The organism is Burkholderia sp. RF4-BP95, assembly GCF_001521985.1.
Taxonomy (GTDB): Bacteria; Pseudomonadota; Gammaproteobacteria; order Burkholderiales; family Burkholderiaceae; genus Burkholderia; species Burkholderia diffusa.
This window is the reverse complement of sequence record NZ_LOSX01000008.1, coordinates 171,782-227,746: the sequence shown is the minus strand read 5'-3', so window position 1 is coordinate 227,746 and position 55,965 is coordinate 171,782. Positions and strand designations below refer to the sequence as shown.

The window sequence follows — 55,965 nt, the reverse complement described above, 5'->3', positions numbered from 1 at the left end:
CCCAACCTTCGTGTTCGCGCCAGACCGAGATGTCGACGTAGCGCGCATAGACGGCCGCGACATCGTCCGCCTGGCGCGCGAGCACGCCCGACAGCGCGATGCGCCCGCCCGGTTTCACCTTCGATGCGAGCATCGACGCCATCAGTTTCAGCGGGTTCGACAGGATGTTGGCGACGACGATGTCGAATTCACCGGCCGGGCATGCGTCGGGCAGCCCGTACGTGACTTCCGCGTGGTTGCGTTCGCTGTTCTGCCGCGCCGATTCGACCGCTTGCGGATCGATGTCGATGCCGACCACGGGGTTCGCCCCGCATTTCTTCGCGAGGATCGCGAGAATGCCCGAGCCGCAACCGTAGTCGAGCACGGACTGGCCGGGCTTCACCGACTGTTCGAGCCACTCCATGCACAGGCGCGTGGTCGGGTGGCTGCCCGTGCCGAACGCGAGGCCGGGGTCGAGTTCGAGGATCAGCGCGTCGGGGTCGGGTGCGTCGTGCCACGACGGCACGACCCAGATCCGCTCGCCGATCGGAATCGGCTCGAATTGCGACTGCGTGAGCCGTACCCAGTCCTGTTCCTCGACTTCGCGTACGTCGAACTTCGGCGTCTCGGCGACGCCGATCTCGTTCGCGGCCGCCGCGAGCAGCACGGCCGGATCGTGATCGGGCGACAGCAGCGCGATCACGCGCGAGTGCTGCCATGCGGTGCGTTCCGGAACGAGGCCCGGCTCGCCGAAGAGCGGCTGTTCGTCGGGCGTGTCGGCGTCGGCGTCCTCGACGGACACCGACAGCGCGCCCAGGTCGAGCAGCGCGTCGGACAGCGCCTCCGCATGCTCACGGGCCAGTTCGACGACGAGTTCGCGATAGCTCATGCTTACGCTTCTTCCGGTGCGACCTGCTGCTTCTGGGCGAGCCGGTGTTCGAGATAGTGGATGCTGGTGCCGCCTTCGACGAACTTCGAGTCGATCATCAGCTCGCGGTGCAGCGGGATGTTGGTCTGGATGCCTTCGACGACCATCTCCGACAGCGCGATGCGCATCCGGCGGATCGCCTGGTCGCGCGTCGCGCCGTAGGTGATCAGCTTGCCGATCATCGAATCATAGTTCGGCGGCACGAAATAGCCATTGTAGGCGTGCGAGTCGACGCGCACGCCGGGGCCGCCCGGCGTATGCCACGACGTGATCCGACCCGGCGACGGCGTGAACTTGAACGGATCTTCCGCGTTGATCCGGCATTCGATCGCATGTCCGCGAAACTGGATGTCGCGCTGGCGCAGCGCGATCTTCTCGCCGGCCGCGATGCGGATCTGCTCCTGGACGATGTCGACGCCCGTGATCATCTCCGACACCGGGTGCTCGACCTGCACGCGCGTGTTCATCTCGATGAAGTAGAACTCGTTGTTCTCGTACAGGAATTCGAACGTGCCCGCGCCGAGATAGCCCATCTTCTTGCATGCGTCCGCGCAGCGGTCGCCGATGCGCTCGATCAGGCGGCGCGGAATGCCGGGCGCCGGCGCTTCCTCGATCACCTTCTGGTGACGGCGCTGCATCGAGCAGTCGCGCTCGCCGAGCCAGATCGCATTCTTGTGCGCGTCCGACAGCACCTGGATTTCGATGTGGCGCGGGTTCTCGAGGAACTTCTCCATGTACACCTGCGGGTTGCCGAACGCACGGCCGGCTTCCTCGCGCGTCATGTTGACCGCATTGACCAGCGCGGCCTCGGTGTGCACGACGCGCATCCCGCGCCCGCCGCCGCCGCCCGCTGCCTTGATGATGACCGGATAGCCGATCGCGCGGGCAATCTTCACGATCTCCTTCGGATCGTCCGGCAACGCGCCTTCCGAACCCGGCACGCACGGCACGCCCGTCTTGATCATGGTCTGCTTCGCGGTGACCTTGTCGCCCATCAGGCGGATCGTTTCCGGACGCGGGCCGATGAACGTGAAGCCCGACTGCTCGACGCGTTCCGCGAAGTCGGCGTTCTCCGACAGGAAGCCGTAGCCGGGGTGGATCGCCTCGGCATCGGTGACTTCCGCGGCGCTGATCAGCGCCGGCATGTTCAGGTAGCTCAGGTTCGACGGGGCCGGGCCGATACAGACGGCTTCGTCCGCGAGGCGGACGTACTTGGCTTCCTTGTCGGCTTCCGAGTAGACGACCACCGTCTTGACGCCGAGCTCGCGGCACGCGCGCTGGATGCGCAGCGCGATTTCACCGCGGTTGGCAATGAGGATTTTTTCAAACATAGCGAGTATTCGTCTCTTCGAGGGGCGCGCGAACGGCGCCTGGCGAGCATCGGCGGTGCGCGGCCGGACAGGCCGCGCGGCGGGCTTAGCCGATCACGAAAAGCGGCTGGCCGTATTCGACGGCCTGGCCGTTCTCGACGAGGATTTCCTTGATCACGCCGGCCTTGTCCGACTCGATCTCGTTGAGCAGCTTCATCGCTTCGATGATGCAGATGGTCTGGCCTTCCTTGACCGTGTCGCCGACCTGGGTGAACGGGTCCGCGCCCGGCGACGGTGCGCGATAGAACGTGCCGACCATCGGCGACGTCACGACGTGGCCTTGCGGCACGGCGGGCGCGGCAGCGGCGCCTGCGGCCGGCGCGGCAGCCGCGCCTTCGGTCGGCAGCGCGACCGCCGGGGCCGGTGCGCTGACCTGCGGGGCAAATCCGCCCGTCGGCTGGACATAGACCGGCGGCGCGTTCTTGACGATACGCACCTTGCCTTCGCCTTCCGTCACTTCCAGCTCGGAGATGCCGGATTCGGAGACGAGGTCGATCAGAGTTTTCAGCTTACGAAGATCCATCGGGAATTCCCCTTTCAATACGTGAAAGCGCCGGTGGGACCGGCGCTGAATCTAGATCGCGAAATCAGCCGCGCGACGTGCCTTGCAGCTTGTCGAGCGCGTACTCGAGCGCGTACAGATAACCTTTCCAGCCGAGCCCGCAGATCACGCCTTCGGCCTGGTCGGAAAAGTAGGAGTGGTGCCTGAACGCTTCGCGGCGGTGCACGTTCGACAGATGAACCTCGACGAACGGGATGCCAACACCGGCGATCGCGTCCCGGATCGCGACGCTCGTATGCGTATACGCGGCGGGATTGATCAGGATGAAATCGGTCTGTTCCTCCCGCGCGGCCTGGATGCGGTCGACGAGCGCGCCTTCATGGTTGCTCTGGAACGACGACAGTTCGGCGCCGGCTTCCTGCGCCCGCGCGGCAAGCGCCTGATCGATCTGCGCGAGCGTGACGCGGCCGTACACCTCCGGTTCCCGGGTGCCGAGAAGGTTCAGGTTGGGGCCGTGCAGCACCAGCAATCGTGTCATGGTCGCTTCTATTTCTGCGGAATTGCGCGAACTTTAGCGCTATTTAGAGAAATTTGTCTAGTTTTGCCGAACGGCCGCGCGCGCCGGACCTGCAAGAATTACCGGTGCGGCCGCAAAGTATCGGCGAATTCCCGTGAAATTGCGCCGATCGACGCACAAATCGCCGCCAACGCGCAGGCAGCCGTTCAGGGCGATCACAACGCGTCGAGGGTCTTTTTCAGCTCGGCCGGTTGGATTTGTCCCAATTTTGTCTCGCGAATCTTGCCGGTTTCGTCGATGACGACCGTAAACGGCAGCGCGCCGGCGGTATTTCCAAAATTGCGGGCCAGATCCGCACCCGCATAACCGCTGACGAAAACCGGATAGTCGACCTTCACCTTCTGCAGAAAGTTCTTCACGTTCTGGTCGGAATCGACGCCGATCCCGATGAAACGGATCCCCTTCTGCTTGTATTGGTGCGACAGCGCGACGAGCTCCGGCATCTCTTCGACGCACGGGCCGCACCACGACGCCCAGAAATTGACCACGACCTTCTGGCCCTTGAAGGAAGCGAGCGACGCTGGCTTGCCGTCAACGCCGGTCAGCGACGCGGCCCACAGCTGGTCGACCGGGCTGCCTTTCGCTGTGGAGGCGGCGACGGCGACGCCGTCATCGGCGCTGCCGCCGCGGAACCAATGGCCGGCGGCGAGCCCGCCGGCGACGGCGGCGGCCGCGACCACCGCGAGCGCCAACATGCGTTTCATCATCATCGTTGAATCATTCCGGTTCGGAAGGGGCGTTGCTGGCCTCGAGCAGCGCGCGCAACACGGTGGCGTCGGCGCGGGCGACCCGGCCGCGGGCGTCGGCCTTGACCGCGCCGCGCAGGTCGTCGCTCGCGTAGAGCGCGACGTGAATGCCGATCGCGTCCACGTCGCGCCGCGGGCGCCACAGGAAGCTGAGCGTCTCGACGTCGGCGCGACCGGCGAAATGCCGCGTTTCGGACACGTCGTACTGAACGTTCTGGTTCAGCAGGTAGATCGCGACGTCCTTCGGGTTGTCGGTGAATATCTGCAAATGGATGTCCGAATGCGCGTTCGCGGTGCCGTTCAGCACCGCGCCCGTCACGTACGGATTGAACTCGACGAGCCGGCGCATCCAGTCGAGCGCGATCTCGCGCAGGCGGCGCAGTTCGTCCGGCTGCGTGTCGCTCTGGAACAGGGCGAGGTACTCGCGCAGTTCTTCCTCGATCAGGTCGTTATCCGGCAGCCATTCGCCGGCAACGCGCGTATCGCCGAACAGCTGGCGCGCGGCCTTGCGTTTCGCGCCGGCGTAATCGAGGCCGTCTTCCGCGATCAGGCGGGCGGCGGACTGGGCAATTTCCTCGCGGGCGCGCCGCGGGTCGACAAGAGGTTTGCGAGACATGATCCGGCAATCATACTCGATCGCCGCCACGGCCGAACGCGGTGCGGCCGGGTGCCGCCCGCCGCGCCGCGCGGCGTTCGGATCCATCGTTCGGGCCGCCGGGCAGGGCGGGCCGTCAGTTACAATGACGGTCTTTGTGTCGCGGCGAAAGTCGTTGGCCGGGCGGCCTGTCCGGCGTGCCGCGGACCTTCCTTTCCGAATCGACGGCGCCCGGCGGCGCGAAAGCATTCATCTATGCACATCCACATTCTTGGCATCTGCGGCACCTTCATGGGCGGTCTCGCCGTGCTCGCGCGCGAGGCGGGCCACACGGTGACGGGTTGCGACGCGGGCGTCTATCCGCCGATGAGCACGCAGCTCGAGGCGCAGGGCATCACGCTGATCGAGGGCTACGGCGCCGAGCAGATCGACCTGAAGCCCGACCTGTTCGTGATCGGCAACGTCGTCACGCGCGGCAACCCGCTGATGGAGGCGATCCTCGATCGCGGCCTGCCGTATGTATCGGGCCCGCAATGGCTCGGCGAGCACGTGCTGGCCGGCAAATGGGTGCTGGCGGTCGCGGGCACGCACGGCAAGACGACCACGTCGTCGATGCTCGCGTGGCTGCTGGAAGATGCCGGCCTGAACCCGGGCTTCCTGATCGGCGGCGTGCCGCTGAACTTCGGCGTGTCGGCGCGGCTGACCGATTCGAGTTTCTTCGTGATCGAGGCCGACGAATACGACACGGCGTTCTTCGACAAGCGCTCGAAGTTCGTCCACTACCGGCCGCGCACCGCGGTGCTCAACAATCTCGAATTCGATCACGCCGACATCTTCCCGGATCTCGCCGCGATCGAAACGCAATTCCATCACCTCGTGCGCACCGTGCCGGGCGTCGGCCGGATCGTGACCAACGGCCGCTCGGACGCGCTGGAGCGCGTGCTCGCGCGCGGCTGCTGGAGCGAGGTCGAGCGCTTCGGCGTCGACGGCGGCTGGCAGGCGCTGCCTGCCGAGGACGGCGTGCCGGTCGACGAGCGTTTCGCGGTGTATTCGCAGGCCGAGCGCGTCGGTGAAGTCGCGTGGCAGGTACAGGGCGACCACAACCGGATGAACGCGCTCGCGGCGATCGCCGCCGCGCGCCACGTCGGCGTACCGCCCGCGCAGGCCGCCGAATCCCTCGCATCGTTCCGCAACGTGAAGCGGCGCATGGAAGTGCGCGGCAGCGTGGACGGCGTGACCGTCTACGACGACTTCGCGCACCATCCGACCGCGATCGAAACGACGATCGCCGGTCTTCGTGCGCGCATCGGCCGTCAAAATTCCCGCATTCTCGCCGTGCTCGAGCCGCGTTCGAACACGATGAAGCTCGGCGTGATGAAGGCGCAACTGCCGGCAAGCCTCGCCGACGCCGACCTGGTGTTCGGCTACGGCGCCCCGACCGGGCGCGACGCGCTCGGCTGGAACCTCGGCGACGCGCTCGCGCCGCTCGGCGACAAGGCCCGCGCATTTGACGATCTTCACCTGCTGGTGAAGTCGGTCGTCGAGGCCGCGCGCCCGGGCGACCACGTGCTCGTAATGAGCAATGGCGGCTTCGGCGGCGTGCACCAGAAGCTGCTCGACGCGCTCGGGAGCCGCGCGTGATCCTGTACCTGCACGGATTCCGGTCGTCGCCGGAGTCGCAGAAGTCGCGGCTCCTCGCCGCGCGCATGGCCGAACTCGGCCGCACGCACGAATGGCGCTGCCCGTCGCTGTCGGTGTCGCCGCTCGAGGCGATCGCCGTCGCGGAAGCCGAGGTGGCCGGTACGCGCGACGTGACGGTGATCGGCAGCTCGCTCGGCGGCTACTACGCAACCTGGCTCGCCGAAAAGCACGGCTGGAAGGCGGTGGTGCTGAATCCGGCGATCGTGCCGCAGCGCGATCTCGAGCAGTATCTGGGCGAGCAGCCGCTGTGGCACGGCGGCGGGTCGATCGTCGTCGAACGCCATCACCTGCACGAGCTCGATGCGCTGCGCGTGCCGGCGATTTCGCGGCCCGAACGCTACTATCTGTTCGCGGCGACGGGCGACGAAGTGCTGGACTATCGCGAGATGCTCGCCCATTACCCGGGCGCGAAAACGCGCGTGATCGAAGGCAGCGATCATGGAATCAGCGAATTTGCCGACTATGTCGACGACGTTCTCGCCTTTTGCGACGAAAGAACGTCATGAACCCGGCGTCATGCCGATCGAATTCCCATCATCATGCGGCGCCGCCGATGCGGCGCCCGGCAGTCTGAACGAGAGTACTGAGTGAACGTTTTCTTCGAGGAATCGGGCAGTTTCAAGGCGGGCAGCGTGCTGTCGCGCCAGGGCGACGCATTTCAGGTCGAGTTGCCCGGCGGGCGGCGTGCGAACGTCCGTGCAAAGGACGTGCTGATCGAATTCGAGAAGCCGGCCGCGAGCGAGCTGATGCAAGAAGCCGATACGGCCGCGCAACAGATCGACCTGGACTTCCTGTGGGAATGCGCGCCGGCCGAGGAATTCGCATATACGGCGCTCGCCTCGGAATATTTCGGCGCGACCTACGGCCCGGTCGAGCGCGCGGCGCTGGTGCTGCGGCTGCACGGCTCGCCCGTCTACTTCCGACGCAAGGGGCGCGGCCAGTATCAGCGCGCGCCGGAAGAGCAGCTCAAGATGGCGCTCGCGTCGCTCGAGCGCAAGCGCCAGCAGGCGCTCGTCCAGGCGCAGTATGAAGAGGAACTGAAGGCCGGCAAGCTGCCGGAGGCATTCGCGGGCAAGGTGCTCGGGCTGCTGACGCGGCCGGACAAGAACGCGATCGAATACAAGGCGATGGAAGCGGCCGCCGGGGCGCGCGGCGTGTCGCCGGCGCGGCTGATGCTCGACTGCGGCGGCATCGCGTCGCCGCGCGCGCTGCACGAGGCGCGCTTCCTCGCGGAATTCTTCCCGCACGGCACGGGCTTTCCCGCCGTCACGGTCGGCCCGCTGCCGGACGACCTGCCGCGCGCGGACGTCGAGGCGTTCTCGATCGACGACATCACGACGACCGAAATCGACGACGCGTTCTCGGTCGAACACCTGTCCGACGGTCGCGTGCGGATTGGCGTGCACATCGCGGCGCCGGCGCTCGGCATCGTCCGCGGCGACGCGGTCGACGCGATCGCGCGCGCGCGCCTGTCGACCGTCTACATGCCGGGCGACAAGATCACGATGCTGCCGGACGACGTCGTCGACGTGTTCACGCTGAAGGAAGGCGATTACCGCCCGGCGCTGTCGCTGTACATCATCGTCAACCGCGAGACGCAGGAGATCGTCGCGAACGAGACGCGTGCCGAACTCGTGTTCGTGAAGAACAACCTGCGCCACAACACGCTCGACGAGCTCGTCAACGAAGAGACGCTCGCGGCCGGCACCGGCGACTACCCGCACAAGGACGACATCGCCGTGCTGTGGCCGCTCGCGCAGGCGCTGTTCGAGAAGCGCCAGGTCGCGCGCGCGGGCTACGGCCTGAAGCGCGAAGTGCAGCGCAACACCGACTACAACTTCTACGTCGAAGGCGAGCACGTGACGATCACGCCGCGTCGCCGCGGGTCGCCGCTCGACCTGATCGTGTCGGAGCTCGCGATCCTCGCGAACTCGACGTGGGGCGCGTTCCTGCACGATCACACGGTGCCCGGCATCTATCGCTCGCAGCGCGGTTTCGGCGCGCCGGGCCCGAAGCGCACGCGGATGCAGACGACGGCCGCGCCGCACGAAGGCCTCGGCGTCGCGCAGTACGCGTGGAGCACGTCGCCGCTGCGCCGCTACGTCGACCTCGTGAACCAGTGGCAACTGCTCGCGTGCGTGCAGCACGGCGTCACCGCGAAGCTCGCCGCGCCGTTCAAGCCGAAGGACGCCGACCTGTACGCGGTCGTGCAGGGCTTCGACGACACCTATACCGCCTACGCCGACTACCAGCGCCGGATGGAGTACTTCTGGTGCCTGCGCTGGCTCGCGCAGGAGCAGAAGAAGCAGGTCGTCGCGAGCGTCGTGAAGGGCGACCTGGTGCGCCTCGAGGAAATTCCGCTGCTGCTGCACGTGCCGGGGCTCGGCGTGCATGCGCGCGGCACGCGCGTGCTGCTCGACGTGATGTCGCTCGACGAGCTGACGATCGAGGCGTCGGTGCGGCTGCTGAACGTGCTCGACGCGCCGACCGTGACGAGCGGCGACGCGGCCGACGACGAAGACGAGACCGAAGGCGGCGACGACACGCTGGTCGATGCGGAAGACGCGTCGGCGGAAGCCGAGGCCGAGGCACTGGCCGAAGCGGACGGCGCGGCGGTCGAAGGCGGCGAGGCCGCGAGCGGCAACGGCCAGGAAAGCGAAGAGAGCGAAGAGGGACGCGCATCATGAACGCAGCCGCGTCGACGAGCGGCGCCGACCGCTACGTGGTGTTCGGCAATCCGGTGGCGCACAGCAAGTCGCCGTTCATCCACGCGCAGTTCGCCGCGCAGACGGGCGAGGCGATCGTCTACGAGCACCGGCTCGCGCCGCTCGACGGTTTCGAGGCCGCCGTGCGCGCATTCATCGCCGAAGGCGGGCGCGGCGCGAACGTGACGGTGCCGTTCAAGCTCGACGCGCACGCGCTCGCCGATACGCTGTCGCCGCGCGCGGCCGCGGCGGGCGCGGTCAACACGCTGCGCATCGAAGCCGACGGCCGCATCTACGGCGACAACACGGACGGCGTCGGCCTCGTGCGCGACATCGAATCGAATCTCGGCGTGTCGCTCGCGGGCGCGCGCATCCTGCTGCTCGGCGCGGGCGGCGCGGCGCGTGGCGTCGTGTTGCCGATGCTCGAGCGCGCGCCGCTGTCGATCACGATCGTGAACCGCACCGCGAGCAAGGCCGAGGCGCTCGTCGGTCAGTTCACGCAGGCCGCGCACGATGCGGGCTGCGTGCTGTCGGGCGGCGGCCCGGACACCGTGCGTGCGGAACCGTACGACGTGATCGTCAACGCGACGGCCGGCAGCCTCGACGCGGCGCTGCCGGAGTGCGACGCGGCCGCGTTCGGCGCGGGCACGCTCGCGTACGACATGATGTACGGCGCGCAGCCGACCGTGTTCATGCAGCATGCGGCGTCGCTCGGCGCACGCACGGCCGACGGGCTCGGGATGCTGGTCGAGCAGGCGGCCGAATCGTTCTTCATCTGGCGCGGCGTGCGGCCGGACGGCGCACCGGTGCTGGCCGCGCTGCGCCAGGCGCTCGCGGCGGCCTGACCGGAGCGCGGCAGGTGGTGGCGGTAAGCGGTACGCAGCGCACGCGGACGATCAGCCCGACCCGCTGGATCGTCTATGCGGGTTCGGTGTTCGCGGGCGCGTGGCTCGCGACGCAGCTGTTCTATCTCGTGCAGATCGCGCTGTGGTCGTTCATCAATCCGGGTTCCACCGCGTTCATGCGGACCGACGCGTGGTGGCTGTCGCGCGACAATCCGCCCGCGCGGATCCAGCACCAGTGGGTGCCGTACGACCAGATCTCGCGCAACCTGAAGCGCGCGCTGATCGCGTCGGAGGATTCGACCTTCGCGACCAACAACGGCTACGACGTCGACGCGATCCTGCAGGCGTGGGAGAAGAACAAGGCGCGCGGCCGGATCGTCGCGGGCGGTTCGACGATCACGCAGCAACTCGCGCGCAATCTGTTCCTGTCGCGCGAGAAGAGCTACATCCGCAAGGGGCAGGAGCTGATCATCACGTGGATGCTCGAGACGGTGCTCGACAAGGAGCGAATCTTCGAGATCTACCTGAATTCCGTCGAATGGGGCCGCGGCGTGTACGGTGCCGAGGCCGCCGCCCGCTATTACTACAGGATTCCCGCGAGCCGGCTCGGCGCGTGGCAGTCGGCGCGCCTCGCGGTAATGCTGCCGAAGCCGCGCTGGTTCGACGCGCACCGCGGCTCGGCGTACCAGGCGCAGCGCGCGGCCGTGATCGCCCGCCGGATGGGCGCGGCCGAACTTCCGCAATCGCAGTGAGCGGCGCGCCCGCGCCGTCACATTGTCCGTTCCGTCGCCGGCGCGCCATTGGTGCGCTGCAGCGCATTCATGTCGCCCGCATTTCGGGACATATCCATTAGACGAATTCGTCTATTTCGCTTTACTGAGCAATGCCCGCCCGCGCTGGATTTTGTTTGCCGATATGGCACGAAATCCGCGCGGTTTTAGTGTTTCCGGGTAAACGCGAAAGCAGTTGAAAGGCTGCCGAAAAACAATGGTTCGGCAATCGAAGCATTCCTGAAAGGTGTGCACCGCACCGCGCGTCGCTCGAATATTTCCAAATTTTTCAAAGCCGACCCGCTCACGTATATTGGCCAGCGCCTCGGCTTATCGGCCGCAATCGAGGCGGGGGGCGGCTTACCCGGCTGCTCGACACAAAAAACATTCGAGAGAAGGAAAGCAACGATGCCAGCGAGCAAAGCGAAGCTGTTGTTGGGAGTCGTGTTCTCTTCGCTGATTCTGACGGCCTGCAACGACGACGTGTCGTCGTCCTCCGCAGCAGGTACCGACAATTCAGCCGATCCCGCCGCTCAGGTGGACAAGCCGTACAACGATCCCAACAGTTATTCGTCGAGCGCGACCGCGTCGCTCGACGCGTCCGCCGCGGTCGAAAAGGCCGCCGTTACCCATCATCAGATCACGCTGAACGGCAAGACGATTCGCTACACGGCCACCGCCGGCCACCTCGTCGCGCGCAATCCGCAGACGGGCGCGCCCGAAGCATCGTTCTTCTACGTCGCGTACACCGCCGACAACCAGCCCGCGGCGAAACGGCCCGTCACGTTCCTGTACAACGGCGGCCCCGGCTCCGCATCGGTGTGGCTCCATCTCGGCTCGTTCGGTCCGAAGCGGATCCAGACCGGCGACCCGAACGCGAACGCGTCGACGTTCCCGTTCGTCGACAACGCGGAAAGCCTGCTCGATACGACCGACCTCGTGTTCGTCGATGCGATCGGCACCGGCTTCTCGGAGGCGATCGCGCCGAACACGAACCAGACGTTCTGGGGCGTCGACCAGGACGGCGGCGCGTTCCGCGACTTCGTGACGCGCTACATCGCCGTGAACCAGCGCGACACTTCGCCGAAATACCTGTTCGGCGAGTCGTACGGCACGCCGCGCACCGACGTGCTCGCGAACCTGCTCGAGACGGCCGGCGTGAAGCTCGACGGCATCGTGCTGCAGTCGTCGATCCTGAACTACAACGCGAACTGCGACATGGCGAGCGACTATGTCGGCAACTCGAACAACGGGGCGAGCCCCGTGAGTTGCGCGGGCTTCGTGCCGTCCTACGGCACCGTCGGCGCGTACTACCAGCTCGACAACCCGAACCCGTCGAGCCTGCCGCAATATGCGGACCAGATGCGCCAGCTGACGGCCGGCAGTTACGTGCCCGCCGTGAACGCGTATCTCGCGAGCCACACGCCGCCCCCGCCGACGCTCGTCACGACGATGGTGAATTCGACCGGCGTGAAGCAGTCGCTGTGGAACGCGGACTTCAACGTCGTCCCGACCTTCTTCGACAACAGCTTCCAGGTGTCGCTGATCCCGGGCACGCTGATCGGCCGCTACGACGCGCGCGTGAACGTGCCGTCGTCGAGCCCGCTCGCGGCGGACGGCGACCCGTCGAGCACGTTCATCACGAAGCCGTTCACCGACACGATCCGCAGCTACCTGCCGAACGTGCTGAAGTACAGCGCGCAGTCGGCGTATTCGCTCAGCAGCAATGCGATCCAGACCTGGGACTGGACGCACGACGGCCTCGCGATGCCCGACACGATTCCCGATCTCGCGGCTGCGCTGACGCTGAATCCGTCGCTGAAGGTGCTGTCGCTGAACGGGTATCACGACATCGCGACGCCGTTCTACCAGACCGAGCTCGACCTCGCGCGGCTCGGCGCGCAACCGAACCTGACGATCAAGGACTATCAGGGTGGACACATGGTCTATCTCGACGATACGTCGCGTCCGCAGGAGAAAGCCGACCTCGTGACTTTCTACAACGTGGCCGCGCACTGATGCGATGTGCGGGCCTGGCGACGCGCGCCCGTGGCGGCGCCGTTCGCCGGCCGTCGACGACCTCATTCCAGACTGGAGCCTGACATGAAGAAACGTTTCATCGTCGTTGCCGCCGCGCTCGCGTGCGCCGGCGTTGCAGCATCCGCATCGGTGTCCGCGTTCGCGCAGGCGAGCGACGCCGCCACCCCGGCGCGCGCGCGCCAGGCGCAGCTCGGCGATCCGTACGTGCCGCCGGCCGCGCGCAAGCCGACCGCCGGCACGCAGACGACGGGCGCCGCGCTGCACGCGCAGGTGGTGCGCAAGCTCGCGCGGCAGTTCGGCGCGGCCGATACGCAGAACACCGGCTCGATCACCGAAGCGCAGGCGCGCGCGGCCGGCCTCGGCTATGTCGCGAATCACTTCCGGCAGATCGACGCGAGCGGTAGCGGTCGCGTGTCGTTCTCCGACGTGCAGCGCTACATGCAGGCGCGCAGCACGAACCAGCAGTAAGCGCGGCGCGCGTGACCAACACGGGGGCGGAACCCGCGACGTGTCGGGTTCCGCCCCCGTGCGCATGGCGCGGCCGTTTCGCGACGGCCGCCGCAGCACTTTGCCGGTTTTTCTCATTATATGGACAACGCATTCAAATATTGGAGGCGAATGCGTGCGCTCCTACAATCCGAAGCACATCGACAGCTTCGGACCCACGCATCGCGCGGCGCCCGACGCACACGGAGACACATTCCATGAAGTTCGCCGGGCGCTTTCCTCGGTGCATCGACCGCCGCGTTGCCGCGACGCCCGACCTCGTTCCGGCGTCGCGACAGCGGCTTCACCGATTCCGCTGAAGAAGCACGTTCCATGACCAAGATGCCCGATTCCCTTGCTCTCGACGCCCGGCGCGCGACGCCGGACGATGCGCCGCTCACCGACACCATCGGCGCGACCAGCACGCCGCTCGACCTCGCCGCGCAGCAGGCCGGCACGCAGACGCTGTTGCGCGGTCTCGCGATCCTCGAAGCGATCGCGAACGGCGCGCGCGACATGCGTGCGATCGGCGCCGCGCTCGGCACGACGCGCAGCACGACGCACCGTCTCGTCAGCAGCCTCGTGCAGGCGCGCTACCTGCGCCAGGTGCAGGGCGGCTACCTGCTCGGCCCGAAGCTGATCGAGCTCGGCACGATCGCGCTCGAGCAGATGCCGCTCACGGCGGTCGCGCGGCCGCACCTCGAGGCACTCGCCGAAGCGACGCTCGACACGATCCACCTCGGCGTGCGCGACGGCGACGACGTGCTGTACATCGACAAGATCCCCGGCACGCGCGGCCTCGAGATGCGCTCGCGTGTCGGCCACCGGATGCCGCTCGCGTCGACCGGTATCGGCAAGGCGATGATGCTCGACCTCGATCCGGACCTGTGGCGCTCGTTGTTCGAAGCCGCGCGGCGCGCGCTGGCCGGCGTCAACTTCAAGCCGGACAACCGGCCCGAGACGAGCGCGTTCCTGCAGCGCATGGCGCATTACGCGGCCGGCGGCTACACGTTCGACCTCGAGGAAAACGAGGCGTCGATCCGCTGCGTGGCCGCGCCGATCCGTGACGCGTCGGGCGCGATCGTCGCGGCCGTATCGGTCGCGAGCACGATTCCGTACATGCCGCACGACCGGATGGACGAACTGATTCCGCTCGTGCAGCGCGAAGCGCGAGCCATTTCCGCGGAACTGGGCTGGAGCCCGCCGCAGGGTACCCGCAGGATCAAACGATGACCAATTCGACCCGGACCGCTCCGGACGCCTCCTGCGCCGCACCGTCGCTGATCGCGCTCGACTGGGGCACGACGTCGCTGCGCGCGTATCTGTTCGACGCGCACGGGGCGCTGCTCGACACGCGCAGCCGTGCCGCGGGCGTGATGCACGTGCCGGCCGGCGGCGCGCGTGCGTTCGACGTCGTGTTCGAGGAAGCCTGCGGCGACTGGCTCGACCGCGCGCCGGGCGTGCCGGTGCTGGCAGCGGGGATGGTCGGCAGCGCGCAGGGCTGGCGCGAGGCGCCGTACGTCCAGGTGCCGGCCGGCGCCGACGCGCTCGTCGCGGGGCTCGTCACGGTGACGACGTCGCGCGGCACGACGGTGTCGATCGTGCCGGGCGTGATCGCGACGGGCGACTTGCCCGACGTGATGCGCGGCGAAGAAACGCAGATATTCGGCGCACTCGCGAACGATCCCATGCTTGATGCAGATCGTTCAGGCGTACTGATCGGCTTGCCGGGCACGCATGCGAAATGGGCATGGGTGAAGGACGGGCTCATCGAGCGCTTCCAGACCTTCATGACCGGCGAGTTGTTCGCGGCGCTGCGCGATCACACGATCCTCGGCCGCACGATGCGCGCGAGCGAATCGCCCGACCGCGCAGCATTCGCGCGCGGTGTCGCGGTGGCCCGCGGCGCGCAGCGCGCGGGGCTGCTCGCGACGATCTTCAGCACGCGCACGCTCGGCCTGACCGACCGGCTCGCGCCCGATGCGCAGGGCGATTACCTGTCCGGCCTGCTGATCGGCCATGAGCTGAACGCGCTCGACGCGATGCTCGCGGAACGCGGCGTCGCGCTCGCGAACCAGCCGCTGCTGCTGATCGGCGACGACGGATTGTGCGCGCGCTACGTCGACGCGTTGAGCGTGTTCGGCTGCACGCACGCGCGTGTCGTCGCGCAGGCGACGGAGCGCGGCTTGTGGTGGATCGCGTCGCGCGCCGGGCTCGTGCGCGCGGACGGCGAGCCCGTCTGCGCCGACCAGTGAACCGATTGAAGAGGAACTGTCGATGTCGTCCGACCTTACGTTGCCCGCACCGTACACGCCGCACGCCGCGCTGATGCGCGCGTTCGACGCGTGTCCGCTGATCGCGATCATGCGCGGCATCACACCCGCCGAAGCGGCCGACCACGGCCTTGCGCTGCACGAAGCGGGCTTCCGGATCGTCGAGGTGCCGCTCAACTCGCCGGATCCGTTCGGCAGCATCGCCGCGCTGCGCCGCGCGCTGCCCGACGACATGATCGTCGGCGCCGGCACCGTGCTGCGCGCCGAGCATGTCGACCGCGTGCAGGACGCGGGCGGCACGCTGATCGTGATGCCGCACAGCGACGCGGCCGTGATCCGCCGTGCACGCGAGCGCGGGCTCGCGAGCGCACCGGGCGTCGCGACGCCGACCGAGGCGTTCGCCGCGCTCGCGAACGGCGCCGACGTGCTGAAGATGTTCCCGGCCGAGCAGCTCGGCGTGGCCGTCGTGAAGGCATGGCGCGCGGTGATCGACCGCGCGGTGCCGCTGATTCCGGTCGGCGGAATTTCCCCGGACAACATGCAGCCGTTCCTCGCGGCCGGCGCCGACGGCTTCGGGCTCGGGTCGGCGCTGTACCGGCCCGGCCAGTCGGCGAACGAGACCGCGGCGAACGCGCGCGCGTTCCAGGCCGGCCTGCGCGCGGCGCGCGGCGGAGCCGCATGATGGGACGTCTCGCGGGCAAGGTCGCGATGGTGACGGGCGCGGGCCGCGGAATCGGCGCCGCGATCGCGCGGGCGTTCGCGCGCGAGGGCGCGGCCGTCGCGCTCGTCGACCTCGACTTCCCGCAAGCGCAGCGCACGGCCGCGGCGATCGCCGACGACATCGACGGCGCGCGCGTGCTGCCGCTGCATGCGGACGTCACGCGGCAGGATTCGGTGCGCGACGCGCTCGCGCAGACCGAGGCCGCATTCGGCCCGCTCGACGTGCTGGTGAACAACGCCGGCATCAACGTATTCGCCGATCCGCTGACGATGACGGACGAAGACTGGCGCCGCTGCTTCGCGGTCGACCTCGACGGCGTGTGGCACGGCTGCCGCGCGGCGCTGCCGGGGATGGTCGAACGCGGTCGCGGCAGCATCGTGAACATCGCGTCGACGCATGCGTTCCGGATCATCCCGGGCTGCTTTCCGTACCCGGTCGCGAAGCACGGCGTGCTGGGCCTCACGCGTGCGCTGGGCATCGAATACGCGGCGCGCAACGTGCGCGTGAACGCGATCGCGCCCGGCTACATCGAGACGCAGCTCACGCGCGACTGGTGGGACGCGCAGGCCGACCCGGCCGCGGCGCGCGCCGAGACGCTCGCGCTGCAGCCGATGAAGCGGATCGGCAAGCCGGAGGAAGTCGCGATGACGGCCGTGTTCCTCGCGTCCGACGAGGCGCCGTTCATCAATGCCGCGTGCATCACCGTCGACGGCGGGCGCGCGGCGCTGTACCACGACTGACGCAACGATTCGACAGACCGCACGTGCGACGGCCGCGCGCACGCTGCGTCGAAACCAACAAGCGGCTGCATTCCGTTCGATGAAGACAAGGAGACACTGGAGATGAAACGCAGAACCTTCGTAACGCTGGCCGCCGCGGCGGCAGTGGTGATCGGCAGCCCGGTCGCGCATGCGGCCGACCCGGTCAAGATCGGCTTCCTAGTGAAGCAGCCGGAAGAGCCGTGGTTCCAGGACGAGTGGAAGTTCGCCGAGATCGCGGCGAAGAACAAGGGCTTCACGCTCGTGAAGATCGGCGCGCCGTCGGGCGAGAAGGTGATGAGCGCGATCGACAACCTGTCCGCGCAGAAGGCGCAGGGCTTCATCATCTGCACGCCCGACGTGAAGCTCGGGCCGGGCATCGTCGCGAAGGCGAAGTCGCACAACCTGAAGATGATGACGGTCGACGACCGCCTCGTCGACGGCGCGGGCAAGCCGATCGATGCGGTGCCGCACATGGGGATCTCCGCGTACAACATCGGCAAGCAGGTCGGCGACGGCATCGCGGCCGAGATCAAGAAGCGCGGCTGGGACATGAAGGACGTCGGCGCGATCGACATCACCTACGAGCAGCTGCCGACCGCGCACGACCGCACGAGCGGCGCGACCGACGCGCTGGTGGCGGCCGGCTTCCCGAAGGCGAACGTGATCGCGGCGCCGCAGGCGAAGACCGACACCGAGAACGCGTTCAACGCGGCGAACATCGCGCTCACCAAGAACCCGCAGTTCAAGCACTGGGTCGCGTACGGCCTGAACGACGAGGCCGTGCTCGGCGCGGTGCGCGCGGCGGAAGGACGCGGCTTCAAGGCGGACAACATGATCGGCATCGGTATCGGCGGTTCCGATTCGGCGCTCAACGAGTTCAAGAAGCCGCAGCCGACGGGCTTCTACGGCACCGTGATCATCAGCCCGAAGCGCCACGGCGAGGAAACCTCGGACCTGATGTACGCGTGGATCACGCAGGGCAAGGCACCGCCGGCGCTGACGCTGACGACGGGCATGCTCGCGACGCGCGACAACGTGTCGAAGGTGCGCGAGGAGATGGGGCTCGCATCGAAGTAAGCGGCCCGCCGGCTGCCGCGGCGATGCGGCGGCCGGCGATCGATGGAACTGGAAGCAGGGAGACGACGTGTCAGCGGCACTGCGTTTTGACAATATCGGCAAGGTATTTCCCGGCGTGCGCGCACTCGACGGCATCTCGTTCGACGTGCACGCGGGCGAGGTGCATGGCCTGATGGGCGAGAACGGCGCGGGCAAGTCGACGCTGCTGAAGATTCTCGGCGGCGAATACCAGCCCGATGCGGGCAGCGTGCTGGTCGACGGCCAGCCCGTGCATTTTTCGAGTGCGGCCGCGTCGATCGCGGCCGGCATTGCGGTGATTCACCAGGAGTTGCAGTACGTGCCCGACCTGACGGTCGCGGAGAACCTGCTGCTCGGCCGCCTGCCGAATGCGCTCGGCTGGGTGAGGAAGGGCGAGGCGAAGCGCCATGTGCGCGAGCGGCTTGCCGCGATGGGCGTCGATCTCGATCCCGACGCGAAACTCGGGCGGCTGTCGATCGCGCAGCGGCAGATGGTCGAGATCTGCAAGGCGCTGATGCGCAACGCGCGCGTGATCGCGCTCGACGAACCGACGAGCTCGCTGTCGCATCGCGAGACCGAGGTGCTGTTCAAGCTCGTCGACGACCTGCGCGCGCAGGGCCGCGCGCTGATCTACATCTCGCACCGGATGGACGAGATCTACCGGCTGTGCGATGCGTGCACGATCTTTCGCGACGGGCGCAAGATCGCGTCGCACGAATCGCTCGCCGACGTGCCGCGCGAGCGGCTGGTCGCCGAGATGGTCGGGCGCGAGATCGCGGACATTTATCACTACGCGCCGCGTGCGCTCGGCGACGTGCGGTTTTCGGCCGAAGGCGTCGACGGCCCCGCGTTGCGCGAACCCGCGAGCTTCTCGGTGCGCGCGGGCGAGATCGTCGGCTTCTTCGGGCTGGTCGGCGCGGGGCGCAGCGAACTGATGCGGCTCGTGTACGGCGCGGACCGCCGGCGCGCGGGCGCGCTGACGCTCGACGGCAAGCGCATCGACGTGAAGCGCACCGGCGACGCGATCCGTCACGGCATCGTGCTGTGCCCGGAAGACCGCAAGGAGGAAGGGATCATCGCGATGGCGTCGGTCGCGGAGAACATCAACATCAGCTGCCGCCGCCATTCGCTGCGCGCGGGCCTGTTCATCGACCGCAAGACCGAAAGCGAAACGGCCGACCGCTTCATCCAACGGCTGAAGATCAAGACGCCGAACCGGCGGCAGAAGATCCGCTTCCTGTCCGGCGGCAACCAGCAGAAGGCGATCCTGTCGCGCTGGCTCGCGGAGCCCGACCTCAAGGTCGTGATCCTCGACGAGCCGACGCGCGGCATCGACGTCGGCGCGAAGCACGAGATCTACGATGTGATCTACCGGCTCGCGGAGCGCGGCTGCGCGATCGTGATGGTGTCGTCGGAACTGCCGGAAGTGCTCGGCGTGTCCGACCGCATCGTCGTGATGCGTGAAGGCCGCATCGCGGGCGAGCTGCCGCGCGAGCAGGCGAACGAGCATGCGGTGCTGAGCCTCGCGCTGCCGCAGACGAGCGTCGTCGAGGCGGCTGACGCAGCGTGAGGTCGCCACGGGCGGCGCACGACATTCGAATCGATCAAGCGCGGCGCGGGCCGCGCGATGCAGGAGCAGGAGACACAACGATGCAAGTCAGGGAAAACCTCGCCAGCGCAGCCGTGAAGCCGTCGGCCGACGCGCTGGTCCCCCAGCAGAGCGACCGCCAGAAGTGGTGGCAGCACCTCACCGAATACAGCCTGATCGCGATCTTCGCGGTGATGTTCGTGACGATGTCGCTGACGGTCGATCACTTCTTCTCGATCGACAACATGCTCGGCCTCGCGCTGTCGATCTCGCAGATCGGGATGGTCGCGTGCACGATGATGTTCTGTCTGGCCTCGCGCGACTTCGACCTGTCGATCGGCTCGACCGTCGCGTTCTCGGGCGTGCTGTGCGCGATGGTGCTGAATGCGACCGACAACACGTTCGTCGCGATCGTCGCGGCGGTCGCGGCCGGGGCGGCGATCGGCTTCGTGAACGGCGCGGTGATCGCGTACCTGCGCATCAACGCGCTGATCACGACGCTCGCGACGATGGAAATCGTGCGCGGGCTCGGCTTCATCGTGTCGAAGGGGCAGGCGGTCGGCGTGTCGTCGGATACGTTCATCGCGCTCGGCGGGCTGTCGCTCTTCGGCGTCTCGCTGCCGATCTGGGTCACGCTCATGTGCTTCATCGTGTTCGGCGTGTTGCTGAACCAGACCGTGTACGGCCGCAACACGCTCGCGATCGGCGGCAATCCCGAGGCGTCGCGCCTCGCGGGGATCAACGTCGAACGCACGCGCGTGTACATCTTCCTGATCCAGGGCGCGGTGACGGCGCTCGCGGGCGTGATCCTCGCATCGCGCATCACGTCGGGCCAGCCGAACGCGGCGCAGGGCTTCGAGCTGAACGTGATCTCCGCGTGCGTGCTCGGCGGCGTGTCGCTGATGGGCGGCCGCGCGACGATCTCGGGCGTCGTGATCGGCGTGCTGATCATGGGCACCGTCGAGAACGTGATGAACCTGCTGAACATCGACGCGTTCTACCAGTACCTGGTGCGCGGCGCGATCCTGCTCGCGGCCGTGCTGCTCGACCAGTTGAAGAACCGCGGCGTACGCGACTGACCGATTCCACGGAGACGATTCGCATGACCAACGAAACTTCCGCGCAGGATCCGCGCGCCGCGAGCGACGCGCGCTATGCGCGCTACCCGAGCCTGGAGGATCGCGCGGTGCTGATCACGGGCGGCGCGACCGGAATCGGCGCGGCGTTCGTCGAGCACTTCGCGCGGCAGGGCGCGCGCGTGGCGTTCGTCGATCTCGACGCGCACGCGGGCCAGGCGCTTGCGGAAAACCTCGCGCAGGCGCCGGACGTGCGCCACGCGCCGCTGTTCATCCCGTGCGATCTGACCGACATCGACGCGCTGCGCCATGCGATCGACGCGATCCGCGCGCGCATCGGCGCGATCGCGGTGCTCGTGAACAACGCGGCGAACGACACGCGCCACGCGATCGGCGACGTGACGCCCGAATCGTTCGACGCGGGCATCGCGGTGAACCTGCGCCATCAGTTCTTCGCCGCGCAGGCGGTGATCGACGACATGAAGAAGCGCGGCGGCGGCGCGATCGTCAATCTCGGTTCGATCAGCTGGATGCTGAAGAACGGCGGCTACCCCGTCTACGTGATGGCGAAGGCGGCCGTGCAGGGCCTCACGCGCGGGCTCGCGCGCGATCTCGGCCCGTTCGGGATCCGCGTGAATTCGCTGGTGCCCGGCTGGGTGATGACCGACAAGCAGCGCAGGCTGTGGCTCGACGACGCGGGCCGCGCGGCGATCAAGGCCGGCCAGTGCATCGACGCCGAGCTGCTGCCGGACGATCTCGCGCGCATGGCGCTGTTTCTCGCGGCCGACGACAGCCGGATGATTACCGCGCAGGACGTGGTGGTCGACGGCGGCTGGGCCTGATTGCCGAGGTTCGCGTTCGCGCGGCACCGCGCGACGACCCGTATCGCTTCATCGACGAAGGAAAGGAGCTCACCATGACCGCCACGTCCTCGCGCGCATCGTCGTCGTCCACGAGCCAGTCGCGCCGCGCGCGCCTGGCTGCCGCCGCGCAGCCGGTCAGCGCCGGCCCGCAGACCGCCGCGTTCGCGCAGGGCGTCGGCGCCGCGCATGCGGCGGCCGTCACGCTGTCGAACGCGTCGCTGCGGCTCGACGTGCTGCCGCACCTGGGCGGCGGCATCGCGCGCTTCGACTGGCGCGGCGACCACGGCGCGCTGGTGCCGGTGTTCCGGCGGTGCGAGCACCCGGAAACGGCGACGGATCCGAACGCGCTCGCGTGCTATCCGCTGCTGCCGTACTCGAACCGGATCGGCAACGGCCGCTTCGAATGCGACGGACGCAGCGTCGCGGTGCCGCGCAACCGCCGCGACGAGCCGCTGCCGATTCACGGCGACGGCTGGCTCGCGCCGTGGCAGGTGGACGACGCGACCGACACGACGCTGCAGCTGTCGCTCGATCGCGCGAGCGGCGCGCCGTACGCGTTTCGCGCGATCCAGTCGTTCGCGCTCGACGACACGACGCTGTCGATCGCGCTGACGATCGAAAACGCGGGGCGTGCACGGCTGCCGTTCGGGCTCGGCCTGCATCCGTTCCTCGTGCGCGACGACGCGACCGAGCTGGCCGCGGCCGCGGGCGGCCTGTGGCTGTCGGGCACGGATTTTCTGCCGGTGCGGCACGTGAGCGTGCCGCCGGCCTGGCAGTTCGGCGTCGCGTATCCGTTGCCGGCGACGCTCGTCAATCATGCGTTTACCGGCTGGGGCGGCCACGCGACGGTAAGCTGGCCGCGCCGCGGGCTGTTGCTGACGATCGCGGCCGACGCCGATTCGTACGTGCTCTATACGCCGCCCGGCGAGCATTTCTTCTGCTTCGAGCCGGTCGATCATCCGATCAATGCGGTGAACCTGCCGGGCGGCGCGGCCGCGCACGGGATGACGCTGCTCGCACCGGGCGAGCGGTTCACGCGGCGTTTCGCGTTCACCGTCGAACGGTCCGATGCGCGCATCGACGCCGCCGCGCGCGAAGGACACCGGCGACGCGGGTAAAATACGCGGTCTACCAACGGTTTGCCGCGAGTATCCGCCATGTCTTCCCCGCTTACTTTCATCGAATCGCTGCGCGCCGCGTGGCAGCGCACGAATTCGCTGCTGTGCGTCGGCCTCGATCCCGAGCCGTCGCGCTTTCCCGTGCAGTTCGACGGCCAGCCCGACGCGATCTTCGAATTCTGCCGGCAGATCGTCGACGCGACCGCGCAGTATGCGAGCGCGTTCAAGCCGCAGATCGCGTACTTCGCCGCGCATCGCGCGGAAGATCAGCTCGAGCGCCTGATCGCGCACATCCACCTCCAGCATCCGGGCCTGCCCGTGATCCTCGACGCGAAGCGCGGCGACATCGGCAGCACGGCCGAGCAGTACGCGCGCGAGGCGTTCGAGCGCTATCGCGCGGACGCGGTCACCGTGAACCCGTACATGGGCTACGACTCGGTGGAGCCGTACTTCGAGCATGAAGGCAAGGGCGTGATCGTGCTGTGCCGCACGTCGAACCCGGGCGGGTCGGACCTGCAGTTCCTCGACACCAACGGCCGGCCGCTGTACCAGGTCGTGGCCGACCTCGCGGCGAACAAGTGGAATGCGAAGAACGGCCAGCTCGGCCTGGTGGTTGGCGCGACGTTCCCGAAGGAAATCGAGATCGTGCGCGGGATCGTCGGCGACATGCCGCTCCTGATCCCCGGCATCGGCGCGCAGGGCGGCGACGTGCAGGCGACCGTCAATGCGGGCCGCACCGCCGACGGCACCGGGATGATGATCAACTCGTCGCGCGCGATCCTGTACGCGAGCAAGGGCGAGGATTTCGCCGAAGCCGCCGCGCTCGCCGCGCAGAAGACGCGCGATACGATCAACGCGTATCGCTGAAACACGGGCCGCCCGTCTGGGCGGCCTTTCACCGCCAAGCCCGCATCCGCGGGCCGCGCGGCAGGACGCGCCCGGCCTGCCGGTCACGGCGGACTAGAACGGGAGCGTCGCGAAGCACGACGCGATCCGGCTGGCGGGCACGGGCGGAGGCCGCCCCTGCCGCTGCGCCGGCGAATCAGCGTTCGCGTTCGTCGAGCAGCTTCAGCAGTCCGCGCAGCGCATGCGTGGCCGCCTGCGTGCGGATCTGCTCGCGGTCGCCCTTGAACACGAGGGTCTCGACGTCGGTATGCAGCCGGTTGCTCCACGCGAACGACACGGTGCCGACCGGCTTCTTCTCGCTGCCGCCCGCCGGGCCGGCGATGCCGGTGACGGACAGCGCGACCTGCGCGCGGCTGTTGCGCAGCGCGCCTTCGGCCATCGCGCGCGCGACCGGCTCGCTGACGGCGCCGTGTTTCTCGATCAGGTCGGACGGCACGCCGATCATGTCGATCTTCGACTGGTTCGAGTAGGTGACGAAGCCGCGCTCGAACCACTGGCTGCTGCCGGAGATGTCGGTGATCGCGGCGGCGATCATGCCGCCCGTGCAGGATTCGGCGGTGGCGAGCGACAGGTGCTCGTCACGCAGCTTGTTGCCTGCGCGGATCGCAAGCTGATGGACGACGGAATCGGTTGGCATGCGCGTCGGGAAACGGGAGTCGGGAAATCGGTCAGCCGACGACGGAGCGCCAGAACGCGATCACGAGCAGCGTCATGAACGTGGCGATCAGGTCGTCGACCATGATGCCGAGCCCGCCTTTCACGCGACGGTCGAAATAGCGGATCGGCGGCGGCTTGAGCATGTCGAAGAAGCGGAACACGACGAACGCCCACAACTGGCCGATGAAGGTCGCGGGCGTGACGAACAGCATCACGAGCCAGATCGCGACGATTTCGTCCCAGACGACGGCGCCCGGATCGGACGTGCCCATCTTCCGCGCGGTGAAACCGGTGATCCACGTGCCCGCCGCGAAACCAACCGCGATCAGCGCCCACCATTCGGGCACCGTCAGGTAGCGGTTGAACACCACGAACGTGAGCCAGCCGAACAGCGAGCCGAACGTGCCGGGCATGAACGGCGCGAGCCCGCTGCCGAAGCCGAGCGACACGATGTGCGCCGGGTGCGACAGCATGAAGCGCGCGGTGGCGCGCTGCGGCACGTGTCGGGCGGCGCCGGGCGCGGCCGCGGATTGCGCGGTCGGATCAGTCTGCATGGAAGTGGTCGAAACCGTGCAACGTGAGAGTCAGGGGGGCGCCGGCGGCGTCGCGCCACGCGATCGCGGGCTGCTCCGACGGCGAGGACAACGCGTGTATTGTACCGACTCGCGTCACCCGAACGCCGGCGCTCGCGCCCGCTGCCTCGATCGCCGCGCGGGCCGCGGCCGGCGCGGTGAAGCACAGTTCGTAATCGTCGCCGCCGGCGAGCGTGCAGCGTCGCTGCACGTCGGGCGGCAGCGTCGCGAGCGCGGCCGAGCGCGGCACCGCGTCCGCGTCGATCTCGGCGCGCACGTTCGAGCGGGTCAGGATGTGCTGCAAGTCGCCGGCGAGGCCGTCCGAGATGTCCAGCGCCGCGTGCGCGACGCCGGCGAGCGCAAGCCCGAGCGCGATGCGCGGCTCGGGACGCTCGAGCGCCTGCCGGAACGCGGCGGCTTCGTTCGCGCCGGCGGTCCATTCGCCGCGCGCGAGCCCGAGCCCCGCGCGGGCGTCGCCGAGCGTGCCGGACACCCAGACGTCGTCGCCGTCGCGCGCGGCGTCGCGCCGCAGCGCCGCGTCCGGCGAGACTTCGCCGAACACGGTCACGCACAGGTTCAGCGGCCCGCTCGTCGTGTCGCCGCCGATCAGTTCGCAGCCGAACCGCTCGGCGAGCGCGAACAGCCCGTTGCTGAACGCCTCGAGCCACGCCGCGTCGGCGCGCGGCAGCGCGCACGCGAGCGTGAACGCGCGCGGCTCGGCGCCCATCGCCGCGAGATCCGACAGGTTGACCGCGAGCGTCTTGTGGCCGAGCGCGTCGGGCGCGACATCGGGGAAGAAATGGCGGCCCTCGACCAGCATGTCCGTCGAAATGGCCAGCAATTTGCCGGATCGAGGCGCGATCAGCGCGCAATCATCGCCGATGCCGAGCGTCGACGCACGCGCCCCCCGGGCCGCGCGGCGCGCGAAGAAGCGATCGATCAGCGAAAACTCGGACAAGGCGGCTGGCACGGCGGACGAACCCGGAAGCGGTGAAGGGAACGGCATTGTACGCAGCGAACGGCGCCGTTCCTGCACCGTTCAGTACATTTTTGTCGCGGCTGTTGCACCCGAATCGCCGGTCTGGCGGCCTTCGATTGGCGCTACAATGCCGTCGAACAGTTATTCTAATCCGCACGTCAAGAGACACATGTCGACCCAAGCCTCCTCCAAAGCCAAGCTCCGCGAAGCCGCTCTCGACTATCACGAATTCCCGACCCCGGGGAAAATCGCGATCGCCCCGACCAAGCAGATGATCAACCAGCGCGACCTCGCGCTCGCGTATTCGCCGGGCGTCGCGTACGCGTGCGAGGAGATCGTCGAGAACCCGCTGAACGCCGCGCGCTTCACGGCGCGCAGCAACCTGGTCGGCGTCGTCACGAACGGCACGGCGGTGCTCGGGCTCGGCAACATCGGCCCGCTCGCGTCGAAGCCGGTGATGGAAGGCAAGGCCGTACTGTTCAAGAAGTTTGCCGGCATCGACGTGTTCGACATCGAGCTGAACGAGTCGGACCCGCACAAGCTGGTCGACGTGATCGCCGCACTGGAGCCGACCTTCGGCGGGATCAACCTGGAAGACATCAAGGCGCCGGACTGCTTCATCGTCGAACGCGAAGCGCGCAAGCGGATGAAGATTCCGGTGTTCCACGACGACCAGCACGGCACCGCGATCGTCGTGGCCGCGGCCGTCACGAACGGCCTGAAGGTCGTCGGCAAGGACATCAAGAAGGTGAAGCTCGTCGCGTCCGGCGCGGGGGCGGCCGCGCTCGCGTGCCTGGACCTGCTGGTCGACATCGGCCTGCCGCTCGAGAACATCACGGTGACCGACCTGGCCGGCGTGGTCTACAAGGGCCGCACCGAGCTGATGGATCCGGACAAGGAGCGTTTCGCCCGCGAAACCGAAGCCCGCACGCTGGCCGAGGTGATCGACGGCGCGGACATCTTCCTCGGCCTGTCGGCCGCCGGCGTGCTGAAGCCGGAGATGGTGAAGGGCATGGCCGAGCGCCCGCTGATCCTCGCGCTCGCGAACCCGACGCCGGAAATCCTGCCGGAAGCGGCGCTCGAAGTGCGCCCCGACGCGATTCTCGCAACCGGCCGCACCGACTACCCGAACCAGGTCAACAACGTCCTGTGCTTCCCGTTCATCTTCCGCGGCGCGCTCGACGTCGGCGCGACGACGATCACGCGTGAAATGGAGATCGCGGCCGTCAACGCGATCGCCGAGCTGGCGCAGCACGAGCAGAGCGACATCGTCGCGACCGCATACGGGATCCAGGACCTGTCGTTCGGGCCCGAATACCTGATTCCGAAGCCGTTCGATCCGCGCCTGATCGTCAAGATCGCGCCGGCCGTCGCACAGGCCGCGATGGACGGCGGCGTCGCGACGCGCCCGATCGAGGACATGGAGGCGTACCGCGTTCACCTCCAGCAGTTCGTGTACCACAGCGGCACGACGATGAAGCCGATCTTCCAGCTCGCGCGCAGCGCGCCGGCGGAGAAGAAGCGCGTCGTGTTCGCGGAGGGCGAGGAAGAGCGCGTGCTGCGCGCCGTTCAGATCATCGTCGACGAGAAGCTCGCCAAGCCGATCCTGATCGGCCGTCCGTCGGTGATCGAGCACCGTATCCAGCGCTACGGCCTGCGCCTCACGGCGGGCACCGACTTCACGGTCGTCAACACCGAGCACGACGAGCGCTACCGCGATTTCTGGCAAACGTACTACAAGATGATGGCGCGCAAGGGCATCAGCGAGCAGCTGGCCCGTGTGGAAATGCGCCGTCGCACGACGCTGATCGGCTCGATGCTGGTGAAGAAGGGCGAAGCGGACGGGATGATCTGCGGCACGATCAGCACCACGCACCGCCACCTGCACTTCATCGACCAGGTGATCGGCAAGCGCCCGGGCTGCAGCGTGTATGCGGCGATGAACGGCCTCGTGCTGCCGGGCCGCCAGATCTTCCTGGTCGACACGCATGTGAACGTCGATCCGACCCCGGAGCAACTTGCCGAGATCACGATCATGGCCGCGGAAGAAGTGCGCCGGTTCGGTATCGAGCCGAAGGTCGCGCTGCTGTCGCACTCGAATTTCGGCACGAGCAACGCGCCTTCGGCGCAGAAGATGCGCGATACGCTCGCGATCCTGCAGGAACGTGCGCCGGAGTTGAAGGTCGACGGCGAAATGCACGGCGACGTCGCGCTCGACGCCGCGCTGCGCAAGGAAATCCTGCCGGAATCGACGCTGGAAGGCGACGCGAACCTGCTGATCCTGCCGAACATCGACGCCGCGAACATCGCGTACAACCTGCTGAAGACGGCCGCCGGCAACAACATCGCGATCGGGCCGATCCTGCTCGGCGCGGCCCAGCCGGTGCACGTGCTGACCGAATCGGCGACCGTTCGCCGCATCGTCAACATGGCGGCGCTGCTGGTCGCCGACGTGAACGCCGCCCGCTGAGCCGGAAAGAATCGCGCGGCAACGGTCGAACCGGTGCCGCGCGTCGGGCGAAATTGTAAACAAAAGCAAAAAGAGGCGTGCCCGCAATGGGCACGCCGTCGGGCAGGGCGCAAACGCGCTTCCCATAAGCAGCAGCAACATCTCTCCACTCCAGGTAGCGAGCGTGGCAAGGAGGCAAAGTCTTGCCATACGAGAGATGCCGTCAATATTCTATCTCATGTAAGATAAATGTAGCCTTATTTCGGTAAAAAATGCGCGATTCCGGGCGGGGCCAGCCTTTCGATTCCCAAACGAACATTGATTCGCGCGGACAATAGCGCTACGCTAACGCCTTTGGTTGGTCGTCAACTACTTGATTTAACAGCGGGAACCCTGGTTCATGGCACGCAAGTGGCTCCGCAACGGCGCGCTCGCGTCCGTCTTCGCGATGTTCGCGATGGGTATCGTCGGTACACCGACGGGCAGTCTGGTTTCCGCCGCTTACGCACGGCAGGCCGCGTCGGCCGACTTGGCCGTCGGCGGGGTCGATACGATCCCGACCGCCCGTCTGCCACGCGAGGCCGTGACCACGCTTGGCCTGATCGGCGCCGGTGGCCCCTATCCGTACGAGAAAGACGGCGTCGTTTTCGGCAACCGCGAGCGGATCCTGCCGAAGGCGAAGCGCGGCTACTACCACGAGTACACGGTGCCGACGCCGCGCGCACGCAATCGCGGCGCGCGCCGGATCGTCTGCGGCGGGCCATTGCGCCGGATCGACAACTGTTATTACACAGACGACCACTACAACAGTTTTAAACGTATTGTTGAATGACTTCGGGATGAACGGAATGAGCGACTCCATCTACGCGCACGATACGGCGGCGGCGGAACTGTTCGCGGCCGGCGACGGCAATCTGTTTCAGCGCGTGATGCAACTCCACGCGGCGGCACAGGCCGGCGGCTCGCCGGAGCAACAGGAAGCCGAGCCCGGGCTTTCATCGAACGAGGAGCCTATGAGCCTTTTCACGACCGTGCGACCCAATCTCGTGCAGTCGATCCGCGCGTTCCGCGTGCAGGATCTCGCCGACGAAGCCAACCGGCTCGGCCAGCATTTCCTGTACGCGCATTGCGGCGCCGCGCAGTCGAAGCAGGAAGTGATGGAGACGATCGCGACGTCGTTCCTGTTTCCGAAACATTTCGGGAAGAACTACGATGCGCTGTACGACTGCCTGACCGACCTGGTCGCGAAGGCCGGCGCGCAGCCCGGTTTCGTGATCGTCCTCGAAGGGCTGCCGATCGCGCAGAAATTCGACAAGGAAGGGCGCGAAACGCTGCTCGACGTGTTCCGCGAAGCCGCCGAATTCTGGGCCGAGCGCAAGGTCGCGTTCCGCGTGTTCTATTCGTTCGCGTAAAGCGCGAACCCGTCGGCCGCCCGAACGCGGCCGATCCGGCAAAAGGCCCGCCTCGCGCGGGCTTTTTTGCGTCCGCGCGACGCATTCGCGTCGCGACCCCGAGAGCCGGCGCGCCGCGTGTCGCGACGCGTCGGGTTCGTCACCAGCCGCCCCAGCGCGCGGCCAGCGCCGCGAGCACAGCCGCGCCGGCCGTCTCGGTGCGCAGCACGCGCGGGCCGAGCGACAACGCGGTGAACCCGCGTGCGCGTGCCGCGTTTTCCTCGTCCGGCGACAGCCCGCCTTCAGGGCCGATCAGCAGCGTGACGGCCGCCGCGGGCGGCGCGTCGGGCAGCGACGCGAACGGGATGCTCGCGCGCGGCGACAGCAGCAGCCGCAGCTCGCCGTCGGCCGGCGCGGCCGGCAGCCCATCGAGCCAGGCGCCGAAGCCGCGTACCGGCGCGACGTCGGGCACGCGGTTGCGCCCGCATTGTTCGCACGACGCGCGCACGACGCCGCGCCAGTGCGCGACGCGCTTGTCCGCGCGCTCGCCGGACAGTTTCACGACGCCGCGCGCGGTCGACAGCGGCACGACCGCCGCGACGCCGAGCTCGACGGCCTTCTCGATCACCCAATCCATCTTGTCGCCGCCGGCGATGCCTTGCGCGAGCGTCACGCGATACGGCGGCTCGGCCTCGGCCGGGTCGAACGCCTCGATCTGCGCGAGCGCGCTGCGCTTGTCGATCTCGACGAGCCGCGCGCGGTACTGGCCGCCGCTGCCGTCAAACAGCGCCAGCGCGTCGCCGGGCTGCAGCCGCAGCACTTGCGCGTGACGCGCGACGTCGGCCGGCAACGCGAGCGTCGCGTCGGTGCGCAGCGCCGCCTCGATGAAAAAGCGCGGCACGGCCGCGGTGGTGGTGGCTTCACTCATGCGTATCGCAGCTCCGTTCATGCGCTCAGACGGCGCGCGAGCGCCCAGCGGTAGCCGTCGAGATCCTCGATCTGCGCGAAGCGGTCGCCCCAGAACTGGTCTTGCGGCGCGGTCAGCGATTTGGCGCCCGCGTCGAGCGCGCGCTGCCAGGTCGCATCGACGTCGTCGACATACAAATAGAACGATTGCGGGGCGGTTGCGCCCGCACTCTTCGGCGTGAGCGCGGTGGAGCCGAACGCGCCTTCGGGCGCGAACATCACGATCAGTTGCCCGCGGTAGGTCATCTCGACGTGCATGATCGCGCCGTCCTCGTCGAGGACGTCGCGCAACTCGAAGCCGAATGCGGCCTGGAAGAACTCGATGGCCGCATGCGCATTGCGCACGGCCAGGTAAGGCGTCAACCAAGGCACGTTGGCCGGACGTGGATCGGTCATGAAATCTCCTGTCGAACGGTGTTGGCGCTTGAGCGGTTGCTCCGGTCCCATGCTTGGCAGTCCAACGGATATTGGCGCGCGGGCGCCCGGTGCGGTCCCGCGGACATGCCGGCGGGCCGCGTGCATCGTTCCGGGCGTGGGCGTCGCGGATCGGGCGCGGGAGAACGCGCGACCAACCCGCAGAACGATGCGTCCGCCCGGGACGCTCAGCGACGAACGCCCAGTGTATCGCGCAGCGCGCGCGGCAGGGCAAAGAGGGCCGCATGGAGCCGCGCATCGTAGTAGCGCAAGCCCTGCACGCGGCGCGCGCAGAGACGCTCGTCGATGTCGTGCGCGAACAGCGCGGCGGCATCGAGCGTGTCGCTCGCGATCGCCATCAGCCATTGGGATCCGTACAGCGGCACGTGCGCGGACAACGGATCGACGAACGCGAAGCTCGCGCGCAGGTCGGCGAGCAGCGCGGCGATGCGCGCCGCGTGGAACACCGGCGAGCCGAGATGCAGCGAGATCGCGCCGCACGGCGTGAGGATCCGCTTGAGTCGCGCGTAGAACTCGCGCGTATAGAGGCCGGCCGCCGGCGAATCGGGCGGCGTGAGGTCGAACACGACGAGATCGAAATGCTCGACGGTCGACGTGACGAAATGCGCGGCGTCGCCGATCACGACCTCGACGCGCGGGTCGTCGAGCGCGCCCTGGTGCACGTCGTCGAGATAGCGGCGCGCCATGCCGACCACTTCATCGTCGAGTTCGGCGACGACGATCCGCTCGATGCACGCGTGCTTGAGCAGCTGGCGCGCCGCGCCGCCGTCGCCGCCGCCGAGCACGAGCGCCTTGCGCGGGCACGGATGCGTGAGCGCGGCCGGGTGCGTCATGCACTCGTGGTACACGTATTCGTCGCCGACCGACGTCATCGGCCGTCCGTCCAGCGTGAACAGTCGGCCGAGCTGCGGGGTTTCCCAGACTTCGATGTGCTGGTGCGGCGACGCGACGTGCGCGAGCCGGCGTGCGTTCGGGAAGCCGTACGCGGCGTCGGGCGTGGGATGGAAGAGAAGGGTCGTGTTCACGGGCGGGCCGCTCGGGGCGGGCAGTTCCGACGCCTGAATTATAGGAGGCGTGCGGTTCCGCGGAAAAGCGTGCCGGAACACCGCGCGCCGACAAGGGAAATGTCAGCCCATCTGTTAAAATGTCGAGCTTTGCAGCCCCGTCCGTAGGCTCCGTCCGCTTCGCGTCCGTCAGGCGCCGCACCGCGCGCCGGGAACGATTGACGCTCGAGCTTCCGGATGCCGCCGTGCCCCCGTTTCCTCGACTCGTTCTCCGGACTCGACATGACGACTTCGTCTCCCGCCTCCACCACCCTGATGGCCAACGCGATCCGTGCGCTCGCGATGGACGCCGTCCAGCAAGCGAACTCCGGCCACCCCGGCATGCCGATGGGCATGGCCGAAATCGGCGTTGCGCTCTGGTCGCGCCACCTGAAGCACAACCCGACGAACCCGCACTGGGCAGACCGCGACCGCTTCGTGCTGTCGAACGGCCATGGCTCGATGCTGCTGTACTCGCTGCTGCACCTGACCGGCTACGACCTGCCGATGGAAGAGCTGAAGAACTTCCGCCAGCTGCACTCGAAGACGCCGGGCCACCCGGAATACGGCATCACGCCGGGCGTCGAGACGACCACCGGCCCGCTCGGCCAGGGTCTGGCGAACGCGGTCGGCATGGCGCTCGGCGAGGCGTTGATGGCCGACGAGTTCAACCGTGACGGCGCGAAGATCGTCGATCACCACACGTACGTGTTCCTCGGCGACGGCTGCCTGATGGAAGGCATCTCGCACGAAGCCTGCTCGCTCGCGGGCACGCTGAAGCTGAACAAGCTGATCGCGCTGTACGACGACAACGGCATCTCGATCGACGGCGACGTCGTCAACTGGTTCCACGACGACACCCCGAAGCGCTTCGAAGCCTACGGCTGGAACGTGATTCCGAACGTGAACGGCCATGACGTCGACGCGGTCGACGCGGCGATCGCGAAGGCGAAGCTGTCGGACAAGCCGACGCTGATCTGCTGCAAGACGGTGATCGGCAAGGGCGCGGCGACCAAGGCCGGCGGCCACGACGTGCACGGCGCGGCGCTCGGCGCGGAAGAAATCGCGAAGACGCGCGCAGCGCTCGGCTGGAAGTGGGAACCGTTCGTGATCCCGCAGGAAGTCTATGCGGCATGGGACGCGAAGGAAGCCGGCAAGCGTGCCGAATCCGAGTGGGACGCATCGTTCGCGCAATATCGCGCGAAGTTCCCGGCAGAAGCCGCTGAATTCGAGCGCCGGATGGCCAACAAGCTGCCGGCCGACTGGGCCGAGAAGGCCGCGGCGATCATCGCCGGCGCGAACGAGCGCGCCGAGACGGTCGCGACCCGCAAGGCATCGCAGCAGGCGATCGAAGGGCTGGCTGCCGCACTGCCGGAACTGCTCGGCGGCTCGGCCGACCTGACCGGCTCGAACCTGACCAACTGGAAGGCATCGAAGGCGGTCCGCGCGAACCCGGAAGGCGCGGGCGTGCTGCTCGGCAACCACATCAACTACGGCGTGCGCGAATTCGGCATGAGCGCCGCGATCAACGGCCTCGCGCTGCACGGCGGCCACAAGCCGTTCGGCGGCACCTTCCTGACGTTCTCCGACTACAGCCGCAACGCGCTGCGCGTCGCGTCGCTGATGAAGGTCCCGTCGATCTTCGTGTTCACGCACGATTCGATCGGCCTCGGCGAAGACGGCCCGACGCACCAGTCGATCGAGCACGTGTCGAGCCTGCGCCTGATCCCGAACCACGACGTATGGCGTCCGGCCGACACGGTCGAGACGGCCGTCGCATGGACCCACGCGGTTGCCGCAGACCGTCCGTCGAGCCTGATCTTCAGCCGCCAGAACCTCGCGTTCAACCCGCGCACCGACGCGCAGATCGCGAACATCGAGAAGGGCGGCTACGTTCTGAAGGACTGGGACGAAGAGATCGTCGCGCGCAAGATCATCCTGATCGCGACGGGCTCGGAAGTCGAACTCGCGATGAAGGCCGTCGAGCCGCTCGCGCAGCAGGGCATCGCGGCCCGCGTCGTGTCGATGCCGTCGACCAACGTGTTCGACCGCCAGGACGCCGAATACCGTGAACGCGTGCTGCCGCACGGTGTGCGCCGCGTCGCGATCGAAGCGGGCGTGACCGCGTTCTGGCACAAGTACGTCGGCCTCGAAGGCGGCGTCGTCGGGATCGACACGTTCGGCGAATCGGCCCCGGCCGGCGTGCTGTTCAAGTACTTCGGCTTCACCGTCGAGCACGTCGTCGAGACCGCGAAGGCCGTGCTGGCCTAAAAGCATTCGCGACGCGCGCCACCCCCGCGCGCGTCGCACCGTGAAGCTGCACGAAACGAATTTTTTCAGCCATCAGGAGATAGACCATGACGATTCGCGTCGCAATCAACGGCTACGGCCGTATCGGCCGCAATACGCTGCGCGCGTTTTATGAAAACGGCAAGAAGCACGATCTCGAGATCGTCGCGATCAACGACCTGGGCGATGCGAAGACCAACGCGCACCTGACCCAGTACGACACCGCGCACGGCAAGTTCCCGGGCGAAGTGTCGGTCGACGGCGACTACCTCGTCGTGAACGGCGACAAGATCCGCGTGCTGGCCAACCGCAACCCGGCGGAACTGCCGTGGGGCGAGCTGGGCGTCGACGTCGTGATGGAATGCACGGGCTTCTTCACGACGAAGGAAAAGGCGAGCGCGCACCTGAAGGGCGGCGCGAAGAAGGTGATCATCTCGGCGCCGGGCGGCAAGGACGTCGACGCGACGATCGTCTACGGCGTGAACCACGACGTGCTGAAGGCCGAGCACACCGTCATCTCGAACGCATCGTGCACGACGAACTGCCTCGCGCCGCTCGTCAAGCCGCTGAACGACAAGATCGGCCTCGAAACCGGCCTGATGACGACGATCCACGCGTACACGAACGACCAGGTGCTGACGGACGTCTATCACGAAGACCTGCGCCGCGCGCGTTCGGCCACCCACAGCCAGATCCCGACGAAGACGGGTGCTGCATCGGCCGTCGGCCTCGTGCTGCCGGAACTGAACGGCAAGCTCGACGGTTACGCGATCCGCGTCCCGACGATCAACGTGTCGATCGTCGACCTGTCGTTCATCGCGAAGCGCGACACGACGGTCGAGGAAGTCAACGCGATCATGAAGGAAGCATCGGAAGGCGCGCTGAAGGGCATCCTCGGCTACAACGACGCACCGCTGGTGTCGATCGACTTCAACCACAACCCGGCTTCGTCGACGTTCGACGCGACGCTGACCAAGGTGTCGGGCCGCCTCGTCAAGGTGTCGAGCTGGTACGACAACGAGTGGGGTTTCTCGAACCGCATGCTGGATACGGCAATCGCATTCGCGAACGCGAAGTAATCCCGCACGTCGCGCGGCCGCCGCAAGGCGGTCTGCGTGGCGAACGAGCCCGGCCCGGTTTTTCCGGCCGGGCTTTTTTATTGCCCGGCGTTCGCCGTCACGTGTTCGAGCGCGTCGACGAACGCACGCTTCAACGGGCTGTCGAGGTCGGTCCACGCGAGGCCGATGCCGGTCCGGTGCCCGGCCAGGTCGAGCGGCCGCGCGAGCACGTTCGGCGGCAGCGGGCTCGCGGCTTCCGCCGGGATCAGCCCGATCCCCATCCCGGCCGCGACGAGCGCGAGCATCGTCGTGAATTCGCCGAATTCCTGCGCGATCTCGAGCGTCGTGCCCGCGCGGCTCAGCGCGAGCAGCATGTCGTCGTGAAAGCCGGGCGCGTAGCGGCGCGCGAGCACGAACGCGGGCTGGCCGCGCAACGCGGCCGGCGCGATCGTCTCGTGCGCGGCGAGCGGATGGTCGATCGGCAGCGCGACGACGAAGCCCTCCTCGAGCACCACGCGCGTGTCGATGCCCGCATACGCGGCCGGCAGCCGGATCATTCCGAAATCGATGCGCCGGTCGCGCAGCGCGGCAATCTGGTCGGGTGTCGGCAGATCCTTCAGTTCGAGCGCGATCAGCGGATAGCGCTCGCGCATCGTGCGCAGCACGGCCGGCAGCAGCGCCGGCAGCACCGACGACACGAACGCGATGCGCAGCGTGCCGATCTCGCCGCGGCTCGACAGCCGCGCCGTCTGCTCCGCACGCGCGGCCTGCTGCAGCGTCGCCCGCGCCTCGGGCAGGAACACGCGCCCGGTATCGCTGAGTTCGACCTTGTGGCGGTCGCGCTCGAACAGGCGCGCGCCCAGATCTTCCTCGAGCGCCTTGATCTGCATGCTCAGCGCGGATTGCACGATGAACAGGCGCTGCGCGGCGCGCCCGAAATGCAGCTCTTCCGCGAGCGTGACGAAGGCGCGCAATTGCTTGAGTTCCATGGTGGGCGGGCGGCAGCAGACGGTGATCGGATTTCATGATAACCGGATCAAAAAAGACCATTGGCGCGACCCCGGCCGAGCGCCGAAGATACGCTCATCGCGAGACCGGCCGCGACCGGCGGTCGGCTCGATGGCAAGAGGAGACACGCATGAGCAACGCGCTTGACCGGTTCCGCCTGGACGGCCGCCGCGCACTGATCACCGGTTCCGGACGCGGCATCGGGCTGACGCTCGCCCGCGGGCTCGCGGAGGCCGGTGCGGCGATCGTGATCAACGATCGCAATGAGGAGAAGGCCGCGACGCTCGCGCACCATTTCCGCGACGAAGGTTTCGCCGCCGATCACGCGGTGTTCGACGTCGCCGAGCACGCGCAGGTGCGTGCGGCGATCGACGATGTCGAGGCGCGCGTCGGTGCGATCGACATCCTCGTGAACAACGCGGGCATCCAGCGCCGTGCGCCGCTCGATGCATTCGATCCGGACGACTGGCATGCGCTGATGCGCGTGAATCTCGACGGCGTGTTCAACGTCGCGCAGGCGGTGGCGCGCCACATGATCGCGCGCGGCCGCGGCAAGATCATCAACATCTGCTCGGTGCAGAGCGAGCTTGCGCGGCCGACGATCGCGCCGTATGCGGCGACCAAGGGCGCGGTGCGGATGCTGACGAAAGGGATGTGTGCCGACTGGGCGCGTCACGGCATCCAGGCGAACGCCCTCGCGCCAGGCTATTTCGAGACGGAGCTGAACCGCGCGCTGGTCGACGACGCGGCGTTCTCCGACTGGCTGTGCAAGCGCACGCCGGCCGGACGTTGGGGGCGCGTCGACGAGCTGTGCGGCGCGGCGATTTTCCTCGCATCGGCCGCATCGGATTTCGTGAACGGCCAGACGCTGTTCGTCGACGGCGGCCTGACCAGCGCGGTATAGGAGAACGTCATGCGTATGCGTTGCATGTGTCTCGTGATCCACGGGCCGAACGACCTGCGGCTCGAAGAGCAGGACGCGGGCGAGATCGGCCCGGGCCAGGTGCGCGTCGATGTCGCGATGGGCGGCATTTGCGGCTCCGATCTCCATTATTTCCAGCATGGCGGCTTCGGCGCGATCCGGCTGCAGCAGCCGATGGTGCTGGGCCATGAAGTGGCCGGCACGTTGGCGGCGGTCGCGCCGGACGTGACGTCGGTGAAGGTCGGCGATCGCGTCGCGGTGAATCCGAGCCGCCCGTGCGGCGCGTGCCGCTACTGCCTGGAAGGGCTCCCGAACCAGTGTCTCGACATGCGCTTCTACGGCAGCGCGATGCGCATGCCGCACGTGCAGGGCGCATTTCGCAACGCGCTCGTGTGCGATGCCGCGCAGTGCGTGAAGGTGGCGGACCATGTGCCGCTGTCGCTCGCGGCGCTCGCCGAGCCGTTCGCGGTCGGGCTGCATGCGGTGTCGCGCGCCGGCCCGCTGATCGGCCGCCGCGTGCTCGTGTCGGGGTGCGGGCCCATCGGCGTGCTGGCGGTCGCGGCGGCGCGCGTGCACGGCGCGGCGGAGATCGTCGCGACCGACGTGGTCGATGCGCCGCTCGAGGTTGCCCGCGCGCTCGGCGCGGATCGCGCGATCAACGCGTCGACGGACACCGGCTGGGTCGCGCGCTACGGCGCCGACAAGGGGACGTTCGACGTGATGATCGAGTGTTCGGGCAATGCGCGCGCATTGCGCGACGGCCTCGACGTGATGCGGCCGCGCGGCGTCGTCGTGCAGCTCGGGCTCGGCGGCGACGTCAGCCTGCCGCAGAACGTCGTGGTCGCCAAGGAGCTGTCGATCTGCGGTTCGTTCCGCTTCCATGCGGAATTCGCGCTCGCGGTGCAGTTGATCAATGCGCGGCGCGTCGACCTGAGCCCGGCCGTGACGGGCGTGTTCCCGATGCGCGACGCGAATCGCGCGTTCGAGCTGGCCGGTGACCGGCAGCGTGCGATGAAGGTGCTGATCGATTTCGCGCACGAGGGGGCATGATCGTCTGCTGATGGCGCGACGGCGCGCATGCAGAAAAGGCACGCCCGCGATTTGCGGAGCGTGCCTTTTTCATTGGCCGGGGCGAAAGCGGGCTATTGCGTGACTTGCCGCGCGCCGACGCGCTGCGACGCGAGCCACAGGGCGATCAGCACGCCCGAGAGCGCCGCGCCCGCGATGCACACGCCACGCCAGCCGTCGACGCCGTACGCGACGCTCGCCGCGAACGACCCGAATGCGCCGCCGATGAAGTAGCTCGTCAGGTAGATCGTCGTCACGCGGCTGCGCGCGTGGCCGGCGAGCGCATAGATCACGCTCTGGTTCGAGATGTGCATGCCCTGCACGCCCACGTCGAGCAGCAGGATGCCCGCGATCAGCGCGACGAGCGAATGCGCGCCGGCCGCGATCAGTGCGAACGAGGCGAGCACGGCCGCCGCGAACAGGCCGGTCGCCGCGTTGCCGTGGCCGCGATCGACGAGGCGGCCGGCCGACGTCGCCGCGAGCGCGCCCACCGCGCCGACGATCCCGAACAGGCCGATCTGCCCTTCGGAATAGTTGTACGGCGGCTGGCTCAACAGGAACGTGAGGCCGGTCCACAGCAGGCTGAAGCATGCGAACACGAGCGCGCCGTAGGTCGAGCGCAGCGCGATCAGCGGCTGCGCGCGCACCAGTGCGACGAGCGACTTCATCAGCGCCGCGTAGTCGAGCCGTGCGTGGCGGCGATCCTTCGGCAGCTTCGCGGCGAGCACGCCGGTCAGCGCGAGGATCATCGCCGCGGCGATTCCGTACACCGCGCGCCAGCCGAACCCGTCGGCGATCGCGCCGGCCGCGACGCGCGCGAGCAGGATGCCGAGCAGCAGCCCGCTCATCACGGTGCCGACCGCGCGGCCGCGCGTGCGCGCATCGGCGAGCGAGGCGGCGAACGGCACGAGCAGCTGCGTCGAGCACGTGACGAAGCCGAGCGCGACGTTCGCGACGACGAACATCGTGAAGTTCGTGCTGAACGCGACGGCGACCAGCGCGATCACGTTGAGCGCGAGCAGCCGCACGATCAGCGTGTGGCGATTGACCGCGTCGCCGAGCGGGACGATCAGCAGCAGGCTCGCCGCATAGCCGAGCTGGGTCAGCGTGACGAGATAGCCGAGTTCGGCGGGCGGGCGGCCGAAGCTGTGGGCGATCGCCGCGAGCAGCGGCTGCGCGTAATAGATGTTGCCGATGACGATGCCGCACGCGCAGGCGAACAGCAGCGTCATCGCGCGGGTCAGGGGAGGATGGTTGTCGTGATGCGGTTCCATGGTCGCGAAAAAAAACAGCGGCGCCGGCCGGCGGCACGGGCCGTCGGCAACGCGGGTTGCGGAAGTCGGGGCCGGCTTCAACGGCTCGGCGATGCGCCGATGCGCGCCGGGCGGGGCGTGGCCGGCGTCCGGATGAGGTGGCGGCGGCGCGTCGTGCGGCGGGCGAAGGGAGGGCGGGCCCGGGTGGGCCGCTCCGGTGCGGCGGCCAGGCGCCGTGGGCGGGAGCGGATGTGCGTATGATGCGGAAATCGAACCATAGCGTCCAAGACTGGATTCTTATGGTATTCATTGGCGTTACCAATACATCGCCCACGATGCTACTCCGCCACATCCGCTATTTCCTGGCCGTCGCCGAGCAGCGCAGCTTCACGCGCGCGGCCGATGTGCTGCACGTGTCGCAGCCGACGCTGTCGCAGCAGGTCCGCCAGCTCGAAGACATGCTCGGCGTGCAGCTGTTCGACCGCTCGGGCCGCGCGGTGCAGCTCACCGAATTCGGCGAGGTCTACGCGCGTCACGCGCGCGCGGCGCTGCACGAGCTCGATGCGGGGCAGCGCGCGTTGCACGACGTCGCCGATCTCGGCAGCGGTTCGCTGCGGCTCGCGATGATGCCGACCTTCGCGGCCTACCTGAGCGGCTCGCTGATCGACGCGTTCCACGCGGATTTCCCGAACGTCGCGCTGACGATCGACGCGATGCCGCAGGAGCGCATCGAGGCGCTGCTCGCCGACGACCGGCTCGATGCGGGTTTCGCGTTCGTGCCGCCGCGCGCGCCGGACATCGACGCGCTGCCGCTGTGGGACGAACCGCTCGCGCTCGTGACGGGCCGCACGCACCGCCTTGCCCGCCGCCGGCGCGCGCTGAGCCCGGCCGAGCTCGTCGGCGAGCCGCTGGTGCTGCTGAGCCGCGCGTTCGCGACGCGGGAAAGCATCGACCGGTACTTCATCGAACAGGGCGCGCGGCCGACGATCGCGATCGAGACGAACACGGTCAGCGCGGTGCTGGAGCTCGTGCGCCGCGGGCGGCTCGCGACGGTGCTGCCGGACGCGGTCGCGCGCGAGAGCGGCGACCTGTGCGCGCTGGCGCTCGATCCGCCGCTGCCGTCGCGCACGGCGGCGCTGCTCACGCGCAAGGGCGCGTACCGCAGCGTCGCGGCGCGCGCGTTCATCGCGCGTGCGCTCGCGTATCGCGATCCTTCGGGGGGATGACCGGTACGACCGGAGAAGGGCTGCCGCGGCGGCCGGGACCGCCGGCCGACGGCGGCGTCAGGCGCCCGGCGTCGGGAAGAAGATGCCCGCGCGTTGCGCGGCGTTCGCGATGTGCGTCTCGATCGCCGTGCCGGCCGCGGCCGCATCGCGGGCGATCAACGCGTCGACGATCGCGCGGTGCTCGTGCCACGTCGACAGCAGCAGCTCGCGCCGGTAGAACGGCATGCGCTGGCTTTCCTTCATGATGTCCGCGCTGCTGCGCAGCACCGACTCGATCGCCGCGTTGCCCGCGAGATGGATGATCCGCATGTGGAAGTCGAAGTCGAGCCGCGACGCTTCGTCGAGTGCGCTTTCGGTCAGCGCGACGTGCAGGTCGGCGAGGTTGTCCTCGAACCATGCGATGTCGTCGTCGGTGACGACGTGCGCGGCCATCCGCGCGGCGAACCCTTCGAGCGCATAGCGCATCTGGTACGTGTCGGGCGGCGACGATTGCTCGGCGAACTGCCACGGATGGGCGGCCGTCGCCTGGGCGCTTTCGACATACACGCCCTTGCCGGCGCGGATGCGCAGCATCCCGAGCGCCTCGAGCGTGGAGAGCGCCTCACGCAGCGACGCGCGGCTGATTTCCAGCTCCTCGGAGAGCTGGCGCTGGGCCGGCAGCAGGCTGCCGACCGGATACACGCCTGCCTCGATCCGGTCGCGGATCGTCGCGATGGCGGCGTCGGTCACGGTGTGCGGAACGTTTTTCATGATGTGAACGATGGCCGGTCTGACCGGCATTGTAATCCGCCCGCGCGCGATGCATGACCGGCCTACGGGAAAGCCACGATCCGCCCCCGCATGCGCGGGAAATCCCTATTTTGTTCGTCCTTGACGCGACTATATCGGCTTCCTACTATCCACCATAACATCACTGGTCTTACCAGTATGAACAGACGAAACTGCAACCGTTGGATCGGGAGAGCGCCGTGTCGAAATTCCTCAATTCGCTGTTTGGCCGGGTAGTCGTCGCATTAATCCTCGGGGTCGCGCTCGGCGCGTTCTTCCCGCATTTCGCCGAATCGCTGCGACCGCTCGGCGACGGCTTCCTGAAGCTCATCAAGATGGTCATCGGCCCGATCGTGTTCTGCGTCGTGGTCAGCGGGATGGCCAATGCGGGCGACCTGAAGAAGGTCGGCCGGGTCGGCCTGAAGGCGGTCGTCTACTTCGAGGTAATGACGACGATCGCGCTCGGCATCGGGCTCGTTCTCGCGTGGCTGACGCGCCCGGGCGTCGGGATGAACATCGACCTGCGCTCGCTCGACGCGGCCTCGCTCTCGTCGTATGCGAAGAACGCCGAAAGCCTGAAGGACACGGCCGGCTACCTGATGAAGATCATCCCCGAGACCGCGATCGACGCGTTCGCGAAGGGCGACATCCTGCAGATCCTCGTGTTCGCGGTGCTGTTCGGTTCCGCGCTGTCGCTGCTCGGCGACAAGGCGCAGCGCGTGAACAGCCTGATCGAGGAACTGTCGCACGTGTTCTTCCGCATCATCGGCTTCATCATCAAGCTCGCGCCGCTCGGCGTGCTCGGCGCGATCGCGTTCACGACCGGCAAGTACGGCGTCGCGTCGCTCAAGCAGCTCGGCTACCTCGTCGCCGTGTTCTACCTGAGCTGCATCGTGTTCGTCACGGTCGTGCTCGGCATCGTGATGCGCATCGCGGGCTTCTCGGTGTTCAAGCTGATCCGCTACCTGCGCGAGGAGCTGTCGATCGTGCTCGGCACGGCGTCGTCGGACGCGGTGCTGCCGCAGGTGATGAGCAAGCTCGAATACATGGGCATCAAGGATTCGACGGTCGGCCTGGTGATCCCGACCGGCTATTCGTTCAACCTCGACGGCTTCTCGATCTACCTGACGCTCGCCGTGCTGTTCATCGCGCAGGCCACCAACACGCCGCTGTCCACGCACGACCTGATCGTCGTGCTGCTGGTATCGCTCGTCACGTCGAAGGGCGCGCACGGGATTCCGGGGTCGGCGATCGTGATCCTCGCGGCGACGCTGTCGGCGATTCCCGCGATTCCGGTGCTCGGCCTCGTGCTGATCCTGCCGGTCGACTGGTTCGTGGGCATCGCCCGCGCGCTGACCAACCTGATCGGCAACTGCGTCGCGACGGTGGTCGTCGCCGTGTGGGAGAACGACATCGACCGGGCCCGCGCGACGCGCGTGCTGAACCGCGAACTGCGCTACGTGGCCGACGAGCAGGGCAGCGCCGCACCGGTCGCCGGCGACCAGGCTCACGCGCTCTGAGCGTCCTCGCGCGAAGCGGCTTCCCCGACCGCTTCGCGCGAACGAATTTCCTGCGGCCGGCGCCACGATGCGCCGGCCCTCATCAAGATAATGGAGACGACATGGCAGCCCCCATCCTCGATCCGAACGCGCCGGCCTTCACGCGGCGCTACATGAACCTCGCCGATCCGCGCCTGGGCGCGCAGGCGCTCTTCGCCAGCGACGAATTCTTCGCGCCGAAGGAGCGCATGCTGAATCCCGAGCCGGCCGTCTTCATTCCCGGCAAGTACGACGACCACGGCAAGTGGATGGACGGCTGGGAAACGCGCCGCAAGCGCACCACCGGCCACGACTTCTGCGTGGTCCGGCTCGCGCGGCCGGGCGTGATTCACGGCGTCGATCTCGATACGAGCCACTTCACCGGCAACTTCCCGCCGGCCGCGTCGATCGAGGCATGCGCGGTGGACGGCGACACGCCGCCGGACGACGCCGAATGGCGCACGATCGTGCCCGCGACGACGCTGCAGGGCAATTCGCACCACTACGTGAGCGTCGACGATGCGCAACCGGTCACGCACCTGCGCGTGAACCTGTATCCGGACGGCGGGCTCGCGCGGCTGCGCGTATACGGCCAGCCGCAGCGCGACTGGCGCCACGTGCCGGCCGGCGAGCTCGTCGATCTCGCGGCGATCGAGAACGGCGGCTACCTGGTGGCCGCGAACAACCAGCACTTCGGTCCGGCCTCGCAGATGCTGATGCCGGGGCGCGGCGCGAACATGGGCGACGGCTGGGAAACGCGGCGCCGCCGCGAGCCCGGCAACGACTGGGCGATCGTCGCGCTGGCGCGGCCGGGGATCATCCGGCGCGTCGAGGTCGACACGGCGTTCTTCAAGGGCAACTTCCCCGACCGCTGTTCGCTTCAGGCCGCGCGGGTCGCGGGCGGCACCGACGATTCGCTCGTCACGCAGGCGATGTTCTGGGCCGAACTGCTCGGCGAGCAGAAGCTGCAGATGGACCACGTGCATACGTTCGACCAGCTCGCGGCGCTCGGCCCCGTCACGCACGTGCGCTTCAACATCTTCCCGGACGGCGGCGTGTCGCGCCTGCGTCTGTGGGGCGAGCCGGCTTGAGGGAGGAATCGGCATGAGCGGACCACACATCCTGCGCGTCGAGCGCCTGACCCGCGAGGCGTTCGCGCCGTTCGGCGACGTGATCGCGCTCGAAGGCGCGCGGCACTTCCCGATCAACGGCGGCACGACCGAGCGCTTCCACGATCTCGCGACGATCGACGTCTGCGCGGACGGCGGCCGGCCGCTCGTCAGCGTGTTTCGCGCGCAGCCGCGCGCGCTGCCGGTCGCGATCACGCTGATGGAGCGCCATCCGCACGGCAGCCAGGCGTTCATTCCGCTCGCGGCCGTGTCGCGCTACGCGATCGTCGTCGCGCCGGCCGGCGAGTTCCGGCCCGACGCGATGCGCGCGTTTCTCGCCGAAGGCTGGCAGGGCGTGAATTACGCGAAGGGCGTCTGGCACCATCCGCTGCTCGCGCTCGACGCGGTCAGCGACTTCGTGATCGTCGACCGCGGCGGCCCGCAGCCGAACTGCGACGAGATTCCGCTCGACGATGCGTGGGCGCTCGAATTCGCGCCGGCGTGCGCGAGCGCGGCCTGACGCGCGGCGAAGGCGTCGGGCGTCGCGCACCGCTCACCGCGCGGCGGCGGCACGGCTCGCCGCTCACGATCGGAAACATTCCCGAACCGGCCCGCACGCAACGTGCGGGCCTTTTTCATTCCGATCCCGAAAACGACACGGCCCGGACGGCGAGATGCCGGCCGGGCCGTGGCGCAGGCGTAAAGCGTGCGGATCAGTGCTTGCGGTGCGGGCAGTTCTCGGTCGTGCAGGAGCCGTACATCGCGAGCGAGTGTTCCTGGAGCCGGAAGCCGCGTTCCTTCGCGATCGCCTGCTGGCGGCTTTCGATCTCGGCATCGAAGAATTCCTCGACGCGGCCGCAATCGAGGCAGACGAGGTGATCGTGGTGCGAGCCTTCGTTCAGTTCGAACACGGCCTTGCCGGATTCGAAGTTGCTGCGTGTGAGCAGGCCGGCCTGCTCGAACTGCGTCAGCACGCGGTAAACGGTGGCGAGCCCGATGTCGAGCTGCTCGTTGAGCAGGTTGCGGTAGACGTCTTCGGCCGTCAGGTGACGCACCGGGCTTTGCTGGAAGATCTCGAGAATCTTGAGGCGCGGTAGGGTGGCCTTTAGCCCGATATTCTTGAGATCCGTCGGATTGGTCATGGCTAGGCATCCCTAGAGTACAATGCAGGGCTTCAATGTTACCGGCTTTTCGCCGTTCCAGAAACACGCGCGGCCCGCGACGCGGGCCTGCACGGTGACGGAAATGTTCCCGGAATCTCTTTCGCACCTTCAGAGGAGTCGCATGCGGAGTGCCATCATCGCTGCCGCCGCCGTTGCCGCGCTGGCTGGTTGTTCGTCGTACGACAGCGTGACGCAGCGCATCGCGCAGAGCATCACGCCCTATCGGATCACTGTCGTGCAGGGCAACTTCGTGTCGCAGGAGAAGGCCGCGCAGCTGCAGGCCGGAATGACGCGCGAGCAGGTCCGCGCGCTGCTCGGCACGCCGCTGCTGTCGGACATGTTCCATGCCGACCGCTGGGATTACCTCTTTTACTTCAAGCGCGGCTCGACGTCCGTCGTCCAGCAGCGCGACCTCGTGCTGACGTTCGCGGGCGACCGCCTCGCGAGCTGGACGGGTGCCGAGAACCTGCCTTCCGAACTCGACCTGCTGGCCGATATCGACGGCGATCGCGGCGGCAAGAAGGCGAAGGCCGCGGCCGCGGCGAAGAAGGCGTCCGAAGCCGCTGCTGCCGCGAGCGCCGCGCAGGCGGCCGCTGCCGCGAGCCCGTCCGCCGAGCCGGTTTCGGGCGCGGTCGTCGATCAGGATGCCAACGCCCAGGCGGCGCGCGCGGCGAACCGCGCGACCAACCAGGTGTCGGGGCAGGGCACGACCGCCCGCCGCTTCACGCCGTCCGCGCAGGCCTCGGGTGGCGCGCCGGTGCCGGGCGGCCAGCCGCCGGGCGCCGCGCCGGCGATCCAGCCGCAATTCCAGTTCCATCGCCCGCCGCAGCCGAACGTGTCGAACGAGGCGTCGCCGCCGGTCGGCCCGCGGGGTTCGGACAACCTGCAGAACCAGCCGCTCACCGCGCCGGCCCAGTCGCAGTAAGCGGCCGGCGAGCGGAAACAGGGCGGCATGCGCCGCCCGCCTTTAGACCTGTCGTGTAGAAAGCCATGAAGATTGCGATTGCCGGTGCATCGGGCCGTATGGGCCGGATGCTGATCGAAGCCGTTCTCAACGATTCCGACGCGCAGCTCGTCGGCGCGCTCGACCGCGCCGATTCGCCGTTCCTCGGCCAGGACGCGGGCGCGTTCCTCGGCAAGGAAACCGGGATCAAGCTGACCGACGACCTCGACGCCGTCTTCGCGCAGGCCGACTACCTGATCGACTTCACGCGGCCGGAAGGCACGATCGCGCACGTCGCGGCCGCGCTGCGCCACGACGTGAAGCTCGTGATCGGCACGACCGGCTTCACCGCCGAGCAGAAGGCGGAGCTGCAGGCCGCGGCAGGCAAGATCGGCATCGTGTTCGCGGCGAACATGAGCGTCGGCGTGAACGTCACGCTGAAGCTGCTCGAATTCGCGGCGAAGCATTTCTCGCATGGCTACGACATCGAAATCATCGAAGCGCACCATCGTCACAAGGTCGACGCGCCGTCGGGCACCGCGCTGATGATGGGCGAGGCCGTTGCCGGCGCGCTCGGGCGCTCGCTCGACGAATGCGCGGTGTACGGCCGCCACGGCGTGACGGGCGAACGCGATCCGTCGACGATCGGCTTTGCGGCCGTGCGCGGCGGCGACATCGTCGGCGATCACACCGTGCTGTTCGCCGGGATCGGCGAACGGATCGAGATCACGCACAAGTCGTCGAGCCGCGTGTCGTACGCGCAGGGCGCGCTGCGTGCGGTCCGCTTCCTGTCGGCGCGCGGCGCCGGCCTGTTCGACATGCAGGACGTGCTCGGCCTGCGCTGACCCTCACGGGGAAACTCCGATGGCGATTCCCACCGGCGTTGTCCACTACCTCGAAAGCGGCGATGCGATCACGCACGCCGTCGCCTATGTGCTGCTGGCGATGTCCGTCGCCAGCTGGTGCTTCCTCCTCATGAAAGCCTGGCTGCTGGTCCGCGCGAAGCGGCAGGGGCCGCGGGCGCTCGCCTCGTTCTGGCGCGCGGCGTCGCTCGACGCCGGCATCGCCGCGCTCGCCAATGCCGACCGCGAGCGCGTGTTCGTACCGCTCGCCGAAGCCGCGCGCGATGCGGCCGACGAACACGATCCGGCCGCGCTCGCCGCGCGTGTGGAGCGCAGCGAACGCGTGCTGCGCGCGCTGCGTCACGCGATGCTGCGCTCGCAGCGGCGTCTCGAATTCGGTCAGGTGCTGCTCGCGTCGATCGGCAGCACCGCGCCGTTCGTCGGGCTGCTCGGCACCGTCTGGGGCATCTACCACGCGCTCGGCAGCATCGCCGCGAGCGGGCAGGCGCAGATCGAGAACGTCGCGGGGCCGGTCGGCGAGGCGCTGATCATGACCGCGTTCGGGCTCGTCGTCGCGATCCCCGCGGTGCTCGCCTACAACATCCTCGGGCGGCTCGTGCGTCAGCTCGCAGAGGAACTCGACGGCTTCGCGCGCGACCTGCACGTATTCGTGTGCGCGCAGGGCGCCTGACGCGCGGCCGGGAGGAACGACCATGGCATTCGGCGGACTGGAGCACCACAAGACGTCCGCGCCGATGGCGGAGATCAACATGACGCCGCTGATCGACGTGATGCTCGTGCTGCTCGTCATCTTCATCATCACCGCGCCGCTGATGACGCACGCGATCCGGCTCGACCTGCCGAAGGTCGCGGCCAGCGTTGCGCGCGACACGCCGCAGTCGGTCACGCTGTCGATCGACGACGCCGGCAAACTTTACTGGGACGACGCGCCCGTCGCACTCGACGCGCTGCCGGCGCGTTTCCGGGCCGCCGCCGCGGGCGCTGCGCCGCCCGAGCTGCGGCTGCGCGCATCGCGCGCGACCCGCTACGACGTGATCGCGCAGGTGATGGGCGCCGCGCAGGCCGCGGGCCTCACGCGGATCGGCTTCGTCACCGACATGCCGCCGGCGGGCACCGCCGCGCCGGCTGCCGCGGGCGCGGCACGCTGACGCGCAGGCCGCCCGCGCGCCCGGGCGGGCAAGAATGCATGGCCGGCCCGCGAGACCGGCCGTCCCGCCCGCCACGGACGGTATAATCGTCGTTTCCGCCCGGTTGGCAGGGTTTCGCCGGGTAACCTGGAGACCTTCCGGGTTACCCGGCGAATATCCGGAACCATGAGGCAGGCCCGAGAACCGTGAGCCTGCTCCCGCCGCCGGGCTGCCCGATTTCGTCCACTTCCGCGTGCCCGCCCCGTGGCGCGCCGCTTAAAGCCTAGTCCGAACCACACCATGCACGAGAGATACGTACCCGCCGACGTCGAAGCCGCCGCTCAGGGCGACTGGCGCGCAGCCGATGCCTACAAGACGAAGGAAGATTCGCAGAAGCCGAAGTTCTACTGCGTGTCGATGCTGCCGTACCCGTCCGGCAAGCTGCACATGGGTCACGTGCGCAACTACACGATCAACGACGTGATGTACCGCTATCTGCGGATGAACGGCTACAACACGCTGATGCCGATGGGCTGGGACGCGTTCGGGATGCCGGCCGAGAACGCCGCGATGGCGAACGGCGTGCCGCCCGCGAAGTGGACCTACGACAACATCGACTACATGAAGGGCCAGATGCAGTCGATGGGCCTCGCGATCGACTGGTCGCGCGAGATCGCGACGTGCAAGCCCGACTACTACAAGTGGAACCAGTGGCTGTTCCTGAAGATGCTTGAGAAGGGCATCGCGTACAAGAAGACGGGCACCGTGAACTGGGACCCGGTCGACCAGACCGTGCTCGCGAACGAGCAGGTGATCGACGGCCGCGGCTGGCGCTCGGGCGCGCTCGTCGAGAAGCGCGAGATCCCGATGTACTACCTGCGCATCACGCAGTACGCGGACGAGCTGCTGAACGACCTCGACGGCCTCGGCTGGCCCGAGCGCGTGAAGATCATGCAGCAGAACTGGATCGGCAAGAGCTTCGGCGTGAACTTCGGCTTCCCATACGAACTCGACGGCGAGAAGGCACTCCTGCGCGTGTTCACGACGCGTGCCGACACGATCATGGGCGTCACGTTCTGCGCGATCGCGGCCGAGCACCCGCTCGCCACGCGCCTTGCGCAGGGCAAGCCGGAACTGCAGGCGTTCATCGACGAATGCAAGCGCGGCGGCGTCGCCGAGGCCGATGTCGCGACGATGGAGAAGAAGGGCGTCGCGACGGGCTTCACGGTATCGCATCCGCTGACGGGCGAGCCGGTCGAGGTGTGGATCGGCAACTACGTGCTGATGAGCTATGGCGAAGGCGCGGTGATGGGCGTGCCGGCGCACGACGAGCGCGATTTCGCGTTCGCGAAGAAATACGACCTGCCGATCAAACAGGTGATCGCGGCCGAAGGCCAGACGTATTCGCTGGACGCATGGCAGGAGTGGTACGGCGACAAGGAAGTCGCCGTCTGCGTCAACAGCGGAAAGTACGACGGCATGGCATACGGCGCGGCGGTCGATGCGATCGCGGCCGACCTGAAGGCCGGCGGCTTCGGCGACAAGCAGGTCACGTGGCGCCTGCGTGACTGGGGCGTGTCGCGCCAGCGCTACTGGGGCACGCCGATCCCGATCATCCACTGCCCGTCGTGCGGCGACGTGCCGGTGCCGGAGCAGGACCTGCCGGTCGTGCTGCCGGAAGACCTCGTGCCGGACGGCTCGGGCAACCCGCTCGCGAAGTCGGAAGCGTTCCTGAACTGCACGTGTCCGAAGTGCGGCGCGGCCGCGAAGCGCGAAACCGACACGATGGACACGTTCGTCGATTCGTCGTGGTACTTCTCGCGCTACACGGCGCCGGACGCCGAGACGATGGTCGACGCGCGCACCGATTACTGGATGCCGATGGATCAGTACATCGGCGGCATCGAGCACGCGATCCTGCACCTGCTGTATTCGCGCTTCTGGACCAAGGTGATGCGTGACCTCGGTCTCGTGAAGTTCGGCGAGCCGGCGAAGAACCTGCTGACGCAGGGCATGGTGCTGAACGAGACGTTCTACCGCGAAGACGCGGCGGGCAAGAAGACCTGGTACAACCCGGCCGACGTGACGGTCACGCACGACGACAAGGGCCGCCCGGTCGGCGCGACGCTGAACACCGACGGCCAGCCGGTGGTGCTCGGCGGCATCGAGAAGATGTCGAAGTCGAAGAACAACGGCGTCGATCCGCAGGTGCTGATCGACCAGTACGGCGCCGATACCGCGCGCCTGTTCACGATGTTCGCCGCACCGCCCGAGCAGCAGCTCGAGTGGTCGGGCGCGGGCGTCGAGGGCGCGAGCCGCTTCCTGCGTCGCGTGTGGAGCTTCGGCGCGACGAACCGCGAAGCGCTCGCCGCGCGCGCGGGCTTCGACGCGGCCGCGCTCGGCGACGCCGACAAGGCACTGCGCCGCGAGATCTACAGCGTGCTGAAGCAGGCTGATTTCGACTACCAGCGTTTGCAGTACAACACGGTCGTATCGGCCGCGATGAAGATGCTGAACGCGATCGACGGCGCGAAGGGCGCGACGCCCGGCGTGCTGCGCGAGACGTACGGCGTGCTGCTGCGCGTGCTGTACCCTGTCGTGCCGCACGTCACGTTCGAGCTGTGGAAGGCGCTCGGCTACGCGGACGAATTCGGCCCGCTGCTCGACGCCCCGTGGCCGAAGGTCGACGAGGCCGCGCTCGAGCAGGCCGAGATCGAACTCGTGCTGCAGGTGAACGGCAAGGTGCGCGGCGCGCTGAAGGTGGCGAAGGACGCGAGCCGCGAGGCGATCGAAGCGGCGGCGGTGGCCGACGAAGCATTCGCGAAGTTCAGCGACGGCAAGCCGGCGAAGAAGATCGTCGTCGTGCCGGGCCGCCTCGTGAACATCGTCGTCTGACGGCCGCCGGCCGTCGGGCGTACACAGAAGGAGCGAAGGTGATCCGCAGATCGTTTTTGATGCTCGCCGTCGGCAGCGCGGTCGCGTTGTCGGCATGCGGCTTCCAGCTGCGCGGCCAGCAGGACTACGCGTTCAAGCACCTGCTGGTGGCCGGTGCGCCGGCGCCCGTCGAGGCGCGTCTCACGCGCCTCGTCGAGGCCGGCAGCGACACGAAGATCGTCAAGTCGGCGGACGACGCCGACGCCGTGCTGCACATGTGGGAGTCGCGTGGCCAGAACACGCTGACGCTCAACAAGTTCGGCTCGGCGCAGGAATACGCGTTGTTCTATACGCTGAACTACACGCTGACGAGCAAGGACGGCACCGTGCTGATCCCGCCGAGCGCGATCGCGCTGAACCGCGCGATGACGTACAGCGATCAGTACACGAATGCGAAGGCGCAGGAAGCCGACATCCTGTACGGCGACATGCAGAACGATGCGGTCGACCAGCTGATGCGGCGTCTTGCGATCGTCCACTCGCTGACGCCGGCGCCGGAGGACGTGGTGCCGGGCGTTGCGCCGCGCGCGCCGCTGCCGCCGCCGCCGCTCTGATCGCCCGCGCACGCACCGATGCAATTGCGACTTGATGCGCTGGAGCCGCACCTCGCGAAGGGGATGGCCGGGCTCTACACCGTCTACGGCGACGAGCCGCTGCTCGCGCAGGAAGCGTGCGACCGCATTCGTGCGGCCGCGCGCGCGGCCGGCTTCACCGAACGTTCGGTGCATACGGTCGAGCGCGGCTTCGACTGGAGCGTGCTGCTCGGCGCGACCCAGGCGATGTCGCTGTTCGGCGAGCGTCAGCTGATCGAGCTGCGCATTCCGTCGGGCAAGCCCGGCAAGGAAGGCGCCGACGCGCTCAAGACGCTCGCGGCGACGCCCAATCCCGACGCGCTGCTGCTCGTCACGTTGCCGCGCCTCGACGCGGCAACGCAGAAATCCGCGTGGTTTACCGCGCTGCAGAACGGCGGCGTCGCGCTGAAGATCGATCCGGTCGACCGCGCGCAGCTGCCGAACTGGATCGGCCAGCGTCTGTCGATGCAGGGCCAGCGCGCCGCGCCGGGCGACGATGGCCGGCGCGCGCTGCAGTTCATCGCGGAGCGCGTCGAGGGCAACCTGCTCGCCGCGCACCAGGAAATCCAGAAGCTTGGGCTGCTCTATCCGCAGGGCGTGCTGTCGTTCGAGCAGGTGCACGACGCGGTGTTGAACGTCGCGCGCTACGACGTCTTCAAGCTGAACGAGGCGATGCTCGCGGGCGACGCAGCGCGGCTCGCGCGGATGATCGACGGGTTGAAGGGCGAGGGCGAGGCGATCGTGCTCGTGATGTGGGCCGTCGTCGAGGAATTGCGCACGCTGTTGCGGATCAAGCGCGGCGCGACGGCCGGCAAGCCGCTCGCCACGCTGCTGCGCGAGAACCGCGTGTGGGGTCCGCGCGAGCGGTTGGTCGGCCCCGCGCTGAACCGCGTGTCGGAAGCGGTTCTCGAGAGGGCGCTCGCGTTCGCCGCGAAGCTCGACCGGCAGGTGAAGGGGCTGTCGGCCGTCACGCCGGGCCGCCGCACGCAGGACGATCCGCCGCCCGATCCGTGGGACGGCCTGTTCCAGCTCGCGATGACGGTGGCGGGCGCCCGCGGCGAGCGACCGCCGACCGCGGGTCGCGTGCGTCGTTAAGCCCTGTCCGGGCCTTCAGCGCACGCATCGCAACCCGCTTACAATGTTTCGATAGCTGGCGCGGCCCGCTTGCCGCCGCGCTCCACGCTTCCCACGAATTCACGCCGCGCAAAGCGGCTCGCTTTTCGAGTCACACGATGGATATCGACCAGTACATGACGGACCTGGGCCGCCGTGCCCGGCACGCTTCCCGCGCGATGGCGCGCGCCAGCACGGCCGCGAAGAACGCGGCGCTCGACGCCGTGGCCCGCGCGATCGAGCGCGACGCGCAGGCGCTGAAGGATGCGAATGCACGCGACGTCGCCCGCGCCCGTGAAAAGGGGCTTGATGCGGCGTTCATCGACCGCCTGACGCTGTCGGACAAGGCGCTGAAGACGATGGTCGAAGGCCTGCGTCAGGTTGCGTCGCTGGCCGATCCGATCGGCGAGATCAGCAATCTCAAGTACCGCCCGAGCGGGATCCAGGTCGGCCAGATGCGTGTGCCGCTCGGCGTGATCGGCATCATCTACGAGTCGCGCCCGAACGTGACGATCGACGCGGCCGCGCTGTGCCTGAAGTCGGGCAACGCGACGATCCTGCGCGGCGGCTCCGAGGCGCTCGAATCGAACGCGGCGCTCGCGAAGCTGATCGGCGAAGGGCTCGAGGCGGCCGGCCTGCCGCAGGATGCCGTGCAGGTCGTCGCAACAGCCGATCGCGCGGCGGTCGGCAAGCTGATCACGATGACCGAATACGTCGACGTGATCGTGCCGCGCGGCGGCAAGAGCCTGATCGAGCGCCTGATCAACGAGGCGCGCGTGCCGATGATCAAGCACCTCGACGGCATCTGCCACGTGTACGTCGACGATCGTGCCGATCTCGCCAAGGCGCTGACGGTGTGCGACAACGCGAAGACGCACCGCTACGGCACCTGCAACACGATGGAAACGCTGCTCGTTGCGAGCGGCATCGCGGCGTCGCTGTTGCCGCCGCTCGGCAAGCTGTATCGCGACAAGCAGGTCGAGCTGCGCGTCGATGCGGCCGCGCGCGCGGTGCTCGCCGAGGCCGGTATCGGGCCGCTGGTCGACGCCATCGACGAAGACTGGCACACCGAATATCTCGCGCCGGTGCTCGCGATCAAGGTCGTCGACGGCCTCGACGCCGCGATCGAGCACATCAACCACTACGGCTCGCACCATACCGATGCGATCGTCACCGAGGATCACGACCGCGCGATGCGCTTCCTGCGCGAAGTCGACTCGGCGAGCGTGATGGTCAATGCGTCGACGCGCTTCGCGGATGGCTTCGAATTCGGCCTCGGCGCGGAAATCGGCATCTCGAACGACAAGCTGCACGCACGCGGCCCCGTCGGCCTGGAAGGGCTCACGTCGCTGAAGTACGTCGTGCTCGGGCACGGCGAAGGCCGTCAGTAAAGCGAGGCGCACAACCGATGGCAATGCTCTGGGTCAAGACGTTCCATATCGTTCTGATCGCCGCGTGGTTCGCGGGGCTGTTCTACCTGCCGCGCATCTACGTGAACCTGGCCATGGAGACCGATCCGGCCGCGGTGCGGCGCCTGTTGCTGATGGCGCGCAAGCTGTTTCGCTTCATGACGATGATCGCCGTGCCGGCGCTCGCATGCGGGCTGTGGCTCTGGCTAGTGATCGGCATCGGCCAGGGGCAGGGCTGGATCCACGCGAAGGTGACGGTCGTGCTGCTGCTCGTGATCTATCACGCGTACTGCGGGCACCTGCTGAAGGTGTTCGAGCGCGGAGAGAACAAGCGTACCGACAAGTGGTATCGCGTGTTCAACGAACTGCCGGTGCTCGGCATGCTCGCGGCGGTCGCGCTGGTCGTGATCAAGCCGTTCTGAACTTTCCGGCGGCGGCACGCCGGTAGTCGATCGATGCGCAACGGCGCCCCTCGGGGCGCCGTTTTCATGTGCGCGTCGTACGCGTCATTCCTTCGTCGGGTCGTCGATCCGGCGCCGCGTGATCGCTTCCTTCGCGCGGCCGACGCGCTCCATCAGCGCGGGCCCACGCGACAGCGCAACGCCGACCGCGAGAATGTCGCCGATCGCGAGATGCGACATCCGCGACGTCATCGGCGAGAACACGTCGGTTTCCTCGGCCACGTTCGACGCGAGGCTCACCGTCGCGAGCTTCGCGAGCGGCGAGTGGCTCTGCGTGATCGCGACGACTTTCGCGCCGCACGCGAGCGCCGAGCGCGCGGCATCGACGATATCGCGCGTGCGGCCCGTGTTCGAGATCGCGACGACGACGTCGTGCGGCCCGAGCAGCGCCGACGACATCGAGAACGTGTGCGGGTCCGAATACGCGACGCTCGGCACGCCGAGCCGGAAGAACTTGTGCTGGATGTCCTGCGCGGCGATGCCCGAGCCGCCGGCGCCGTAGAACTCGATGCGCGACGCGTTCGACAGCAGCGCGATCGCCTCGGCGACGCTGCCGGCCGACAGGCTGTTGCGCACTTCGATCAGCGCGCCGATCGTGCGGTCGAACACCTTGCCGATGATGCCGGGCGCGGGCTCGTCGGGCTCGACGTCGCGATAGACCGACGACACGCCCGGCGCGACGCTCTGCGCGAGCCGGATCTTGAATTCGCGAAAGCCGCTGCAACCGAGCGCCTGGCAGAAGCGCGCGATGGTCGGCTGGCTGACGCCTGCGCGGGTCGACAGCTCGGTCATCGCGAGGTCGAGCACCTCGCGCGGCGCGGCGAGAATGTAGTCGGCGAGCTTGCGCTCGGACGGGCGCAGGTCGGCGCGGATCGCTTCAATGCGAGGCAGCATGGGACGGCGAATGAAAATCGGGTTCGGATGAGCGAGTGTATCGCAATCGAATTGTAGAAAATCTACATGAAAATGCTAGCTCCATCGCCAAAGATTTCCGGGGCGGAAAA

General features: G+C 68.1%; 54 protein-coding genes (1 of these 54 running past the window's edge). 37 read left to right on the top strand and 17 right to left on the bottom strand.

Annotated features, from left to right (window positions below; translation table 11 throughout):
• From prmA to WS46_RS01510, 6 genes are all read right to left on the bottom strand, one after another.
• Positions 1-868, bottom strand: partial view of a 50S ribosomal protein L11 methyltransferase gene (gene prmA / locus WS46_RS01535; protein WP_059689102.1) — the 5' portion only. Its footprint begins 35 nt before the window's first position; the window shows 868 of its 903 coding nt (coding positions 1-868); it begins with the start codon at positions 866-868; its stop codon lies beyond the left edge, outside the window.
• Positions 869-870: 2 nt separating this feature from the next.
• Positions 871-2,238: an acetyl-CoA carboxylase biotin carboxylase subunit gene (gene accC / locus WS46_RS01530; protein WP_059535225.1), complete on the bottom strand. Its 1,368-nt coding sequence runs from the start codon at positions 2,236-2,238 to the stop codon at positions 871-873.
• 85 nt (positions 2,239-2,323) lie between these two features.
• A complete protein-coding gene (accB, locus tag WS46_RS01525) occupies positions 2,324-2,800 on the bottom strand; it encodes an acetyl-CoA carboxylase biotin carboxyl carrier protein (protein WP_059535226.1) in 477 nt (158 codons plus the stop codon).
• Positions 2,801-2,864: 64 nt separating this feature from the next.
• Positions 2,865-3,317: a type II 3-dehydroquinate dehydratase gene (gene aroQ / locus WS46_RS01520; protein WP_057926821.1), complete on the bottom strand. Its 453-nt coding sequence runs from the start codon at positions 3,315-3,317 to the stop codon at positions 2,865-2,867.
• Between the two features lie 194 nt (positions 3,318-3,511).
• Positions 3,512-4,066 (bottom strand): TlpA disulfide reductase family protein, encoded by a 555-nt coding sequence (locus tag WS46_RS01515; RefSeq protein ID WP_059689101.1) that lies wholly within the window; start codon positions 4,064-4,066, stop codon positions 3,512-3,514.
• Between the two features lie 7 nt (positions 4,067-4,073).
• Positions 4,074-4,718, bottom strand: coding sequence for a hypothetical protein (locus WS46_RS01510; protein ID WP_059689136.1), 645 nt, complete (start codon positions 4,716-4,718; stop codon positions 4,074-4,076).
• A gap of 234 nt (positions 4,719-4,952) precedes the next feature.
• On the opposite strand from WS46_RS01510, the gene mpl reads away from it, so the two are divergent.
• From mpl to pyrF, 17 genes are all read left to right on the top strand, one after another.
• Positions 4,953-6,338: a UDP-N-acetylmuramate:L-alanyl-gamma-D-glutamyl-meso-diaminopimelate ligase gene (mpl, locus tag WS46_RS01505; RefSeq protein ID WP_059689100.1), complete on the top strand. Its 1,386-nt coding sequence runs from the start codon at positions 4,953-4,955 to the stop codon at positions 6,336-6,338.
• On the top strand, positions 6,335-6,904 hold the full coding sequence (locus WS46_RS01500; protein ID WP_059689099.1) for a YqiA/YcfP family alpha/beta fold hydrolase: 570 nt from the start codon (positions 6,335-6,337) through the stop codon (positions 6,902-6,904). Before mpl ends, WS46_RS01500 begins: the two co-directional genes overlap by 4 nt.
• A gap of 81 nt (positions 6,905-6,985) precedes the next feature.
• Positions 6,986-9,085, top strand: a complete 2,100-nt coding sequence (locus WS46_RS01495; RefSeq protein WP_059689098.1) for an RNB domain-containing ribonuclease — start codon at positions 6,986-6,988, stop codon at positions 9,083-9,085.
• Positions 9,082-9,948 carry a shikimate dehydrogenase gene (gene aroE / locus WS46_RS01490; protein WP_059689097.1) on the top strand — a complete coding sequence of 289 codons (867 nt, stop codon included), beginning with the start codon at positions 9,082-9,084 and terminating at the stop codon, positions 9,946-9,948. The genes WS46_RS01495 and aroE overlap by 4 nt, the downstream gene beginning before the upstream one ends.
• A 14-nt stretch (positions 9,949-9,962) precedes the next feature.
• On the top strand, positions 9,963-10,700 hold the full coding sequence (gene mtgA / locus WS46_RS01485; RefSeq protein ID WP_059681846.1) for a monofunctional biosynthetic peptidoglycan transglycosylase: 738 nt from the start codon (positions 9,963-9,965) through the stop codon (positions 10,698-10,700).
• A 426-nt stretch (positions 10,701-11,126) separates the two neighbouring features.
• On the top strand, positions 11,127-12,737 hold the full coding sequence (locus tag WS46_RS01480; RefSeq protein WP_059689096.1) for a S10 family peptidase: 1,611 nt from the start codon (positions 11,127-11,129) through the stop codon (positions 12,735-12,737).
• An 84-nt stretch (positions 12,738-12,821) separates the two neighbouring features.
• Complete coding sequence (locus WS46_RS01475; RefSeq protein ID WP_059535242.1) at positions 12,822-13,226, top strand: hypothetical protein; 405 nt, start codon at positions 12,822-12,824, stop codon at positions 13,224-13,226.
• Between the two features lie 351 nt (positions 13,227-13,577).
• Positions 13,578-14,477 carry an IclR family transcriptional regulator gene (locus tag WS46_RS01470; protein ID WP_059465354.1) on the top strand — a complete coding sequence of 300 codons (900 nt, stop codon included), beginning with the start codon at positions 13,578-13,580 and terminating at the stop codon, positions 14,475-14,477.
• Positions 14,474-15,499, top strand: a complete 1,026-nt coding sequence (locus WS46_RS01465; protein ID WP_059535244.1) for a 2-dehydro-3-deoxygalactonokinase — start codon at positions 14,474-14,476, stop codon at positions 15,497-15,499. Before WS46_RS01470 ends, WS46_RS01465 begins: the two co-directional genes overlap by 4 nt.
• A 22-nt stretch (positions 15,500-15,521) precedes the next feature.
• Complete coding sequence (locus WS46_RS01460) at positions 15,522-16,199, top strand: 2-dehydro-3-deoxy-6-phosphogalactonate aldolase (RefSeq protein ID WP_059689095.1); 678 nt, start codon at positions 15,522-15,524, stop codon at positions 16,197-16,199.
• Entirely contained in the window at positions 16,199-16,978 is a 780-nt protein-coding gene (locus tag WS46_RS01455; RefSeq protein ID WP_059689135.1) for an SDR family oxidoreductase, read from the top strand. The genes WS46_RS01460 and WS46_RS01455 overlap by 1 nt, the downstream gene beginning before the upstream one ends.
• A 102-nt stretch (positions 16,979-17,080) precedes the next feature.
• Complete coding sequence (locus tag WS46_RS01450; protein ID WP_059535248.1) at positions 17,081-18,076, top strand: arabinose ABC transporter substrate-binding protein; 996 nt, start codon at positions 17,081-17,083, stop codon at positions 18,074-18,076.
• A 67-nt stretch (positions 18,077-18,143) separates the two neighbouring features.
• Entirely contained in the window at positions 18,144-19,664 is a 1,521-nt protein-coding gene (gene araG, locus WS46_RS01445) for an L-arabinose ABC transporter ATP-binding protein AraG (RefSeq protein ID WP_059535249.1), read from the top strand.
• Between the two features lie 80 nt (positions 19,665-19,744).
• Positions 19,745-20,761: an L-arabinose ABC transporter permease AraH gene (gene araH / locus WS46_RS01440; RefSeq protein WP_059465359.1), complete on the top strand. Its 1,017-nt coding sequence runs from the start codon at positions 19,745-19,747 to the stop codon at positions 20,759-20,761.
• 23 nt (positions 20,762-20,784) lie between these two features.
• Positions 20,785-21,600 (top strand): SDR family NAD(P)-dependent oxidoreductase, encoded by an 816-nt coding sequence (locus tag WS46_RS01435; protein ID WP_059689094.1) that lies wholly within the window; start codon positions 20,785-20,787, stop codon positions 21,598-21,600.
• A gap of 74 nt (positions 21,601-21,674) precedes the next feature.
• A complete protein-coding gene (locus WS46_RS01430) occupies positions 21,675-22,739 on the top strand; it encodes an aldose 1-epimerase (protein WP_059689093.1) in 1,065 nt (354 codons plus the stop codon).
• Between the two features lie 39 nt (positions 22,740-22,778).
• Entirely contained in the window at positions 22,779-23,606 is an 828-nt protein-coding gene (gene pyrF / locus WS46_RS01425; RefSeq protein ID WP_059535255.1) for an orotidine-5'-phosphate decarboxylase, read from the top strand.
• Positions 23,607-23,781: 175 nt separating this feature from the next.
• Here pyrF and WS46_RS01420 read toward each other — a convergent pair whose 3' ends face one another.
• The 3 genes from WS46_RS01420 to thiL are packed head-to-tail and all read right to left on the bottom strand — an operon-like array spanning position 23,782 to position 25,880.
• A complete protein-coding gene (locus WS46_RS01420) occupies positions 23,782-24,282 on the bottom strand; it encodes a CinA family protein (RefSeq protein ID WP_059689092.1) in 501 nt (166 codons plus the stop codon).
• A gap of 31 nt (positions 24,283-24,313) precedes the next feature.
• Positions 24,314-24,856 (bottom strand): phosphatidylglycerophosphatase A, encoded by a 543-nt coding sequence (locus WS46_RS01415; protein WP_059689091.1) that lies wholly within the window; start codon positions 24,854-24,856, stop codon positions 24,314-24,316.
• Entirely contained in the window at positions 24,846-25,880 is a 1,035-nt protein-coding gene (gene thiL, locus WS46_RS01410; RefSeq protein ID WP_156437185.1) for a thiamine-phosphate kinase, read from the bottom strand. The genes WS46_RS01415 and thiL overlap by 11 nt, the downstream gene beginning before the upstream one ends.
• Positions 25,881-25,980: 100 nt before the next feature.
• On the opposite strand from thiL, the gene WS46_RS01405 reads away from it, so the two are divergent.
• The 3 genes from WS46_RS01405 (at position 25,981) to WS46_RS01395 (ending at position 29,714) form a co-directional block, all read left to right on the top strand.
• Positions 25,981-28,323 (top strand): NADP-dependent malic enzyme, encoded by a 2,343-nt coding sequence (locus WS46_RS01405; RefSeq protein ID WP_290371022.1) that lies wholly within the window; start codon positions 25,981-25,983, stop codon positions 28,321-28,323.
• Positions 28,324-28,702: 379 nt separating this feature from the next.
• Positions 28,703-29,134 (top strand): ribonuclease, encoded by a 432-nt coding sequence (locus WS46_RS01400; RefSeq protein ID WP_014898117.1) that lies wholly within the window; start codon positions 28,703-28,705, stop codon positions 29,132-29,134.
• 16 nt (positions 29,135-29,150) lie between these two features.
• Positions 29,151-29,714, top strand: a complete 564-nt coding sequence (locus tag WS46_RS01395) for a barstar family protein (RefSeq protein WP_059535504.1) — start codon at positions 29,151-29,153, stop codon at positions 29,712-29,714.
• Between the two features lie 139 nt (positions 29,715-29,853).
• Here the strand turns inward: WS46_RS01395 and WS46_RS01390 are convergent, their stop codons facing one another.
• The 3 genes from WS46_RS01390 to speE form a co-directional block, all read right to left on the bottom strand.
• A complete protein-coding gene (locus tag WS46_RS01390) occupies positions 29,854-30,621 on the bottom strand; it encodes a 16S rRNA (uracil(1498)-N(3))-methyltransferase (protein ID WP_059689088.1) in 768 nt (255 codons plus the stop codon).
• A 17-nt stretch (positions 30,622-30,638) separates the two neighbouring features.
• A complete protein-coding gene (locus WS46_RS01385) occupies positions 30,639-31,055 on the bottom strand; it encodes a glyoxalase/bleomycin resistance/extradiol dioxygenase family protein (protein WP_059535265.1) in 417 nt (138 codons plus the stop codon).
• Between the two features lie 206 nt (positions 31,056-31,261).
• A complete protein-coding gene (gene speE, locus WS46_RS01380; RefSeq protein WP_059689087.1) occupies positions 31,262-32,119 on the bottom strand; it encodes a polyamine aminopropyltransferase in 858 nt (285 codons plus the stop codon).
• A 216-nt stretch (positions 32,120-32,335) separates the two neighbouring features.
• Between speE and tkt the strand changes: the two genes are divergently transcribed.
• Together tkt and gap are read left to right on the top strand one after the other, a co-directional pair.
• On the top strand, positions 32,336-34,408 hold the full coding sequence (tkt, locus tag WS46_RS01375) for a transketolase (protein WP_059689086.1): 2,073 nt from the start codon (positions 32,336-32,338) through the stop codon (positions 34,406-34,408).
• A gap of 86 nt (positions 34,409-34,494) precedes the next feature.
• The gene (gene gap / locus WS46_RS01370; RefSeq protein ID WP_006476940.1) at positions 34,495-35,505 is read left to right on the top strand and encodes a type I glyceraldehyde-3-phosphate dehydrogenase; all 1,011 of its coding nucleotides are present in this window, start codon (positions 34,495-34,497) and stop codon (positions 35,503-35,505) included.
• Positions 35,506-35,582: 77 nt separating this feature from the next.
• Here the strand turns inward: gap and WS46_RS01365 are convergent, their stop codons facing one another.
• The gene (locus tag WS46_RS01365; RefSeq protein ID WP_059689085.1) at positions 35,583-36,473 is read right to left on the bottom strand and encodes a LysR family transcriptional regulator; all 891 of its coding nucleotides are present in this window, start codon (positions 36,471-36,473) and stop codon (positions 35,583-35,585) included.
• Positions 36,474-36,622: 149 nt separating this feature from the next.
• Between WS46_RS01365 and WS46_RS01360 the strand changes: the two genes are divergently transcribed.
• Entirely contained in the window at positions 36,623-37,396 is a 774-nt protein-coding gene (locus WS46_RS01360; RefSeq protein WP_059689084.1) for an SDR family NAD(P)-dependent oxidoreductase, read from the top strand.
• A 9-nt stretch (positions 37,397-37,405) separates the two neighbouring features.
• Positions 37,406-38,464 (top strand): L-idonate 5-dehydrogenase, encoded by a 1,059-nt coding sequence (locus WS46_RS01355; RefSeq protein WP_059689083.1) that lies wholly within the window; start codon positions 37,406-37,408, stop codon positions 38,462-38,464.
• Positions 38,465-38,556: 92 nt separating this feature from the next.
• Here the strand turns inward: WS46_RS01355 and WS46_RS01350 are convergent, their stop codons facing one another.
• On the bottom strand, positions 38,557-39,756 hold the full coding sequence (locus WS46_RS01350; RefSeq protein WP_059689082.1) for an MFS transporter: 1,200 nt from the start codon (positions 39,754-39,756) through the stop codon (positions 38,557-38,559).
• A 314-nt stretch (positions 39,757-40,070) separates the two neighbouring features.
• Here WS46_RS01350 and cynR point away from each other — a divergent pair, with 314 nt between their 5' ends.
• On the top strand, positions 40,071-40,961 hold the full coding sequence (cynR, locus tag WS46_RS01345; RefSeq protein WP_059689081.1) for a transcriptional regulator CynR: 891 nt from the start codon (positions 40,071-40,073) through the stop codon (positions 40,959-40,961).
• Between the two features lie 57 nt (positions 40,962-41,018).
• Here the strand turns inward: cynR and WS46_RS01340 are convergent, their stop codons facing one another.
• Positions 41,019-41,741, bottom strand: coding sequence for a FadR/GntR family transcriptional regulator (locus WS46_RS01340; RefSeq protein WP_175911119.1), 723 nt, complete (start codon positions 41,739-41,741; stop codon positions 41,019-41,021).
• 188 nt (positions 41,742-41,929) lie between these two features.
• Between WS46_RS01340 and WS46_RS01335 the strand changes: the two genes are divergently transcribed.
• The 3 genes from WS46_RS01335 to WS46_RS01325 all read left to right on the top strand — a co-directional run bounded on the left by WS46_RS01335 (position 41,930) and on the right by WS46_RS01325 (position 44,896).
• The gene (locus tag WS46_RS01335; protein WP_059535511.1) at positions 41,930-43,249 is read left to right on the top strand and encodes a C4-dicarboxylate transporter DctA; all 1,320 of its coding nucleotides are present in this window, start codon (positions 41,930-41,932) and stop codon (positions 43,247-43,249) included.
• Between the two features lie 101 nt (positions 43,250-43,350).
• Complete coding sequence (alc, locus tag WS46_RS01330; protein WP_059689080.1) at positions 43,351-44,358, top strand: allantoicase; 1,008 nt, start codon at positions 43,351-43,353, stop codon at positions 44,356-44,358.
• A gap of 13 nt (positions 44,359-44,371) precedes the next feature.
• Positions 44,372-44,896: an ureidoglycolate lyase gene (locus WS46_RS01325; protein ID WP_059535280.1), complete on the top strand. Its 525-nt coding sequence runs from the start codon at positions 44,372-44,374 to the stop codon at positions 44,894-44,896.
• A 193-nt stretch (positions 44,897-45,089) separates the two neighbouring features.
• Here WS46_RS01325 and fur read toward each other — a convergent pair whose 3' ends face one another.
• Complete coding sequence (gene fur, locus WS46_RS01320) at positions 45,090-45,518, bottom strand: ferric iron uptake transcriptional regulator (RefSeq protein ID WP_006753314.1); 429 nt, start codon at positions 45,516-45,518, stop codon at positions 45,090-45,092.
• Positions 45,519-45,660: 142 nt separating this feature from the next.
• Between fur and WS46_RS01315 the strand changes: the two genes are divergently transcribed.
• The 9 genes from WS46_RS01315 to WS46_RS01275 all read left to right on the top strand — a co-directional run bounded on the left by WS46_RS01315 (position 45,661) and on the right by WS46_RS01275 (position 54,922).
• Positions 45,661-46,464, top strand: coding sequence for an outer membrane protein assembly factor BamE (locus tag WS46_RS01315; RefSeq protein ID WP_059535282.1), 804 nt, complete (start codon positions 45,661-45,663; stop codon positions 46,462-46,464).
• Positions 46,465-46,529: 65 nt separating this feature from the next.
• Positions 46,530-47,327, top strand: a complete 798-nt coding sequence (gene dapB / locus WS46_RS01310; RefSeq protein WP_059535284.1) for a 4-hydroxy-tetrahydrodipicolinate reductase — start codon at positions 46,530-46,532, stop codon at positions 47,325-47,327.
• A gap of 19 nt (positions 47,328-47,346) precedes the next feature.
• Positions 47,347-48,015 (top strand): MotA/TolQ/ExbB proton channel family protein, encoded by a 669-nt coding sequence (locus tag WS46_RS01305; protein ID WP_059689079.1) that lies wholly within the window; start codon positions 47,347-47,349, stop codon positions 48,013-48,015.
• Between the two features lie 22 nt (positions 48,016-48,037).
• Entirely contained in the window at positions 48,038-48,493 is a 456-nt protein-coding gene (locus WS46_RS01300) for a biopolymer transporter ExbD (protein WP_059535288.1), read from the top strand.
• Between the two features lie 279 nt (positions 48,494-48,772).
• Positions 48,773-51,367 carry a leucine--tRNA ligase gene (leuS, locus tag WS46_RS01295; RefSeq protein ID WP_059535290.1) on the top strand — a complete coding sequence of 865 codons (2,595 nt, stop codon included), beginning with the start codon at positions 48,773-48,775 and terminating at the stop codon, positions 51,365-51,367.
• 38 nt (positions 51,368-51,405) lie between these two features.
• Positions 51,406-51,960 carry an LPS assembly lipoprotein LptE gene (gene lptE / locus WS46_RS01290; RefSeq protein ID WP_059689078.1) on the top strand — a complete coding sequence of 185 codons (555 nt, stop codon included), beginning with the start codon at positions 51,406-51,408 and terminating at the stop codon, positions 51,958-51,960.
• Between the two features lie 18 nt (positions 51,961-51,978).
• Positions 51,979-53,073 (top strand): DNA polymerase III subunit delta, encoded by a 1,095-nt coding sequence (gene holA / locus WS46_RS01285; RefSeq protein ID WP_059689077.1) that lies wholly within the window; start codon positions 51,979-51,981, stop codon positions 53,071-53,073.
• A gap of 137 nt (positions 53,074-53,210) precedes the next feature.
• Positions 53,211-54,482, top strand: coding sequence for a glutamate-5-semialdehyde dehydrogenase (locus WS46_RS01280; RefSeq protein ID WP_059689076.1), 1,272 nt, complete (start codon positions 53,211-53,213; stop codon positions 54,480-54,482).
• 17 nt (positions 54,483-54,499) lie between these two features.
• Entirely contained in the window at positions 54,500-54,922 is a 423-nt protein-coding gene (locus WS46_RS01275) for a CopD family protein (protein ID WP_107938103.1), read from the top strand.
• 84 nt (positions 54,923-55,006) lie between these two features.
• Here WS46_RS01275 and WS46_RS01270 read toward each other — a convergent pair whose 3' ends face one another.
• Entirely contained in the window at positions 55,007-55,855 is an 849-nt protein-coding gene (locus WS46_RS01270; protein ID WP_059535300.1) for a MurR/RpiR family transcriptional regulator, read from the bottom strand.
• Between the last annotated feature and the right edge of the window lie 110 nt (positions 55,856-55,965).

Excerpts from the sequence above, each read along its gene's own strand:
- accC (WP_059535225.1), bottom strand. The coding sequence starts at position 2,238 with ATGTTTGAAAAAATCCTCATTGCCAACCGCGGTGAAATCGCGCTGCGC.
- accB (WP_059535226.1), bottom strand. The coding sequence starts at position 2,800 with ATGGATCTTCGTAAGCTGAAAACTCTGATCGACCTCGTCTCCGAATCC.
- aroQ (WP_057926821.1), bottom strand. The coding sequence starts at position 3,317 with ATGACACGATTGCTGGTGCTGCACGGCCCCAACCTGAACCTTCTCGGC.
- WS46_RS01515 (WP_059689101.1), bottom strand. The coding sequence starts at position 4,066 with ATGATGATGAAACGCATGTTGGCGCTCGCGGTGGTCGCGGCCGCCGCC.
- WS46_RS01510 (WP_059689136.1), bottom strand. The coding sequence starts at position 4,718 with ATGTCTCGCAAACCTCTTGTCGACCCGCGGCGCGCCCGCGAGGAAATT.
- mpl (WP_059689100.1), top strand. The coding sequence starts at position 4,953 with ATGCACATCCACATTCTTGGCATCTGCGGCACCTTCATGGGCGGTCTC.
- aroE (WP_059689097.1), top strand. The coding sequence starts at position 9,082 with ATGAACGCAGCCGCGTCGACGAGCGGCGCCGACCGCTACGTGGTGTTC.
- WS46_RS01480 (WP_059689096.1), top strand. The coding sequence starts at position 11,127 with ATGCCAGCGAGCAAAGCGAAGCTGTTGTTGGGAGTCGTGTTCTCTTCG.
- WS46_RS01475 (WP_059535242.1), top strand. The coding sequence starts at position 12,822 with ATGAAGAAACGTTTCATCGTCGTTGCCGCCGCGCTCGCGTGCGCCGGC.
- WS46_RS01470 (WP_059465354.1), top strand. The coding sequence starts at position 13,578 with ATGACCAAGATGCCCGATTCCCTTGCTCTCGACGCCCGGCGCGCGACG.
- WS46_RS01465 (WP_059535244.1), top strand. The coding sequence starts at position 14,474 with ATGACCAATTCGACCCGGACCGCTCCGGACGCCTCCTGCGCCGCACCG.
- WS46_RS01460 (WP_059689095.1), top strand. The coding sequence starts at position 15,522 with ATGTCGTCCGACCTTACGTTGCCCGCACCGTACACGCCGCACGCCGCG.
- WS46_RS01455 (WP_059689135.1), top strand. The coding sequence starts at position 16,199 with ATGGGACGTCTCGCGGGCAAGGTCGCGATGGTGACGGGCGCGGGCCGC.
- WS46_RS01450 (WP_059535248.1), top strand. The coding sequence starts at position 17,081 with ATGAAACGCAGAACCTTCGTAACGCTGGCCGCCGCGGCGGCAGTGGTG.
- araH (WP_059465359.1), top strand. The coding sequence starts at position 19,745 with ATGCAAGTCAGGGAAAACCTCGCCAGCGCAGCCGTGAAGCCGTCGGCC.
- WS46_RS01435 (WP_059689094.1), top strand. The coding sequence starts at position 20,785 with ATGACCAACGAAACTTCCGCGCAGGATCCGCGCGCCGCGAGCGACGCG.
- WS46_RS01430 (WP_059689093.1), top strand. The coding sequence starts at position 21,675 with ATGACCGCCACGTCCTCGCGCGCATCGTCGTCGTCCACGAGCCAGTCG.
- pyrF (WP_059535255.1), top strand. The coding sequence starts at position 22,779 with ATGTCTTCCCCGCTTACTTTCATCGAATCGCTGCGCGCCGCGTGGCAG.
- WS46_RS01420 (WP_059689092.1), bottom strand. The coding sequence starts at position 24,282 with ATGCCAACCGATTCCGTCGTCCATCAGCTTGCGATCCGCGCAGGCAAC.
- WS46_RS01415 (WP_059689091.1), bottom strand. The coding sequence starts at position 24,856 with ATGCAGACTGATCCGACCGCGCAATCCGCGGCCGCGCCCGGCGCCGCC.
- thiL (WP_156437185.1), bottom strand. The coding sequence starts at position 25,880 with ATGCCGTTCCCTTCACCGCTTCCGGGTTCGTCCGCCGTGCCAGCCGCC.
- WS46_RS01405 (WP_290371022.1), top strand. The coding sequence starts at position 25,981 with ATGCCGTCGAACAGTTATTCTAATCCGCACGTCAAGAGACACATGTCG.
- WS46_RS01400 (WP_014898117.1), top strand. The coding sequence starts at position 28,703 with ATGGCACGCAAGTGGCTCCGCAACGGCGCGCTCGCGTCCGTCTTCGCG.
- WS46_RS01395 (WP_059535504.1), top strand. The coding sequence starts at position 29,151 with ATGAGCGACTCCATCTACGCGCACGATACGGCGGCGGCGGAACTGTTC.
- WS46_RS01390 (WP_059689088.1), bottom strand. The coding sequence starts at position 30,621 with ATGAGTGAAGCCACCACCACCGCGGCCGTGCCGCGCTTTTTCATCGAG.
- WS46_RS01385 (WP_059535265.1), bottom strand. The coding sequence starts at position 31,055 with ATGACCGATCCACGTCCGGCCAACGTGCCTTGGTTGACGCCTTACCTG.
- tkt (WP_059689086.1), top strand. The coding sequence starts at position 32,336 with ATGCCGCCGTGCCCCCGTTTCCTCGACTCGTTCTCCGGACTCGACATG.
- gap (WP_006476940.1), top strand. The coding sequence starts at position 34,495 with ATGACGATTCGCGTCGCAATCAACGGCTACGGCCGTATCGGCCGCAAT.
- WS46_RS01365 (WP_059689085.1), bottom strand. The coding sequence starts at position 36,473 with ATGGAACTCAAGCAATTGCGCGCCTTCGTCACGCTCGCGGAAGAGCTG.
- WS46_RS01360 (WP_059689084.1), top strand. The coding sequence starts at position 36,623 with ATGAGCAACGCGCTTGACCGGTTCCGCCTGGACGGCCGCCGCGCACTG.
- WS46_RS01355 (WP_059689083.1), top strand. The coding sequence starts at position 37,406 with ATGCGTATGCGTTGCATGTGTCTCGTGATCCACGGGCCGAACGACCTG.
- WS46_RS01350 (WP_059689082.1), bottom strand. The coding sequence starts at position 39,756 with ATGGAACCGCATCACGACAACCATCCTCCCCTGACCCGCGCGATGACG.
- cynR (WP_059689081.1), top strand. The coding sequence starts at position 40,071 with ATGCTACTCCGCCACATCCGCTATTTCCTGGCCGTCGCCGAGCAGCGC.
- WS46_RS01340 (WP_175911119.1), bottom strand. The coding sequence starts at position 41,741 with ATGCCGGTCAGACCGGCCATCGTTCACATCATGAAAAACGTTCCGCAC.
- alc (WP_059689080.1), top strand. The coding sequence starts at position 43,351 with ATGGCAGCCCCCATCCTCGATCCGAACGCGCCGGCCTTCACGCGGCGC.
- WS46_RS01325 (WP_059535280.1), top strand. The coding sequence starts at position 44,372 with ATGAGCGGACCACACATCCTGCGCGTCGAGCGCCTGACCCGCGAGGCG.
- fur (WP_006753314.1), bottom strand. The coding sequence starts at position 45,518 with ATGACCAATCCGACGGATCTCAAGAATATCGGGCTAAAGGCCACCCTA.
- WS46_RS01315 (WP_059535282.1), top strand. The coding sequence starts at position 45,661 with ATGCGGAGTGCCATCATCGCTGCCGCCGCCGTTGCCGCGCTGGCTGGT.
- dapB (WP_059535284.1), top strand. The coding sequence starts at position 46,530 with ATGAAGATTGCGATTGCCGGTGCATCGGGCCGTATGGGCCGGATGCTG.
- WS46_RS01305 (WP_059689079.1), top strand. The coding sequence starts at position 47,347 with ATGGCGATTCCCACCGGCGTTGTCCACTACCTCGAAAGCGGCGATGCG.
- WS46_RS01300 (WP_059535288.1), top strand. The coding sequence starts at position 48,038 with ATGGCATTCGGCGGACTGGAGCACCACAAGACGTCCGCGCCGATGGCG.
- leuS (WP_059535290.1), top strand. The coding sequence starts at position 48,773 with ATGCACGAGAGATACGTACCCGCCGACGTCGAAGCCGCCGCTCAGGGC.
- holA (WP_059689077.1), top strand. The coding sequence starts at position 51,979 with ATGCAATTGCGACTTGATGCGCTGGAGCCGCACCTCGCGAAGGGGATG.
- WS46_RS01280 (WP_059689076.1), top strand. The coding sequence starts at position 53,211 with ATGGATATCGACCAGTACATGACGGACCTGGGCCGCCGTGCCCGGCAC.
- WS46_RS01275 (WP_107938103.1), top strand. The coding sequence starts at position 54,500 with ATGGCAATGCTCTGGGTCAAGACGTTCCATATCGTTCTGATCGCCGCG.
- WS46_RS01270 (WP_059535300.1), bottom strand. The coding sequence starts at position 55,855 with ATGCTGCCTCGCATTGAAGCGATCCGCGCCGACCTGCGCCCGTCCGAG.